The organism is Paenibacillus sp. GXUN7292 (genome assembly GCF_050864975.1).
Classification (GTDB): Bacteria; Bacillota; Bacilli; order Paenibacillales; family Paenibacillaceae; genus Pristimantibacillus.
Map to the genome: position 1 here is coordinate 1 of NZ_JBOZWO010000039.1, position 57,544 is coordinate 57,544.

Annotated in this window: 55 protein-coding genes and 1 other annotated feature (1 of these 56 cut by a window edge); of the genes, 21 read left to right on the plus strand and 34 right to left on the minus strand. The window is 45.6% G+C overall.

From position 1 onward, the window contains the following. Positions 1 to 124: 124 nt before the first annotated feature. Entirely contained in the window at positions 125 to 1,633 is a 1,509-nt protein-coding gene (locus ACRRU2_RS23180) for an extracellular solute-binding protein (RefSeq protein WP_432505355.1), read from the minus strand. 160 nt (positions 1,634 to 1,793) lie between these two features. Here ACRRU2_RS23180 and ACRRU2_RS23185 point away from each other — a divergent pair, with 160 nt between their 5' ends. Then, complete coding sequence (locus tag ACRRU2_RS23185) at positions 1,794 to 4,097, plus strand: AraC family transcriptional regulator (protein WP_432505357.1); 2,304 nt, start codon at positions 1,794 to 1,796, stop codon at positions 4,095 to 4,097. Between the two features lie 98 nt (positions 4,098 to 4,195). On the opposite strand, the gene ACRRU2_RS23190 is transcribed toward ACRRU2_RS23185, so the two are convergent. From ACRRU2_RS23190 to ACRRU2_RS23210, 5 genes are all read right to left on the minus strand, one after another. Beyond that, complete coding sequence (locus tag ACRRU2_RS23190; RefSeq protein WP_432505359.1) at positions 4,196 to 5,827, minus strand: MDR family MFS transporter; 1,632 nt, start codon at positions 5,825 to 5,827, stop codon at positions 4,196 to 4,198. A gap of 5 nt (positions 5,828 to 5,832) precedes the next feature. Continuing rightward, complete coding sequence (locus ACRRU2_RS23195) at positions 5,833 to 6,273, minus strand: MarR family winged helix-turn-helix transcriptional regulator (protein WP_432505361.1); 441 nt, start codon at positions 6,271 to 6,273, stop codon at positions 5,833 to 5,835. Positions 6,274 to 6,558: 285 nt separating this feature from the next. Beyond that, a complete protein-coding gene (locus ACRRU2_RS23200; RefSeq protein WP_432505363.1) occupies positions 6,559 to 8,094 on the minus strand; it encodes a polysaccharide deacetylase family protein in 1,536 nt (511 codons plus the stop codon). A 314-nt stretch (positions 8,095 to 8,408) separates the two neighbouring features. Then, positions 8,409 to 8,942, minus strand: a complete 534-nt coding sequence (locus ACRRU2_RS23205; protein ID WP_432505365.1) for a YceI family protein — start codon at positions 8,940 to 8,942, stop codon at positions 8,409 to 8,411. 205 nt (positions 8,943 to 9,147) lie between these two features. Beyond that, positions 9,148 to 9,309: a hypothetical protein gene (locus ACRRU2_RS23210; protein WP_331701318.1), complete on the minus strand. Its 162-nt coding sequence runs from the start codon at positions 9,307 to 9,309 to the stop codon at positions 9,148 to 9,150. 285 nt (positions 9,310 to 9,594) lie between these two features. On the opposite strand from ACRRU2_RS23210, the gene ACRRU2_RS23215 reads away from it, so the two are divergent. The 5 genes from ACRRU2_RS23215 (at position 9,595) to ACRRU2_RS23235 (ending at position 13,311) form a co-directional block, all read left to right on the plus strand. Further along, positions 9,595 to 10,206, plus strand: a complete 612-nt coding sequence (locus ACRRU2_RS23215; RefSeq protein ID WP_331701317.1) for a hypothetical protein — start codon at positions 9,595 to 9,597, stop codon at positions 10,204 to 10,206. 45 nt (positions 10,207 to 10,251) lie between these two features. Beyond that, positions 10,252 to 10,770, plus strand: a complete 519-nt coding sequence (locus ACRRU2_RS23220; protein ID WP_331701316.1) for a hypothetical protein — start codon at positions 10,252 to 10,254, stop codon at positions 10,768 to 10,770. A 285-nt stretch (positions 10,771 to 11,055) separates the two neighbouring features. Next, the gene (locus tag ACRRU2_RS23225; RefSeq protein WP_432505368.1) at positions 11,056 to 11,721 is read left to right on the plus strand and encodes a futalosine hydrolase; all 666 of its coding nucleotides are present in this window, start codon (positions 11,056 to 11,058) and stop codon (positions 11,719 to 11,721) included. A gap of 15 nt (positions 11,722 to 11,736) precedes the next feature. After that, positions 11,737 to 12,585, plus strand: coding sequence for a 1,4-dihydroxy-6-naphthoate synthase (locus ACRRU2_RS23230; protein WP_432505370.1), 849 nt, complete (start codon positions 11,737 to 11,739; stop codon positions 12,583 to 12,585). A gap of 147 nt (positions 12,586 to 12,732) precedes the next feature. Further along, positions 12,733 to 13,311, plus strand: a complete 579-nt coding sequence (locus ACRRU2_RS23235) for a beta-class carbonic anhydrase (protein WP_331701313.1) — start codon at positions 12,733 to 12,735, stop codon at positions 13,309 to 13,311. An 888-nt stretch (positions 13,312 to 14,199) separates the two neighbouring features. On the opposite strand, the gene ACRRU2_RS23240 is transcribed toward ACRRU2_RS23235, so the two are convergent. From ACRRU2_RS23240 to ACRRU2_RS23260, 5 genes are all read right to left on the minus strand, one after another. Beyond that, positions 14,200 to 15,870, minus strand: coding sequence for a glycerol-3-phosphate dehydrogenase/oxidase (locus ACRRU2_RS23240; RefSeq protein ID WP_432505404.1), 1,671 nt, complete (start codon positions 15,868 to 15,870; stop codon positions 14,200 to 14,202). A 139-nt stretch (positions 15,871 to 16,009) separates the two neighbouring features. Next, complete coding sequence (gene glpK / locus ACRRU2_RS23245) at positions 16,010 to 17,503, minus strand: glycerol kinase GlpK (RefSeq protein ID WP_432505372.1); 1,494 nt, start codon at positions 17,501 to 17,503, stop codon at positions 16,010 to 16,012. A gap of 18 nt (positions 17,504 to 17,521) precedes the next feature. Further along, complete coding sequence (locus tag ACRRU2_RS23250) at positions 17,522 to 18,082, minus strand: glycerol-3-phosphate responsive antiterminator (protein WP_331701310.1); 561 nt, start codon at positions 18,080 to 18,082, stop codon at positions 17,522 to 17,524. Positions 18,083 to 18,184: 102 nt separating this feature from the next. Then, positions 18,185 to 18,928 carry a Crp/Fnr family transcriptional regulator gene (locus tag ACRRU2_RS23255; protein WP_331701309.1) on the minus strand — a complete coding sequence of 248 codons (744 nt, stop codon included), beginning with the start codon at positions 18,926 to 18,928 and terminating at the stop codon, positions 18,185 to 18,187. 32 nt (positions 18,929 to 18,960) lie between these two features. Then, positions 18,961 to 20,013 carry an FAD:protein FMN transferase gene (locus ACRRU2_RS23260; protein ID WP_331701308.1) on the minus strand — a complete coding sequence of 351 codons (1,053 nt, stop codon included), beginning with the start codon at positions 20,011 to 20,013 and terminating at the stop codon, positions 18,961 to 18,963. A 155-nt stretch (positions 20,014 to 20,168) separates the two neighbouring features. On the opposite strand from ACRRU2_RS23260, the gene ACRRU2_RS23265 reads away from it, so the two are divergent. From ACRRU2_RS23265 to ACRRU2_RS23290, 6 genes are all read left to right on the plus strand, one after another. Beyond that, the gene (locus tag ACRRU2_RS23265; RefSeq protein ID WP_331701307.1) at positions 20,169 to 20,546 is read left to right on the plus strand and encodes a NusG domain II-containing protein; all 378 of its coding nucleotides are present in this window, start codon (positions 20,169 to 20,171) and stop codon (positions 20,544 to 20,546) included. Continuing rightward, entirely contained in the window at positions 20,530 to 21,075 is a 546-nt protein-coding gene (locus tag ACRRU2_RS23270) for a Gx transporter family protein (RefSeq protein ID WP_432505375.1), read from the plus strand. Before ACRRU2_RS23265 ends, ACRRU2_RS23270 begins: the two co-directional genes overlap by 17 nt. Positions 21,076 to 21,088: 13 nt before the next feature. Continuing rightward, complete coding sequence (locus ACRRU2_RS23275; RefSeq protein ID WP_331701305.1) at positions 21,089 to 21,970, plus strand: ATP-binding cassette domain-containing protein; 882 nt, start codon at positions 21,089 to 21,091, stop codon at positions 21,968 to 21,970. Then, positions 21,919 to 22,779 carry an ATP-binding cassette domain-containing protein gene (locus ACRRU2_RS23280; protein WP_432505378.1) on the plus strand — a complete coding sequence of 287 codons (861 nt, stop codon included), beginning with the start codon at positions 21,919 to 21,921 and terminating at the stop codon, positions 22,777 to 22,779. The genes ACRRU2_RS23275 and ACRRU2_RS23280 overlap by 52 nt, the downstream gene beginning before the upstream one ends. Positions 22,780 to 22,910: 131 nt before the next feature. Beyond that, the gene (locus ACRRU2_RS23285) at positions 22,911 to 23,705 is read left to right on the plus strand and encodes an energy-coupling factor transporter transmembrane component T family protein (protein WP_331701303.1); all 795 of its coding nucleotides are present in this window, start codon (positions 22,911 to 22,913) and stop codon (positions 23,703 to 23,705) included. Positions 23,706 to 23,718: 13 nt separating this feature from the next. Further along, positions 23,719 to 24,645 carry a prenyltransferase gene (locus ACRRU2_RS23290; RefSeq protein WP_331701302.1) on the plus strand — a complete coding sequence of 309 codons (927 nt, stop codon included), beginning with the start codon at positions 23,719 to 23,721 and terminating at the stop codon, positions 24,643 to 24,645. 79 nt (positions 24,646 to 24,724) lie between these two features. Here the strand turns inward: ACRRU2_RS23290 and ACRRU2_RS23295 are convergent, their stop codons facing one another. The 4 genes from ACRRU2_RS23295 to ACRRU2_RS23310 form a co-directional block, all read right to left on the minus strand. After that, positions 24,725 to 25,711, minus strand: a complete 987-nt coding sequence (locus ACRRU2_RS23295; protein ID WP_432505380.1) for a polyprenyl synthetase family protein — start codon at positions 25,709 to 25,711, stop codon at positions 24,725 to 24,727. A 13-nt stretch (positions 25,712 to 25,724) separates the two neighbouring features. Further along, positions 25,725 to 26,159, minus strand: a complete 435-nt coding sequence (locus ACRRU2_RS23300) for a hypothetical protein (RefSeq protein ID WP_331701300.1) — start codon at positions 26,157 to 26,159, stop codon at positions 25,725 to 25,727. Between the two features lie 80 nt (positions 26,160 to 26,239). Next, the gene (locus ACRRU2_RS23305) at positions 26,240 to 28,093 is read right to left on the minus strand and encodes an FAD-dependent oxidoreductase (RefSeq protein WP_331701299.1); all 1,854 of its coding nucleotides are present in this window, start codon (positions 28,091 to 28,093) and stop codon (positions 26,240 to 26,242) included. Positions 28,094 to 28,132: 39 nt separating this feature from the next. Continuing rightward, a complete protein-coding gene (locus ACRRU2_RS23310; RefSeq protein WP_331701298.1) occupies positions 28,133 to 29,017 on the minus strand; it encodes an FMN-binding protein in 885 nt (294 codons plus the stop codon). A 127-nt stretch (positions 29,018 to 29,144) separates the two neighbouring features. Here ACRRU2_RS23310 and ACRRU2_RS23315 point away from each other — a divergent pair, with 127 nt between their 5' ends. After that, positions 29,145 to 29,801, plus strand: a complete 657-nt coding sequence (locus ACRRU2_RS23315; RefSeq protein WP_432505383.1) for an NAD(P)H-dependent oxidoreductase — start codon at positions 29,145 to 29,147, stop codon at positions 29,799 to 29,801. Between the two features lie 66 nt (positions 29,802 to 29,867). On the opposite strand, the gene ACRRU2_RS23320 is transcribed toward ACRRU2_RS23315, so the two are convergent. From ACRRU2_RS23320 to ACRRU2_RS23330, 3 genes are read right to left on the minus strand one after another with little or no spacing between them, the layout of a single operon-like run. Then, the gene (locus tag ACRRU2_RS23320) at positions 29,868 to 30,485 is read right to left on the minus strand and encodes an alpha/beta hydrolase (protein ID WP_331701340.1); all 618 of its coding nucleotides are present in this window, start codon (positions 30,483 to 30,485) and stop codon (positions 29,868 to 29,870) included. Further along, positions 30,485 to 31,435, minus strand: coding sequence for a ring-cleaving dioxygenase (locus ACRRU2_RS23325; protein WP_331701296.1), 951 nt, complete (start codon positions 31,433 to 31,435; stop codon positions 30,485 to 30,487). Before ACRRU2_RS23325 ends, ACRRU2_RS23320 begins: the two co-directional genes overlap by 1 nt. 43 nt (positions 31,436 to 31,478) lie before the next feature. Further along, the gene (locus ACRRU2_RS23330) at positions 31,479 to 31,919 is read right to left on the minus strand and encodes a MarR family winged helix-turn-helix transcriptional regulator (protein ID WP_331701295.1); all 441 of its coding nucleotides are present in this window, start codon (positions 31,917 to 31,919) and stop codon (positions 31,479 to 31,481) included. Between the two features lie 180 nt (positions 31,920 to 32,099). Next, positions 32,100 to 32,369 (plus strand) — a binding site (T-box leader). Between the two features lie 66 nt (positions 32,370 to 32,435). On the opposite strand from ACRRU2_RS23330, the gene trpS reads away from it, so the two are divergent. Next, complete coding sequence (trpS, locus tag ACRRU2_RS23335; RefSeq protein ID WP_331701294.1) at positions 32,436 to 33,419, plus strand: tryptophan--tRNA ligase; 984 nt, start codon at positions 32,436 to 32,438, stop codon at positions 33,417 to 33,419. Between the two features lie 85 nt (positions 33,420 to 33,504). On the opposite strand, the gene ACRRU2_RS23340 is transcribed toward trpS, so the two are convergent. From ACRRU2_RS23340 to ACRRU2_RS23355, 4 genes are all read right to left on the minus strand, one after another. Then, complete coding sequence (locus ACRRU2_RS23340; RefSeq protein ID WP_432505386.1) at positions 33,505 to 34,242, minus strand: MerR family transcriptional regulator; 738 nt, start codon at positions 34,240 to 34,242, stop codon at positions 33,505 to 33,507. 189 nt (positions 34,243 to 34,431) lie between these two features. Further along, entirely contained in the window at positions 34,432 to 35,703 is a 1,272-nt protein-coding gene (locus ACRRU2_RS23345) for a hemolysin family protein (protein WP_432505388.1), read from the minus strand. Between the two features lie 231 nt (positions 35,704 to 35,934). Further along, on the minus strand, positions 35,935 to 37,305 hold the full coding sequence (locus ACRRU2_RS23350) for an ABC transporter permease (protein ID WP_331701291.1): 1,371 nt from the start codon (positions 37,303 to 37,305) through the stop codon (positions 35,935 to 35,937). Further along, complete coding sequence (locus ACRRU2_RS23355; protein ID WP_331701290.1) at positions 37,292 to 38,011, minus strand: ABC transporter ATP-binding protein; 720 nt, start codon at positions 38,009 to 38,011, stop codon at positions 37,292 to 37,294. Before ACRRU2_RS23355 ends, ACRRU2_RS23350 begins: the two co-directional genes overlap by 14 nt. Before the next feature lie 268 nt (positions 38,012 to 38,279). Between ACRRU2_RS23355 and ACRRU2_RS23360 the strand changes: the two genes are divergently transcribed. Next, the gene (locus tag ACRRU2_RS23360; RefSeq protein ID WP_331701289.1) at positions 38,280 to 38,438 is read left to right on the plus strand and encodes a hypothetical protein; all 159 of its coding nucleotides are present in this window, start codon (positions 38,280 to 38,282) and stop codon (positions 38,436 to 38,438) included. Positions 38,439 to 38,509: 71 nt separating this feature from the next. Here ACRRU2_RS23360 and ACRRU2_RS23365 read toward each other — a convergent pair whose 3' ends face one another. The 7 genes from ACRRU2_RS23365 to ACRRU2_RS23395 form a co-directional block, all read right to left on the minus strand. Then, positions 38,510 to 39,259 (minus strand): hypothetical protein, encoded by a 750-nt coding sequence (locus ACRRU2_RS23365; protein ID WP_432505391.1) that lies wholly within the window; start codon positions 39,257 to 39,259, stop codon positions 38,510 to 38,512. Positions 39,260 to 39,506: 247 nt separating this feature from the next. Continuing rightward, on the minus strand, positions 39,507 to 40,556 hold the full coding sequence (locus ACRRU2_RS23370) for a TlpA family protein disulfide reductase (protein ID WP_331701287.1): 1,050 nt from the start codon (positions 40,554 to 40,556) through the stop codon (positions 39,507 to 39,509). A 26-nt stretch (positions 40,557 to 40,582) separates the two neighbouring features. After that, positions 40,583 to 41,662, minus strand: coding sequence for a 23S rRNA (adenine(2503)-C(2))-methyltransferase RlmN (gene rlmN / locus ACRRU2_RS23375; protein ID WP_331701286.1), 1,080 nt, complete (start codon positions 41,660 to 41,662; stop codon positions 40,583 to 40,585). A gap of 115 nt (positions 41,663 to 41,777) precedes the next feature. Further along, the gene (locus ACRRU2_RS23380; protein WP_432505393.1) at positions 41,778 to 42,992 is read right to left on the minus strand and encodes an ABC transporter permease; all 1,215 of its coding nucleotides are present in this window, start codon (positions 42,990 to 42,992) and stop codon (positions 41,778 to 41,780) included. A gap of 13 nt (positions 42,993 to 43,005) precedes the next feature. Beyond that, positions 43,006 to 43,710 (minus strand): ABC transporter ATP-binding protein, encoded by a 705-nt coding sequence (locus tag ACRRU2_RS23385; protein WP_331701284.1) that lies wholly within the window; start codon positions 43,708 to 43,710, stop codon positions 43,006 to 43,008. A 235-nt stretch (positions 43,711 to 43,945) separates the two neighbouring features. Next, the gene (locus tag ACRRU2_RS23390; RefSeq protein ID WP_331701283.1) at positions 43,946 to 44,722 is read right to left on the minus strand and encodes an AAC(3) family N-acetyltransferase; all 777 of its coding nucleotides are present in this window, start codon (positions 44,720 to 44,722) and stop codon (positions 43,946 to 43,948) included. 383 nt (positions 44,723 to 45,105) lie between these two features. Next, positions 45,106 to 45,789, minus strand: a complete 684-nt coding sequence (locus ACRRU2_RS23395) for a phosphoribosylaminoimidazolesuccinocarboxamide synthase (protein ID WP_331701282.1) — start codon at positions 45,787 to 45,789, stop codon at positions 45,106 to 45,108. A gap of 310 nt (positions 45,790 to 46,099) precedes the next feature. On the opposite strand from ACRRU2_RS23395, the gene ACRRU2_RS23400 reads away from it, so the two are divergent. Beyond that, on the plus strand, positions 46,100 to 47,188 hold the full coding sequence (locus tag ACRRU2_RS23400; protein ID WP_432505396.1) for a hypothetical protein: 1,089 nt from the start codon (positions 46,100 to 46,102) through the stop codon (positions 47,186 to 47,188). Positions 47,189 to 47,241: 53 nt separating this feature from the next. On the opposite strand, the gene ACRRU2_RS23405 is transcribed toward ACRRU2_RS23400, so the two are convergent. Together ACRRU2_RS23405 and ACRRU2_RS23410 are read right to left on the minus strand one after the other, a co-directional pair. Next, entirely contained in the window at positions 47,242 to 47,835 is a 594-nt protein-coding gene (locus ACRRU2_RS23405) for a TIGR00730 family Rossman fold protein (protein WP_331701280.1), read from the minus strand. A 44-nt stretch (positions 47,836 to 47,879) separates the two neighbouring features. Further along, a complete protein-coding gene (locus ACRRU2_RS23410; protein WP_331701279.1) occupies positions 47,880 to 48,740 on the minus strand; it encodes a LysR family transcriptional regulator in 861 nt (286 codons plus the stop codon). 146 nt (positions 48,741 to 48,886) lie between these two features. On the opposite strand from ACRRU2_RS23410, the gene ACRRU2_RS23415 reads away from it, so the two are divergent. Then, positions 48,887 to 49,852, plus strand: a complete 966-nt coding sequence (locus ACRRU2_RS23415; RefSeq protein WP_331701278.1) for a DMT family transporter — start codon at positions 48,887 to 48,889, stop codon at positions 49,850 to 49,852. Positions 49,853 to 49,958: 106 nt separating this feature from the next. Here the strand turns inward: ACRRU2_RS23415 and ACRRU2_RS23420 are convergent, their stop codons facing one another. The 3 genes from ACRRU2_RS23420 to ACRRU2_RS23430 form a co-directional block, all read right to left on the minus strand. Further along, on the minus strand, positions 49,959 to 51,563 hold the full coding sequence (locus ACRRU2_RS23420) for an extracellular solute-binding protein (RefSeq protein ID WP_331702683.1): 1,605 nt from the start codon (positions 51,561 to 51,563) through the stop codon (positions 49,959 to 49,961). A 74-nt stretch (positions 51,564 to 51,637) separates the two neighbouring features. After that, complete coding sequence (locus tag ACRRU2_RS23425) at positions 51,638 to 52,510, minus strand: carbohydrate ABC transporter permease (RefSeq protein WP_331702684.1); 873 nt, start codon at positions 52,508 to 52,510, stop codon at positions 51,638 to 51,640. Positions 52,511 to 52,520: 10 nt separating this feature from the next. Further along, on the minus strand, positions 52,521 to 53,474 hold the full coding sequence (locus ACRRU2_RS23430; RefSeq protein ID WP_432505406.1) for an ABC transporter permease: 954 nt from the start codon (positions 53,472 to 53,474) through the stop codon (positions 52,521 to 52,523). Between the two features lie 436 nt (positions 53,475 to 53,910). Between ACRRU2_RS23430 and ACRRU2_RS23435 the strand changes: the two genes are divergently transcribed. The 4 genes from ACRRU2_RS23435 to ACRRU2_RS23450 all read left to right on the plus strand — a co-directional run. After that, on the plus strand, positions 53,911 to 54,852 hold the full coding sequence (locus ACRRU2_RS23435) for a ribose-phosphate diphosphokinase (RefSeq protein ID WP_331702686.1): 942 nt from the start codon (positions 53,911 to 53,913) through the stop codon (positions 54,850 to 54,852). A gap of 214 nt (positions 54,853 to 55,066) precedes the next feature. After that, positions 55,067 to 55,600, plus strand: coding sequence for a hypothetical protein (locus ACRRU2_RS23440; RefSeq protein WP_432505400.1), 534 nt, complete (start codon positions 55,067 to 55,069; stop codon positions 55,598 to 55,600). 280 nt (positions 55,601 to 55,880) lie between these two features. After that, the gene (locus tag ACRRU2_RS23445; protein WP_432505402.1) at positions 55,881 to 57,251 is read left to right on the plus strand and encodes an aldehyde dehydrogenase; all 1,371 of its coding nucleotides are present in this window, start codon (positions 55,881 to 55,883) and stop codon (positions 57,249 to 57,251) included. A 28-nt stretch (positions 57,252 to 57,279) separates the two neighbouring features. Beyond that, positions 57,280 to 57,544, plus strand: partial view of a lysoplasmalogenase gene (locus ACRRU2_RS23450; protein ID WP_331702689.1) — the 5' portion only. 410 nt of this gene lie beyond the right edge of the window; only the first 265 of its 675 coding nucleotides appear in the window; the start codon lies at positions 57,280 to 57,282; the stop codon falls past the right edge of the window.

Sequence of the window (57,544 nt, forward strand, 5' to 3'; positions counted from 1 at the left end):
CCCACAATTTTATCTGATGCATAATTTCCTAAACAACAAAAAAAGGCCAGCCATATTGGCTGACCTCATACAAAACGAACCCCACCGCTCCTCCAGCGCATACGCTGTTTACGAACTGCGCCAGTTATTTGCGGAGATAGGAATCAGTGTACTCCCGTATAATTTGCTGGCCGCCGTTTTTCTTCCACAGCTCAACTTGCTGGTAGAAGTCTTCCTTGTTCAGCTTGCCGAGAATATAATTGTACGTTGCATCAGAAATAATTTTATACAGCTCCAGACTTCTTTCATCATACGTTTTCGATTCCAGCCCAACCGCAGGATCTTTTACAATAAACTTATTGTTATCCTCGCTAAGTGCCTCCGCAAGCTCCCACATCGTTTCTTTTTCCGCGGCCTTTATTAAATTAGGATTGCTTATTTCCGCAAGAATTAATGCATGAAGCGCATTGACTTCCGTAGAGCGAAGCTGTGAGGTTTCCTCTGGCAGCTGCACCTTTTTATCCTGCACAGAATAATGCTTGCCTTCAATCCCGTACTTCATCAGATTGGCCACTTCTTTATCCATAGTCCGATCAAAAAAAGCGAGCACCTGCAGCAGCTCAGACTCTTCTTTAATCGCTTTTTTCGAGAATAAATATAAGCCGTTATAGTTTGGAATAGACCATACCCGATAGCCCTGCGGCCCTTCAATCCGATTTACTAACGTGAATCGGGCTGCCGGATTAAACTGTCTGGCTTCATCCGATAGTCTTTGCACATCGGTCATGCTGCCTATATATATGCCCGCTTCGCCGCGAATCACTTTGTCTCTCTGCATTTCCTTGCTCGTTACAGGGAAGTCAAGGTTGATCAGCCCTTCATTATACAGCCTCTTCATAAAATCCATCGTATCCATATATTGCGGCGTCTCAAATTCCGGAATAAGCGTCTGCCCTTCAATCCTCCAATTGTTGGGTGTGCCAAAATATGAGCTCAGCGTCTTGAACGCTCCATATATTAAATCATTGCGGTCTGCCAGACCGATCGTGTCCCGCTTGCCATTATTGTCGGGGTCATCGACGGTAAATCTTCTAATCACCTCATACAGCTCATCCAACGTTTTTGGCTCGCTGAGGCCCAATGCCTCCAGCCAATCCTTGCGGATAATGATGCCTTGCCTTGAGGACGGCCGCTCTGTATATAACCCATAAATTTTCCCGTCTACCGCCGCTTGGTTCAAAATATCGTCGCTCAAATGCCGCAGATTTGGAAACTGCTCCAAATAAGGGCCGATTTCCCAAAACGAGCCTGACCGAATTTCATTTTTCATAAATATATAATCAGTATGCTTAACAAAAGTTACCTTTTTCATGGAGTTGGTTGTGATAGCTGTGTTCATCTTGTCAAAATAAATGCCGTCATTTACCCAATTAATATCAAGTGTTACATTCGTCAATTGCTGAAGCTGTTCCATTACCTCCTGACTAGGGGGATGAGGAAAATGCAGCGGTGCCATAATTGAAATATAAACCTTGTCATCCTGATTGCTTTTCATAGCCGATGAAGAGCAGCCCGTAATTGTCGCAGCCAGTAAAACCATCAGCAGCAGGCTTGGAAAAATAGGAAAAGCGAGCTTGGCATTGTTGCGCTTCATATGCAATCCTCCTTGAGTTTATAAGCAATTACAGACATAATCTAAGGTAATGATTATCCGTACTGCAGATGATTATTGCCCTAAATGTATGCGTTTACTACAATTACTCTAATGATTATACATGAGCTAATGATTACTTCCAGATGGGATGTTGAATGTCGTGCGATCACTTTCTTATCTTAGTAAATTGACCATATTCGGATTTCTGCTAAGCACACTGCCTGTCTTATTTATCGGTACGTTCGCTTATGTTACTTCATCCAAGGAAATTAAGCAAAACGTGAATCAAAGCAATTTGCAGCTGCTCATGCAAATCAATTCCAATGTAGAGCAGAAGCTGATCACTGTCAACCATACCTTTAACCAGGTACTTAATTCCACCGTGCTGAAAAAAGCGATGAACCAGCAGCTCTCAGCCGACCAGTTCATGCTTTATGACGACCTGCGCAACGAGCTGCGCCATATGCAATCCTTTGATACCAAACTGGAGGATGTTGTTCTTATCAACGAACGGTATAACTGGATGATTAAAAATTCCGGGCTGTACCCTTATGAGCAATACCCGTATAACGAGCAGCTTTCGGAGCTGCTGGAAAGCCCGGAAAACTCCTTCTGGACGCTGCTGCCTGCAGAGTGGTTTTATAGCGAGGAGCAAGGCCGCGGCGGCGCTGCCTGCGGCAATGTGATCAGCCTGGTCAAAAAACTTCCCGCTTCGGGTCTGGACAAGCATGGACTCGCTTTTGCGAATATTACAACATGCCAGCTGGAGCAGCTGCTTGAGAGCAAAGACAGCCAGCATTCGACGATGATGGTGCTTGATGACCAGCAGCGCATATTACTGCATCCTAATGCCGCGCTGATTGGCAAAACGGTTACGGCAAGCGGCTTAAGCGAGCAAAGCTGGGATAAAAGCTCCAACCAATTCCAAGCCACCATAGACCATAAAGAGTATTCTGTTTCCTATTTGCGCTCCGAGCTTAACGGCTGGGTATACGTCTCGATCACATCGATGTCCAGCATTATGAAGCACTCAAACAAAATAGGCTTATATACGCTCTATATTTGTTTAATTATGCTGGCATTGTCCATGCTGATCGCTTGGCTGGTATCCAGGCGCATGTATTCTCCGATTCAGCTGCTGCTCAATCAAATCGGCGAGCGTTTTACCGATATTAAAGCGAGGAAAACAGATGAGTTTCAAGCGATTGGCGAACGCGTACACTACTTGTTCCAATCCAAGCATAAGCTTGAGCAGGAAATGAGCCAGCATATCCAGCAGGTGAGCATCTTCTACTTGATGAAAGCATTGCAAAGCAGCGTCAAGGAGCAGGATATGACAGTGAAGCTGCGCCAATTCGGCTATGGCGAGCAAGTAGACAGCTGGAAGTCGATGGCAGTCATTACGATGCAAATCGATTTTCTAGAGGAAAGCCGCTATTCCAAAAATGATCTTGATCTGCTCTTGTTCGCTGCACACAATATTATCGATGAGCTTATCCCGAGCTCACAACGCTTGGAGTCCGTCATTATGGACCAAACCGTCATTATAATTTTTGGCAGCAGCCAAAGCGATGCCGCACTGTTCCACAATGAAATTTATGCGGTAACGGAGCATTTGCAGCAGCAGATCAGCGCTGTTTTGAGTGTGCAGACGAGTCTTGGCCTCAGCTTGCCGTTCCATTCTTTCTCACAAATAAGCACTGCCTATCGCGAAGGGCTGGAAGCGCTCAAGCAGCGAATCAAGCTTGGGCATGGCATTATTATTCAGTATGAGAATGTAGCAGCTGACAAGGCAAATCTGCAGCTGAACTATCCTTCTCACCTGGAAAATGAGCTTTTTGATGCGATCAAGCTTTCTGAGCAGGAGCATGCTTATGATTTGCTTAAGCAGCTGCTGCAAACTGTTTTTTCAGCCGAGCTGCTGCCGCATGAATACCAAATTCCTTTATCTCGTTTATTAAATAACATTATCATTATGATGCAGGAATCAGGCATCAGTGTCAGCCATGTTTGTTCCGGCAGCAGCTCGCTGCCGGAGCAGCTGCTTCGCCTGCAGACGAAGACAGAAATCGAGGAATGGTTCCGAGCAAGCATCATGGAGCCGCTTATTCATATTTTCAAGGATAGGCAAGAAGCCCAATATCATAATATATCCGAAAAAATTATCGATTTGGTGCAGCATCATTACGATACCGATCTTACGCTGGAGGAATGCGCTTCAAGGCTTCATTATAATGCCAACTATTTAAGCAGCGTCTTCCGCAAGGAAACGAGCCATTCCTTCAGCGAATACTTGTCGATGTATCGGTTTAAAATGGCGCGGCAATGGCTCGTTGAGACAGATCTGCCCATTAAAGATATCGCAGCCCGGCTGCGCTATAACAACCCGCAAAACTTTATTCGCTCCTTCCGCAAGCAGGAGGGCATTACACCGGGGCAGTACCGGGAGAAGAAACGGGGTTAGGCACAAGGATAACAGCTCCGCCATCCTTTATATAGGCGAGTTCAAAAAAGATCGAGTCAAAGGGGATTCCCTCTGCTCGATCTTTTTCACTCGAATTATTATGACTCAGAGCTCGCTGCGGTTTCTTTGCTGGATACAGCAGCTTTCGGCATTTTATCCTTGGCGGAACGCAGCGGTATTTCTTTAAGGAACAAGGCAATGACTACCGCGACAGCAGCTACGACAGCACCTGTAAGAAATGTAGTCGTAATGGCGGAGCTGAGCGTTTCGCGGAACATATCCAGCATTTTCTCAAATGCGGCCTGCAAATCAGGCGGCAAGCTTTTCATCGCCTCGGCTATTTTCGGCTGATCGAGCAGCTCCTGGGGATTAGCAAACAAGGCCAGTTTTTCTTTAAGCGCCGGATCCATCTGAGCTGCCGATTGGGCATTGGCGGAAGCCTGCTCAGTCATTCTTTTAGCCAGATTGGAGCTCATTACACTGCCCATAACAGCAATGCCGATTGTACCGCCCAAGTTGCGGAACAGCTGAGAGGTCGCTGTTGCTACGCCCAGCATTTTCGGCGACACTGCATTCTGAACAGTCAGTGAGAACACTGGCATAGCGATACCGATTCCCAGCCCCAAAATAATCATATATCCTATAAGGTATCCAATTGAAGTATCTGCCTTCATAAAATACATAAGAACCATGCCGAGGGTCATAATGACCAAGCCGATTAATGCCATCTTTTTGTACTTCCCGGTCTTGGAAATCAGCTGTCCGGCAACGGCCGTCGTCACGAGCATCGCAACCGACATCGGCATTGCTACATAACCAGCCATTGTTGGTGATATTCCCTTTACCCCTTGCACGAATATAGGAACATATATGATTGCTCCCATCATACCTGCGTTCAAGAAAAATCCGACTAGATTTGAAACCGTAAATACGCTGTTCTTAAATAGACCTAGTGGAAGAACAGGGCTTTTTACTCTCAATTGCACCTGCATAAAAATAGCGAAAGCTGCTAATGCCGCTGCAAAAAGACCAATAATTTGCCACGAGGCCCAAGGATATTTCCCTTCTCCCTGGCCAGCCCATGAGAATGCAAGCAGCATAGGTACTATGGTCAAGGTAAGCAAAGCGGAACCCCAATAGTCAACGGATTCATTTTCCCGCTTAGCCGTCTTAGGAAAGTTGAGCATAATCAAGACGAAAGCAACGATGCCCAGCGGCAGGAAGATCCAGAATACCCAGTGCCAATCAAGATGATCGACAATATACCCGCCAAACAGCGGTCCCAGCACGCTTGACAGTCCAAATACAGCACTCATAACTCCTGTCCATTTGGCCCGTTCCCTGGGCTCATACAAGTCGCCTATCGCTGTAAATACCGTAGACATAATAACACCAGCGCCAGCGCCTTGGATTGCGCGGTAAGTAATCAGTTCAAATATGCTGCTTGAGAAGCCTGAAAGTAAAGCTCCGATCATAAATAAGCCGATTCCGGATAATATAAACGGCTTTCTCCCGTAAATATCAGAAAGCTTGCCCACTAGAATGGAGGCTACCGTAGAGGTAAGCAAATAAATCGTAATCGCCCAGGAGTAATAATCCATTCCGCCGAGCCTTGCGATAATTCGCGGCATCGCAATACCGATAATGGTCTGATTAATTGCTGCAAAAAATAATGCTGTTATAATCGCAATCATAATCGAAATTTTGCGTTTATCTGATAATTGCTCCATTCCTCCTACCCCTTTTCAATTTCGTTAATATTTTTTAAAATCTGCTCATAAATTCTCGTCAAGTGCTTTAAATCTTCATCCGATACACCTTCAAAAAATGATTTCACCACGCCTTTAATATCCATCTTGAGACTTTTTACAATCTCGCTTCCGGCTTCTGTAATTTCTAAATAAACGACACGGCGGTCCTCCTCATCACGCTTTCTCTCCGCATAGCCTGCGCTAATGAGTTTATCTGACAAGCTTGTCACGGCTCCGGGCGTAATTCCCAATTTTTCAGCCAATGCTGAAAATTTCTGCGGGCCTGCTGCATTCAATCGAAACAATATTGTTCCTTGTGAACTCGAAATGGTATGCTCCATTTTTTTCTGCCACGCTGCGCCTATTTTGCGCTGAAAATCTATATATAGCTCTTCAAATTCAGTAAGAATATGCTGCCTGGTCAAAACTAAACCTCCCATCCGCTCATAGTATACCCTCTATATTGTTTACCCACTAAAGTATTTATTCAGTATAATACGAAGTAATTTGTCCCGTCAAATATTTTAAATAATTTTTGTATTACATGAATAAACGGCTCCCCCGTCCTTGGACAGGTGCGTTTGCCGGCGAATTATAAGAACAAGTTTATAGTGAAAACTTATAAAGTCTTATAATTAAATAAAAAGCGCCAGCAAGCTGGGAGCCTTTTAATCGATATTATAATAAATATAATGGCTGTAAGGGTAAGGTTATTGGGCTGCAGGGACATTACGATAAACACGCCCGGCTTCAAAAGATAAATCCTCAGGATGCTGGTTAAACAATTCACTGACTGTAACAAATTCATAGCCCTGAGCCGTTAGTTTATCCATAATCGGGCCAAGCGCATCCGCTGTCGAGCTGTACAAATCGTGGAACAGAATCACTCCGCCGTCTTTAGCTCCGGCAAGCGCCGCTTTTATAACTTTATTTTTATTTCTATGCTTCCAGTCCAGCGTGTCAACCGACCACATCATAATCGGCAATTGCGCAGCGGCGATTACGATATCGTCGTATGCGCCGTATGGCGGCCTGACTGTGCCGGGCCATATGCCTACTGTATCATAAACAGCCTGCTGTGTTTTAAGCAGCTGTTCTTCAATTTCTTTTTCTGTCAGCTTTGTCAGCTCGGAATGGTTCCAGGAATGATTGCCGATTTCATGGCCTTCGTCCACCATTCTCTGCATTATTTCCGGATAATATTGCACCCGGTTGCCAAGCACGAAAAAGGTAGCCTTGCCGCCTTTCTTTTTCAAAATATCCAATATGACCGGCGTTACCTTTTTATGGGGACCATCATCAAAGGTGAGCGCAATTTTGCGCTTCGCTTCTGCTGCAACCACAGGTGATGCTGAAGGCGGCACCGCCGTTTCCGCTTCACCCTCCGAAGGCTCCGTACCTCCAGGCTTTATAGAAGGCTTCTGTACGGCAGCGGGGGGTGTCGGCTCATATGGGACATAGTTTGCTTCCCATTTGTCATTCCATTCCACATACGGGACAGAAATTGTGTGAATCCCTGCCGTTCTGGCAGCAAGCTGGTACCAATCAAAATAAAAAATCAACTCATGATCGGTTAAAATAAACGTTTTGAAATTATCAGGCTCGGGAGCCATCTCCTCTTCCAGCCGCTGCGGATCATAATAATCGTCGAGCTGGCCTGTTTGGATTATTTTTTGCCGGCAATAATGTGAAAGATCATGTAAATAGTTAGAATCGGCTTTAAAAATATCCTCTAATTGAAGCAATTTGTTTTGTTCTAAGGAAATATTTACAGAAAACAGATTGACCTCTTGATTAGAGCCTCCGAAAAATTTATTTTCAGTAAACAGCACTGCAATATATTTTTCCGATAAAAATTTAATTTCATATTCAATCAGCAGCTCGGGAATGACTTCCTCGCCTATTTTGCTGTGTGCTTCTATCAATTCGGTTTTATATACATCGATACGCTCATCGAGCAGCGCTCTAATCGACTGATCGATGTCTGGCCGCGAAAGCAGCGGATAGTGTACGGCATGATGGTAATGCTCCTGCCAGTCAATATCGGAAACGATGTCCAGCTCAGGATAATTCGCATGTTTTCCGATAACAATCCCTGTACTAGGATGTTCACTTGCCGGAGGCAATGCAGGCGTCTTAGCAGGCGCTGCAATAACAGGTGTTGCAGACGGCTCATTTGCAGTTGTGCTAGAGCAAGAAATAAGCAGCAGCGAGAACAACAAGCACAGCATACGCATATATTTCATAACAGACTTCCTCTCTGCTGTAAATAACATAAAACTAGAGGCTTTTGCCTTATTCATAATGAATCGACAGCCTCACTATTATCCTACTGCTTTTCAAATGAAAACAGCAAGTACTTTTACAGTAGAAGAGTACATAAACTTACAAGAAGAAACGCGGCGCGTCCTTGGCTAAGGATGTGCCTCTTCTCGGTGGAATATAGGTATAGGTATAATGTGAAAACTTATACTTGCCTATATTACAAAAAACAGCCAGTGACAAAACAGTTCGTTTTGCCAGCTGGCTGCGTTTAAAAGGATCTGCTTATTTCATTGCATTATTGAGCGCGCGAAGCTTCAATATCTAGCGAGACTGCAACATCATCGCCAATCAGCACTCCGCCTGTTTCTAGCACAGCATTATAGGTCAAGCCATAGTTACTGCGTTTTAAAGATCCTTTCACGCTAAAGCCTACTTTTTCATTACCCCAAGGGTCTTTGCCCGCACCTTCAAACACAACTTTGAACGTTTCGGAATGAGTAACGCCATGAAGTGTTACATTGCCCGTTACATTGTATTCGTCATCGCCTGTTTTTGTAATGGACGTCGATTGGAAATCCATTGTCGGATATTTCTCAATTTCAAAAAAGTCTGCAGAACGAAGATGCGCATCGCGGTCATTATTTCTCGTATCTACACTGTTCAAATCAATGGAAAACGCAATATCCGCTGTAGTCAAATCGAAAGGGTCTGCTTCAATTTTTGCTTCAAACTCATGAAACAAGCCCTTTACTTTAGCGATCATCATGTGACGAACTGAAAATTCAATTGCGGAATGCGCTACATCTACTGCCCAAGCTGATTTTGTCATTATTATTGCCTCCTAGATTTTATATTCAAGTTAATTACTAACTTTTTTATATTAAATAACATATATATAGTTTATCAATTTTATTTCATTTGTCAATACCTTACTTTTATATAATTAAAAAGCTGTCCTCTTGGCCATGCGACTAGGCAAAGGGAGCAGCTTTCATCTTTTCCTTATAACATAAAATCTATGTTTATAATTGCTTTTATTCCTGATCATCTTCTTCATCGTCATTATCATCTGCATCATCTTCTACGTCTGCTTCATCTTCCACTGAAGCTGCTGCTTCCTCCAATTCTGCGTCAAGCACTAGCTCGATTTCTTCCTCTTGGGATTGACTTACTTCATCGTTCAGTTCTTCACTCATATATGTCACCTCCCTGTCCTATAATAATTTAATTGTATCTTTTTCATCATTTGCCGCAAGAGGTGTAAATTGTCGCTTTATAAGAAGTAATCTCGCATTATGCAGACTGGCGGTTTTGCAACCTTTTAAACCCGACTGAAGTCTAGGATTAGTTGAGACCAGCGACGGTATCTAATACTTTCAGCAAAAGGTACGATGAATTATAATAATAGTACATAAATTTTAGTGCCGGCTGTTTTATTTGAATTTAAAGGTTTACTATTATATTAAAAAGGAGGATTGTACATGTACCCTGTATGGGTGAGTCTGGAACGAACCGCATTTATCGGCTTTATCCTTATTAGCTGGTACGCAAGCTTTAAAGCTACAAAATTGCATCTTAGCCAACATGAAAAGGAGCTTTTTGAAAGAGCTCGTAAATTATACAATCTGCTTGGAAGTTTGATTTTTCTTTCTTTAATTGTAGTCATTACGAATCTGACCCTGCATTGGCCGGTGTACACATCCTTTGATGTACAGCTAGTTGTGCTGCGAATTTTTTGTATGCTGGTTCCGATATTAATGCTTTGGATGCTATCTCGCCCCAAGCTTGCCATGCTGATGAAGCGCACGTCATCGCAGACCAAGCAATCACTGGACACTGCGCGCAGACGTCACGCTACCCATCCTGATCTTGCAGCTCCGTTTCAGCTTGCGGCGTTAGGCTCATCTGCCACTGCCATTTGCAATATTATTCCTACCGCTACGTTTACGTGGCGCGACAGCTTTATCGCAATGGCTATCATCATCATCGCAGGCATTATTATTTGGTTTATGCAGCATAGAAATAGCGAAGTCGCAACAGCTGCCGGCGATTATATGGCTAATCATGAGGAAAGGCTGCGTCATCGCTTTTAGTGAATTTAAAAAAACTTATGAATGAACTGAATTGGAGAGTGTACGATGAAACCATCAGCCATTGCCGGAATCGTTTTGCTTGTGCTAGGCTTACTGCTGCTGATTGCAGGAGATGAATTTGGACCAAGCTCATTTTTTTACTATTTCTGGCCTGTTATGTTTATTATGCCAGTAGGCGTGTTTTTTCACTGGTTGTACTTCCAAGCGCTGCAGCGGCGTGGGATCGGCCTGCTGATCCCTGGCGGCATTCTGCTTACCGTAAGTCTTGTATGCCAGGTATCCATGCTGTTCGACAGCTGGAAATATATGTGGCCTGGCTTTATATTAGCACCAGCCGTAGGGCTTCTTGAGTTTTACTGGTTCGGCAATCGCAATCGCTGGCTGCTGCTTCCAGTCGTTATCCTTACATCGCTTGCGGTTATATTTTTCTTTGTTTTCTCGGTAGGCTATTTGCTGCAATCCGTTTCCGGATTCCAGCCATATATTGCAATTGTGCTGCTTATATGTGGCGCTTCCTTACTGTTTTTTAACAAGACAAAGCGGCCTCGACGTCCTTACTTGTAATCGCACAGATGGAAGTTTATATGATACACTGTAAAAACAGCTTGCTTGCCAAGCTGTTTTTTTGAATTATAAGACTTTATAATTTTCACTATAAAGTTCTTATAATTCACCGGTAAATACGCCTATCCAAAAGACGGCGGAGCCGCTTATCCTTGCAATGCAGCTGGCCATTTATCGCCAAAACATATTGTCGTACCAATCCCACAATGCTATTATCATGTTCAACAATAGATGATTGTAAGATCTGTACATCATACCTAATTTTAAAAACAAAGGTGAAGCTATATGAATCCAACTATATTAGTTGTCGTTGCAGTTGAAGCTGAAAGAGCAGCCGTGCTGCAAGGCCTGTCGGAGCAGGCTCCAATCAAGGTTATTACTTGCGGCGTCGGGCCGGCAGCTGCTGCTGCTGCAACTGCCATGGAGCTAGCCGGCGGCGGTTCCTACCAGCTTGTAATAAGCGCAGGTATTGGCGGCGGCTTTCATCCTCAGGCTGCTATCGGCAGCCTTGTCGTTTCAAGCTTGATTGCAGCCGCTGATCTGGGAGCAGAATCAGCGGACGGGTTTATTACGATTGAACAGCTCGGTTTTGGACAATGCAGCATTCCAGCAAGCGCCTATTGGAGCGAAGCCATTTACCGCAAGCTTCAGGCTGCAGCGCTGCCCTCCTGTATCGCTCCTATTATTACGGCAGCAACAGCTACAGGCACCTCAGCGACCGCCGCTACTCGTCTGCAGCAAACACCAGGCGCTGCCGCGGAAGGAATGGAAGGGCATGGCGTTGCTACTGCAGCTCAGCTGCGGAATTTGCCAATAGTAGAGCTAAGAGCTATTTCCAATGCCGTAGGCCCGCGCGATCGCGACGCATGGAGAATTAAAGACGCGCTTGCAGCTTTAGAAGCCGCTTTTCGCGTCATCGAACCATTATGTATAACAGAACAAACGCCATAAGGAGCGAATACGGTTATGAACATTGCTTACTCGCCTTGCCCGAATGATACGTTTATATTTCATGCTTGGGCGCACGGTCTCGTTAAGGATGCCCCTGAGCTTCAAGTCACATACGCAGATATTGATATTACAAATCATCTTGCCGCACGCTGCGAAGGTCCTGAGGTAATGAAAATTTCCTATGCAGCTTTGCCGCATGTGCTCAAAGACTACGCTTTATTGCCATGCGGCGGCGCTCTAGGCAGAGGCTGCGGTCCTCTGCTGCTAACAAAGGAGACGCCATCTGAACAGAGCCATATACACGACGGCGCTATGCTGCAGGGGAAACGAATCGCAGTGCCAAGCGAGATGTCTACAGCATATATGCTCTTTAGGCTATGGGCTTCCACTAATATACCCGGTGGAGTAGAAGAGATTATTGTGATGCCTTTTCATGAAATTATGCCGGCTGTGCAAGCAGGCACGATCGATGCAGGGCTCGTCATTCATGAAGCCCGCTTTACGTACTCGGCATATGGTCTGCATATGCTTGTCGATCTTGGCAGCTGGTGGGAAAGTGAAACGGGGCACCCTATTCCGCTTGGCGCTATAATTGCAAAACGGTCGCTAGACAGGGAAGCTATAGCTGCACATATTCGCGCCTCCCTGCAGTATGCCTGGGACAATCCCGAGGCATCGCAAGCTTATGTGATGGAGCATGCGCAGGAGCTATCTTCGGAAGTAGCCGCGTCCCATATTAAGCTTTATGTTAACGAGTTCAGCCTTGACTTGGGGGAAGAAGGCTTTGCGGCTATAACAACACTCTTTTCCGGAGCTATCCGCGAAGGCTTGATCCCTGATTTTGATTTTAATTTACTGCGCTGACGAAAGCTGTAGGCTGGGGCCATTTTTAAAAGGGCAATACAGGAAGTTTTGGGATCCCTCTTTAATAATTCTCAAAAGCTTCATTTGACTATAAGTGACAATAGTTGAATAATAAGAAACAGGGTAAAGTTTAAAGGAGGATTTTGAATGTCAATTGTTCCGCGTCTCCTGGAATTCAACAAAAAATTTGTCGAAGAAAAAAGATATGTCGACTATATAACGGACAAGTTCCCGGATAAAAAAATTGCCATATTAACGTGTATGGATTCTCGATTGTTCGAGCTGCTGCCTAAGGCGCTTAACTTGCGTAACGGCGATGCGAAATTTATAAAAAATGCCGGCGCAATTCTTACACAGCCTTTCGGTAGTGCGATGCGCAGCATCCTTGTTGCCGTCTACGAGCTGGGCGCCAAAGAAGTGCTCGTCATAGGCCACCATGAGTGCGGTATGACAAACCTAGATACGCAAGGCATGATCAGCAAATTTACCGAATATGGAATCGAGCCGTTAGCTATTCAAACCTTGGAAAATTCAGGTATTAGAATGGAACGCTTCCTGCGCGGCTTTAGCAGCGCCGAGGAGGGCGTCATGCATAGCGTTAAAATGATTCGCAATCATCCACTGTTTCCTAAAGTTATTCCTGTCCATGGATTCGTCATTCATCCCGAAACAGGCGAGCTCGAGGTTATAGTAGAAGATTATCGTGAAGAAGCAACCCAAGAGTAATCATTCCTTACTATTATTAGCAAAGAGCTGTCTCAAAAGTAAATGCAATGCTGCTAGGGGACAAGCCTTAACAGGCAAAACAGAAAAGAAACGGTTCGTCCTTAGTATGGATGAACCGTTTCTTTTTGGAATATAAGAATAAGCCAGGCTGTCGCCGCATCAAAACAGCCAATTGTATATGAAATTTCATATACAATTCGCAGAAATGCCCCAAAAAACACATTTGTATATGAAATTTCATACAGAATCGGTCGGTGCCACCTCAAAACGGCCAAATGTATATGAATTTTCATATACAATTCGCAGAAATGCCCCAAAAAACACATTTGTGTATGAAATTTCATATAGAACCGGTCGGTGCCACCTCAAAACAGCCAAATGTATATGAATTTTCATATACAATTCGCAGAAATGCCCCAAAAAACACATTTGTATATGAAATTTCATACAGAATCGGTCGGTGCCACCTCAAACCGGCTTTTAGTGACCACATTTTGTGATACAAAGGTTTTTTCGACAGCCTGACAAGCGAAATTTACTACATATGCGGATTTCGCAATTTGTGAGGAAAAAGCATCCGTAACCTGGACAGACGTTCCGCTATTGTGCTTAATTAGCTTGATTTGCTAGGCAATAGTGACAGACGTTCCGCTATTGCACTAAAAATACATCGCAAAAGCTGAAAAATGAGTCGATAACGGAATGTGTGTCCGCGAAATTTCAAAAACAGCGTTTTTAGGGCAAATAACGGAACGTGTGTCCAATCTCCTCCACATGCAAGCTCTGCAAGCATTGCAAGCTCCACAAGCATTGCAAGCAATGCAAGCAATGCAGGTCCCTCACCGTAAAAAGCTCAGTGTATAATTATTTTGATGATTATTTAGATGATTATTTGGCCGGGTTCACAGCATCGTGAATAGCTTCGTTAAGCTCATCTGTAAATAAATGCTTTTGCTCGCCTGACCATTCGAAATGATCGGACATCGCTTCAATAACAGCTGCCGCATATTGGCGAACCTGATTAATATTGAAGAAGAGATCTCCAGTTCTTCTTATAAAGAAATCAACCGGTTTTACTGTCATTTCATTACGAATCGCATAGTAAAGCTGCAAACTGACGAGCGGAGATAAATGGAACGGCTGACCCCATGCTGCTGCCTCAGCTGCCTTCTCCAGCATGCCGCTCACATTAGAGCCATAGCGCCCTGCCAAAAATTCCGATTCTTCCGCCGTAAAGCCGTAATTCTGGCCTAAAGCTCTGTATTTTTGGATAAAGGCCGGCAGCTGCCTGGAGCCCCCGATATCACCGCCGGACATAGGAATATCCTTAGTTACGCATGAAGAGTAGGCTGCGCCCAGCCCTTCGCTGTTCATAATAGAAATAACCTTGTCGACGACTGTTTCAGCCATCTTTCTATACCCTGTTAATTTGCCGCCAGCTATCGATACAAGTCCGGATGGCGATACAAAAATTTCATCTCGACGCGATATTTCGGAAGGATCCTTGCCTTCCTGCTGAATAAGCGGGCGAAGTCCAGCCCAGCTGGACTCGACGTCAGCAGCCTTAAGCTTAAGGCTTGGAAACATATCGTTAGCGCATGCGAGCAAATAAGTCCGATCCTCTTCTGTCATAACCGGATGAGCAATATTATCGCTGTAATTGGTGTCTGTCGTGCCTAAATAGGTTTTGCCGTCGCGCGGAATAGCAAATACCATCCGCTTATCGGCTGTATCAAAGTAAATCGCCTGTCTTAGCGGGAATTTTTGCTGACTGAACACAAGATGCACACCTTTAGTAAGACGAAGCGTTTTTCCTTGCTTCGATTTATCCAGCTCCCTTACCTTATCAACCCATGGTCCGGTGGCGTTCACGATTTTGGTTGCATTAATCTCGTAGGATTGACCGTCGATTTGATCTTGAACAACTGCGCCAATTACTTTGCCGCCACTGTCATAGCGAAGCGAATCTACCTTGGCATAATTGACTGCAATTGCGCCATACTCCGCCGCCTTCTTCATGACCTCGATCGTCAAGCGGGCGTCATCCGTACGATACTCCACATAATAGCCCCCGCCCTTCATGCCTTCTTTTTTCAGCAGCGGCTCCATTTTTTGCGTTTCAGCGGTACTAAGCATTTTACGTCTTTCCTGCTTTTTCACGCCTGCTAAAAAGTCATATACACGCAAACCGATTGACGTTGAAAAAGGTCCGAATGTTCCGCCCTTGTAAAGCGGCAGCAGCATCCATTCCGGAGTTGTGACATGCGGCCCATTCTCATATACTACCGCTCTTTCCTTGCCAACTTCAGCAACAACGCCGATTTCCAGCTGCTTCAAATAGCGCAGGCCGCCATGAACAAGCTTGGTCGAGCGGCTGGAGGTGCCTGCAGCAAAGTCCTGCATTTCCACCAGCGCTACCTTGAGCCCTCTTGCCGCCGCATCGAGCGCAATGCCTGCACCCGTAATTCCGCCCCCTATAATAAGCAAATCCAGCGGCCCCTGCTCCATTCGTTTGAGCAAAGCCTCTCGATTATTGGCACTAAAACTTGCTTGATTCATATGACTCATCTAATGACCTCCCTTAGTATTAAACAAAAAAGAAACCACTATAACCGCTTCAATTCTCACAGAAAGAAGCGGTTACGGTGGTTTCTCCAATTCTCCAACCGAATATTAACTTAGTTCTACTTTAGCACAACTATGATACAAAAGCCATAGCGGCTTTTACGGCTCGCTGCCAGCCTTCATAAAGCTGTTTATATTTTTGCTCCTCTTCCGAAGGGATGAATGTTTTGGCGACCGCGCGCATGCTCGCAATTTCCGCCTTATCCTTCCAGAAGCCCACAGCCAGGCCTGCTAAATAAGCAGCCCCTAAGGCGGTCGATTCATTGCTTTGCGGCCGAACAACCGGAACGCCTAGCAAATCGCTTTGGAATTGCATAAGCAAATTGTTAGCGACTACCCCGCCGTCAACATATAGCGATTGCAGCTTCAATCCGGCTTCGGCTTCCATAACCGCAAGCACATCCTTGGATTGGTACGCAAGCGATTCCAAAACAGCCCTTACAAAATGCGAACGGTTCGTACCGCGTGTCAGGCCGAAAACAGCTCCTCGGACATCGCTGTTCCAATACGGGGTGCCAAGCCCTACAAATGCAGGTACAACATACACGCCTTCCGTTGATTCCGCCTGCGCTGCCAGCTCTTCCGATTGCGCTGCTGATTGAATCAGCTCCAATCCTTCCTGTAGCCAGGTTATGGCTGCGCCCGCAACAAATACACTGCCCTCCAAAGCATATTCCAGCTTGCCGTCTACTTCCCAAGCGATCGTTGTAAGCAAGCCCTTATCCGACATTATGGCCTGATCACCCGTATTCATCAGCATAAAGCAGCCGGTTCCGTACGTATTTTTAGTATCCCCTTTATGATAAGCAGTCTGCCCAAACAAAGCAGCCTGCTGATCGCCGGCAGCGCCTGCTATTGCAACTGGCTCGCCGAATATGCTTGCTTCGGTCATGCCATAAACTTCTGAGGATGAACGCACCTGCGGCAGCATACATGCAGGAATGTCCAATACCTCCAGCAATTGATCGTCCCAGCTGCGCTTGTGAATATTAAACAGCATCGTCCGGGAAGCGTTGGAAACATCGGTAATATGAACCTTACCGCCAGTTAGCTTCCAAATAAGCCATGTATCAATCGTTCCAAAAAGCAGCTCTCCACGCTTTGCTCTTTCTTCAGCTCCATCAACATGCTGCAGCAGCCACTTAATTTTTGTGGCAGAGAAATAAGGATCAATAAGCAAACCGGTTCGCTCATGAATAAGCTTCTCGTAACCGTTTTCTTTTAACTGCTCACAAATATCAGCTGATTGTCTCGATTGCCACACGATCGCAGAATGAATGGGCTTCCCTGTCGCTTTATCCCAAATAACCGTCGTCTCGCGTTGATTTGTAATGCCTATCGCGGCAATTTGCTGCGCCTTAACCGCTGCTTTTCCCGTTAATTCGGCTAGAAGGGATTGCGAAGAATGCCATATTTGCTCAGCATCGACCTCAACCCACCCCGGCTCTGGATAGCTGAGCTTTAATTCCTGCTTCACCATCTCGACAATGCTTCCTTTTTTGTCCACCAGCATAGCCCGCGTACTAGTTGTGCCTTGGTCCAGCGTTAAGATATAGTTTTCGTTCACTTATTCACTCACTCCTTATTATTTCCAATTTCTCCATAGTTCTTTTCTAGATGTTGTAATAGCCGTAGCGCCGGCATCCAATGCCTGCTGCACATGCTCGTCTGTTCGAATAAGGCCGCCTGCAATAATCGGTATTCCGCTGCGCTCCTTTACCTCAGTAATGACATCTGGAATAACGCCTGGCAGCACCTCGATAAAATCCGGCCGCTGCTTCTCCAGCATCGTATAGCTTCGCTCCATCGCATCCGAATCGATAAGGAACAGACGCATAATGGCGATCAAGCCATTTTTTTTAGTCCGGCTTATTACACTTGCACGGGTAGATATAATGCCGGCAGGCTGAATTGTTTGGCATAAATACTCAGCAGCATACTCGTCATTTTTCAGGCCGTCTATTAAATCCGCATGCAGCAGCACTTTCTTGCCATGCTGCTTTGCCAGGTCAACGGTAGGCTTCAGCTGTCCCAAGTGACCGCCAAGCAGCACCATATACGAAAAAGGGGAGGCCAAAATAGCCTCCACATCCTTTAATTTATTCGTAGCTGGCAATACCCGCTGTCCGCCTAAAAATATCGACATGATTTGCCACCCCCGCAATTTAGCTAATTTCCCCTGCCGTCTATCATTGCATGTCACCTAGAATTATACAAAGAAAAATTGAAAAATCAACAGGAAATTCCGCTACATCCTACATATTTCTATTGGACAATTGTCACAATTACACACTTTCTTCAAGTAGGGAATATTGTGCAGCACAATCTTCCCTTCCATCATGGAAATAATCTTTTTTTCCTTCAAATCACCCAGCAGCCGGTTCACACTTTCCCGAGTAGCGCTAATCATTCCAGCCATGTCAGCATTCGTAATCCGTTTATCAATATAGCGGTTCCCGCCCCGTTCCGCCGGATAAGTATTAGCTAGACGCAGCAATAGTGCACAGAGCGCACCCGATTTTCCGTAATGCAAAAAATCGCGCAGCTTGCTTTGTGTGATTCGGTTCATAAGACCCGACCAGGCGACGAAGGCTTCAGCAAATTGACCGCTTGAGCGAATTAAAGCATTCACATCTTTTTGCATTATTTCACCCACAACTGACTTTTCCATCGCTACTGCTCTGTGCTGATGAATGACATGAGCAGCAGTATTCATTTCGCCAAATAAATCGCCTGTGAAGTAAAGCGCCATCGTGCTCGCTGCTTCTTCCTTCAGCATTCGGTACAATTTAACGCTGCCGGAGTGGACAAAAAAAATGCGGTCGGCTACTGCACCCTCCTGAAACAAATACTCATTCTCTTCAAGTTGTTTAGTCGTCGCTACTTCATTCAGCATACGGATATGCTCCTTAGAAAACATAGAGGCGGTTCGAATCGGCAAGCGATAGCCGTTATCGATCTGGTTGGCAGATATCTTCATTGAACGATTCATGACGTCATCCCCTTTCAACTACTAAGCTTTTCTTACTCTGCAAAATGGTAATCGTCGCTGGTCAGCTTGAATATGTTCTTAAGTCCGGAAGTGATATAAACCTTATGATCGTTTGTTACAAAAATAGCCTCTGCATTGTCGGTCGATTCAATAAAGGCCATCCCCTCCTGCAAGCCTTGCACAAACACTGCGGTCGACATCGCATCTGCATTCATGGAATTGTCCGTTATAATTGTTGCACTGGCCAGCTCATTGCTGGCAGGATACCCTGTGAACGGATCCAGAACATGATGGTACACTTGACCATTATCTTTAAAATACCTTTCATAGACGCCGGAAGTTACAATCGTTTTATTCCGTACCGGAAGAGTGCCTAAATGCGCTCCCCGCTTTTCCTCCGGACTTTGTATACCGATCGACCATGCCGATTGATCCGGCTTGCTGCCCATGGCGACGATATTGCCGCCAAGATCAATAATGGCGCTGGCGAAGCCTTGCTTCTGCAAATAATCCGCCACAACATCAGCTGCATAGCCTTTGGCGATCGCTCCCAGATCAAGCGTCATATCCGAATCCTTAAGCTGGACAGACGAACGGCTTTCATCGAGCAGCAGCTTTTTGTAATCTACAAGCTTCATCGCTTCCTCTATTGCTGCGCGAGATGGAGCTTTGACGCCTCCATTGCCGATTGCCCACAAATCAACTAAAGGGCCAATAGTCGGATCAAACTTCCCGCCGGAAAGCTCCGCATATTCTTTGGCTGTCTTAATAATATAGAAGGTTTCCTTGGATACCTGTACTGCTGAACTGCCTGCAAACTGATTGATTTTTGTAACCTCGCTGTTTTCCTCAAAGCGATTCATCGTCTCATTAATATGCTCCAGCAATTTTTTAATCTCAGCAAAATGAGAAACGTTCATGCGCTCGTCGTATACTCTCACGCTAACGACCGTATCGAAAATGAAATAATTTTCGCTTATCGGAAGCTTCGCTTTCGGAGTGTCGCTTGAGCCTGCAGGCTTGCAGCCGGATATAATAAACAGGCAAGTGACTAAAATCATGATTCCTATATTTTTAAAGCGCATGCTATCCCCTCCACCAACGAATCCAAGAATACTTTCTTCTATTCTGAATTGAGTTTATCAAACCTTTCAGCATTAGCCTGTGACAAATGTCATTCTCGCGTATGGCAGAAGGTGATAATCTTAAAGTAACTTACAGCAGATAGGAGTAGAGCGCTATGAAACGAGGCGATATTATGATCGCTGCGCTGCTTATAGTTGCGCTTGCCTGGTTCGGATATTCCGCGCTCGGCGGGGGCCGCAGTCATGAAGAAGCGGCGTTTGCCTCTATCTATGTAAATGGAGAGCATTATGATACGGTGGCACTCACAGAAGAGGAATATGAAATCGAAATTCGCTCAGAGCGGGGCTACAATCGTCTGAAGGTTTCCAATTACGGCATAGAGATGGTGGAGTCTGATTGTCCTGACCATATTTGTATTGGCTTCGGCCATGTTCATTCCGTCAATGAAAAAATTGTTTGTTTGCCTAATCGTGTTTTTGTAGAAATTATAGGGCCTGATGACGAGGAAGGGGTCGATGCGTTTGCCTCCTGATCAGTATCAACTGCGAAGGCTGATTATTGTTTCCATGTTTGCTTCACTAGCTGTCGTGCTTGGCGTAGTAGAAGCGCTAATTCCGTTCACGGTAACGATACCGGGCGCAAAGCTGGGGCTTGGCAATATCGTCGTTCTGACGTGCCTAGTTTGTTTTGGTGGCAAGGACGCCTTGCTGCTAATATTTATTAAAACATTGCTTACTGCCTTTATTCTTGGCAGCTTTTCCACCTTTTTGTTCAGCGTGCTTGGCGCGCTGGGCAGCTTTATGATCATGAATATAATGGTAAGATTCGGCGCCAAGCAGTTCAGCTTGATGATGACCAGTGTTATGGGCGGCATCGTTCATAATCTGGGTCAGCTGCTGGCAGCTTCCATTGTGCTCGGCACTGCGAAAATCTTTTATTACTTGCCTTTTCTGCTGCTGGCAGGCATAGCAACCGGTATATTTGTCGGCGCAGCCTCCAGTCATCTCATTCAATCGCTTAACCGATTGCAGCTGCTTGCTCTGCGCAATCCTCAAAGCTGAAAGGAGTTGCAGCATGTCTTCCTTGCCTAACAGCTTCAACCGCCCACCTGCCATACAATTTAATAAAGTCAGCTTCAATCGCGGCAGTCATGCTGTGCTGGATCAGCTGTCTGTGACAATTCCCGCCGGACAATGGGTCGCTCTCGCCGGCAGCAACGGCTCTGGAAAATCTACCCTAGCGCGTCTGCTCAACGGCTTGCTGCAAGCAGAAAGCGGCGATATTGCGATCCACGGCCTGCCGCTCCGGGCAGAGCATGTATATGATATCCGTTCTCGCATCGGCTATGTTTTTGCCTCCCCTGATGATCAATTTATCGGACTTACCATTCGGGATGACATAGCCTTTGGTTTAGAAAATTTATGTCTGCCAGGTGAGCAGATCGAGCAGCGAATCGAGGAATATGCAGAGCTGCTGAGCTTGACCTCATTGCTCGATCGCCATCCCGCCACATTGTCAGGCGGGCAAAAGCAGCGTGCTGCGCTGGCGGCGGTGCTTGCGATGAAGCCGAGCATTGTTATTTTGGATGAAGCAACCTCTATGCTCGACAGCTCCTTCCGCGACCGCTTTCTTGCCTATGTAAAAAAAATAACGGCTGAGCAGCAGCAAACAGTCATTACAATATCGCATGATATAAAGGAGCTTGCAGCTGCCGACCGCCTTATTATGCTCCATGAAGGCACCATCCTGGCAGATGGAAAACCGGAAACGCTGCTTAAACAGCAGCCTTTGCTGGATGCATGCCGGCTTAAAGCTCCTTATGCGTTGGAGCTATGCAGGGAGCTCAAGCTTCAAGGAATTGATATCGGCGATTTATTAAGCGAGCAGGAGGTGCTGAATAAGCTATGGGCATTACGTTCGAGCAGGTCTCTTACAGCTACAAAGAGCGAGCGTTAAAGGAGCAGCTGGCTCTTGATCATATTAATTTCTCATTGGGAGCTAATCAGTTCATTACGATTGTAGGGGCTCCCGGATCAGGCAAATCAACCTTGCTGCAGCATCTTAACGGGCTGCTTAGAGCCGATCACGGTTCGATTCATCTGCTCGATATGGTCATTCCCGCACATCCGGCCAAATTGCCGAAGCAGCTGCGCCAACGCGTCGGCCTTGTTTTTCAATATCCCGAGCAGCAGCTATTCCAGCAAACGATTTGGAAGGATTTGCTCTATGGACCGCTTAACTTTGAAGCTAGCGCAGCCGAGGCAGAGCTTGCTGCGCGATCCGCAGCGGAAGCTATGGGTCTGGACGAAGCGCTGCTTGCCAAAACGCCTTATCAATTGAGCTCTGGCCAAATGCGCAAGGCTGCCATCGCATCCGTATTGGCAGCAAAGCCGGATATTATTGTGCTTGATGAGCCGACCGCATCTTTAGACGCATCGAGCAGGTCTGAGCTTATGCAGCTGCTGCATCACCAATGCCAGGAGCAGCAGCGCACGGTTATTGTCGTTACCCATTCCTTAGAGGAAGTGCTGCCATATACGAATCAAATGATCGTTATGCATAAAGGGAAAATCCTTTTTTCAGGAGAGCCGTATACGTTAATGCGCCGAACAGATGTCCTAGACGCCGCTGGACTGCAAATCCCGGCCGCCTATCAATTATATTTCGCTTTGCAGGAATCGCTAGGGTTAAGCGAGCGGCACCAATATCCGGATGCATCAGGACTTGCTGCCGCTATAAAAGCAGCCCTTCAAGAGAGCTCCTGATACTTAGCTTTACTCGTCAAGGTGAAACGGCTATCGCCGTCCTTTGGCGATCGCGAGTTTCATTCCGGAGAAATATAGAGAAAGTATGCAGAATGATATACTTTCCTATACTTTAAGAAAGGAGAGGGGCAATGAAGCACAAATTGATGCTGGGCCGCTATATTGACGGACATTCCTTGCTGCATCGTCTGGACCCCCGCTCCAAGCTGGCAGGCATGCTCCTCTTTATGGCAGCCGTGTTTCTCATTAATTCCTACGTTACTTTAATAATTGCATTGGCTTTTACGTTCATAGTCATGGTTCTGTCGAAAATTCCGTTTGCGTACTATATCAAGGCTATTAAACCGCTTTTATTTTTAATTGCCTTCATCGCGTTATTTCACATTTTTTTTCACGCTGAAGGAGCACGATTGCTTAAGGCAGGCACGTTCTCCATCTATTCCGGCGGACTGGAGAAAGGGCTTGTATCCGCCGGTCGCATGACATTGTTCATCACTTTCGCAGCTGTACTAAGCTTTACTACGCAGCCGGATCGAATAGCCGGCGCACTGGGCAGCCTTCTGCGCCCGCTCCAAAGGATCGGCTTGCCTATTGATCGGCTGGCGCTCATGCTCTCCATTTCGCTCAGATTTATTCCTACAATATTCGAAGAATCAGAGCGGATTTGGAAGGCTCAAGTATCCCGCGGCTTTTCACTAGCCAATCGGCCGCTTAAAGAAAAAGCCAAGCTGATTATTGCGCTGCTAGTTCCGGTTACGGCCAGCTCCTTCCGCCGAGCCGCAAGCCTGGCAGATGCCATGGAGGCACGCAGCTATCGCCTTGGCGCGCCGCGCTCGCAATATCGCCAAATGGTCTGGCAGCGTATGGATACGTTATTTTTACTTTCATTCTCCCTGCCGATCGCCTTCATCTCATTGTTCAATTGAAAGGATGGTTTATATGAACAGCTTGAACCTGAATCGCAGGCTATGGAGCGGATTTTGGCAGCTAGCAGACCCCAAAATATGGATTGCTTCAACCGTGCCTATGCTGATCGCCACTGCGCTTGCATACAACAAAGAAAAATCAGTTGACTGGAGCTGGGTGCTGCTGGCTCTGGCTGGCATTTATTTAATCGAAATAGGCAAAAACGCTGTAAATGAATTTGTTGATTATTGGACCGGCGTTGATCGCTATGTGACAGCTGACAAGCGGACTCCGTTCAGCGGCGGTAAAAAGACAATTGTAGATGGCAAGCTCTCCATGATTGAAACGGCCATTATTGCCTTTATTACGTTGGCAATCGCGTTTTTCATTGGGCTATATATTGCACTTGTTCGAGAGCCTAATGTTTTCTGGATCGGCATGATCGGCGGCGTGCTGGCCGTATTTTATAGCCTCCCTCCGTTCAAGCTCAATTACAATGGCTTGGGGGAGGCTGCTGTCGGCCTCACCTTCGGCCCGCTTGTTATGACTGGCATGTATGTCATGCTTACTGGTGTGCTTGATGTCTACGCAGCCTTTATCGGCCTTCCGCTAGCCTTTCTCATTACGGCTGTTTTGTGGATAAATCAGTATCCAGACTATGAAGCCGATATGAAGGGCGGCAAACGCAACTGGCTAGTGCGGATCGGTAAAGCTAGAGGATTAAAGGTTTATGCATTGCTTTACGCAGGCGCCTACATCAGTATCGCAGCCTTGGCCATAGCAAGCAGCAATTACTTCTGGCTGCTTGGCCTTCTCACACTGCCGCTTGCCGTTCAGTCCATCCATATTGCTTCCCGCAATTTAGATAACTTGCCTCAATTTCTAGGTTCAAATGCACGAACTATTATGATCTATCAGCTGACAGGTGCTGCGATGATTGCCGCTGCGCTGCTGGCCTGACGCTGATCAATAATAAACGGCTCGCAAGTCATTTTAGACCTGCGAGCCGTTTTTGCTTTACTAAATCGAGTGCGTCATTCTATGATTTCCCCAAAAAATAATGTACCAGCACCTGTAAATCATTTTTGCCAGGATGGCCTTCAAAATGCTGCATAATGCTTTTAGCCTTTAAAGTATATTGCTCGGCGAGCTGCCTGCTGCGGACGAGCGCATCGCTTTGCCGGACAGCTTCCAGCGCTTCGCTGAACTGCGCCTCGCTGGCATCGGCGTGAAGCGGCAGCAGCAGCGCTTTTAAGCCTTCATCTTCAAGCGCGTATATAACAGGCAGTGTAATATTGCCGCTGCGCAGGTCCGCGCCTGAAGGCTTGCCCAGCTGCTCGCTGCTGCTTGTGAAATCGAGCAGATCGTCCTGAATTTGAAAGGCGATGCCCAGCGCTTCGCCAAACTCATATAACCGATTAGCATTAGCTTCGTCCGCCCCTGCCGCTCGAGCGCCCGCCGACATGCACGCTCCCATCAGCAAAGCTGTTTTTCTCTTTGTTTTATCCAAATATTGATCGAGCGTCATATTGAAATCAAAACGATGCTGCAGCTGATTGTACTCCCCTATGCAAAGCTCGGTTATAAGCGCTGCAAGCTCGGCTCCCATATAAAAGTCGCCATCGATCAGCTCGTCGTCGCTCGACCATTCCAACGCTCTTGCCAGCATATAATTGCCGGCATGAACCGCTGTGCCTATATCAGTCGCAGCATGCAGCGACTGCTCGCCGCGCCGCAGCGGCGAGGCGTCTATAACGTCATCATGAATTAATGATGCCATATGCATATACTCAAGCAAACCTGCTGCCTTCCACGCAAGGTGAGCACGCTCAGGCGTCCCGAATCTGCCGCCGACAAGCGCCATTATAGGGCGCAGCCGTTTGCCTCCTGCTGCAATCAAGCATTCGATGCTGGAATAAAGCAAAGAAGGCCGCTGCAGCTCATCATCCGACTGGATAATGTGCAGCAGCAGCTCATCGATTTCGGTTATAGACAAGTGAAGCTGCTCATGCAGTGGCTTCTTCATCACATTCCGCTCCTTATGCGCTATGCTGGTCTAAATAAGCTTTGATTTCCTGCTTCAACTCCGTCATAATGCCTTCACTGCCGCCGCCTTCCAACGATTTCAGCTGCATTTTTTTATAGATCGGAGTAAGCCTTGCAAGCAGCTTCTGCTCCTTGCGGCTTACAGCTACCCGGTAAATAAGTCCGACTAAATAATCGCCATCCAAAATTGAACGGGCCAGACGATCGTTATCGCCGCGCAGCAGCTTGTTGTGCTTTCGTATGCCAACTGATATCAGCATGCAGCAGGATAAAACCGTCATCTTGCGCGAGCGTGCCATACCATAAGAGCCGATCATATCTGCAAGCTCCTGCAAAGAACGATCATTCACATCCAGCTCTATATTTGTTTGCTTATGAATAAGCTCGTTCAATAAGCTTAGCGTATCTTGCAGCAGCTCCTTACCCATGACAACCGCTCCCTTCAACAATCAATGCAGGGGAAGCGCAATGTTTAGAACCCGCATTACGCTTCCAGATAAGTTTTGAATTAGTCCGTATACAAATACCAGCGTCTAACGATGGGAAGCTTCTTCCAGATCTTCTTAAGCCGCGGATAGACATAATAATCAAGTCCGAACGTGCTGCCCGAGCCGCCGATTAATGCAATGCCCGCTGCCAAGTACCATAGCATTTCGCTTGGAGCCATGCCGGATACCCAAACCATTACGCCCATTCCAACCGATACGACTGCAGCCGGCGCAGTGAATAGTCCGACAATTAACAGTGCGCCTACGATGAGCTCAGCCGCTACCATGCCTGTCTGGAATATATAAGCCAGCGGCGTAAATCCGCCGTCAGACGTATAGAACATAAGCCCCATCGACCAGTCCACCATATCCTTCATAAAGCCGGGCACAGGCAAAGCAGCAAGCGCGTCAGACGAGTAATTCGTCGCTGCTGACACCGCATCAGCTGTTTCAGCTACCGAAGCTCCTGACGTGCCGTCCGCTGCTTTGGCAGGAATTAAAAACATTGCGCCTGGATCAGCTATAATTTTGCCCATTTTGTCAAACCCTTGCTTAAACCACATCCAGCCTGCAAATATCCGAAGCGGAACGAGCCAGAAATTTGGCGAGCGCTTGGCAAAATGTCCTCCGACAAAGCTGCGGTTGTTTTTCACATGCAGAAACTCATGCAGAATGTAATGATACACTTTATTGAAGCCGCAAACCTGGAACAGATAAAGCATGTTGATTAAATGCTTGACGCCCATGGCAGGAAAGCCGCTCATCGAAAACATCATTTTCGGAATGCCTACGCTGGCTACGCCATACTTGCTGCCAATACAAACCATAGTGCCATGGAACGTAGGCTTATAGGCCTTTTTCGACTGATTATTGAACTCAGATGCGATGTTATGAGCGATAATCGGGGCGGCAAGCTCAGCGTTTTCTACCATTTGCGGCACTGGACGCTCGCTGCCCTCAGGAATATAGAAAATATTATCGCCAACTACATACACGTTTGAATGCTCCGGCACTTGAAGCTTGTCATTCGTAAGAATACGCTGGCGTCCTTGCTTTTCAACATCAAGCTCGCCTACAAGATCTGAGCCCTCTACACCCGCAGTCCATATGACCGTTCTGGAGGATATAAACGAGCCGCCTACCATAACGCCCTTCTCTGATACTTCTGTTATTTTGGCGCCTGTAATAATGTTCACGCCAAGCTTGCGCAAGCGCTTCTCGGATTTAGCAATGAGCTTTTTAGGAAGAATCGGCAAAATAGTATCTACCATATCCGCTACGTGCAAAGTAACTTCTTCGGGGTTCACATGGAACTCCTTGCAAAGCTCCTGTGTATACTCTGCTAATTCACCGATCATCTCCACGCCTGTGAAGCCTCCGCCAACGACAACAAACGTCAGCATTTCCTTACGGACAATCGGGTCAAGCTGCTTAACTGCCTCACGGAACATTTTTAGTGTATGCTCCTTAAGCTTAACTGCGTCCTCATAGGACCAAAGCGAGAAGGCGTGCTCTTGTGCGCCGTTGATGCCGAAAAAGGTAGGCTTGCTGCCCGTGCCGATTACCAAATAGTCATAGGCATAGCTTTTACGCTGTCCTTTCAGCTTTTGCCCCTCGAAATCGATTATATCGATATGGTCAAGAACAACATCAACATTGCGGAACCCGGAAAATATTTTTTTCAAATCGATCCGGATCGAATCCTCTTCAACCCGGTTTGCCGCCACTTCATGCAGCTCTGTCAATAACGTATGATACGGCTTGCGATCGATTAGTGTAATATGAACCTCTTTATTTTTACGAAGCTTATTGGCAAGCTTTTTGGCTGTCAGTATACCGCCGTATCCACCGCCCAAAACGATAATCTGCTTCATATCCGTCTCTCCCTAAATAGGATTTTCTAGAAGGTAAACTTATTTGGCGCCGGCAAGCGCTTTGGCTGCCAGCTCTACGAATCCATTAACATGAATGGATACGCCTGAGATGGCATCCGTCTTGCCGTCAGCTGCCACTGCAATGGCTGCAGGATCTTGCTTCTCGATCAAATATTGCTCGGCATTATGAGCTTGCTCATGCCATTCAGCTGCTGCCTTGCCAATCTCCTTCATGCCGTACTCGCCAGATTTGGAGCGTGTAACTTTGTCTGTGCCTCCATCCTTATGGATGCCATTCCAGCTTGCAGCAACAATGTTGCCGTTCATTACAGTAATGCCGACTGTTTCTTTCCAGCCAGAATTTTCATCGAAGCTGTCCGCTTCTGCATAGTAACTGCCGTCTTTATACGCGCCACGCTCTGCAGGTCCAGCTTTTAGCGCTGCATCTACCAGCTTCACGAACTCGCCGGCACCGATCGAAACGCCGGATACTGCATCTGTTTTGCCTTCATTATTAACGGCAATTGCTGATGTCGCTTGATTATCGACTAGAAACTGCTCAAGCTTGGCTGCTTGCTCATGCCACTCTGATGCTGCATTGCCCTTTGCCTTCATGCCGTATTCACCAGATTGTGACGAAGCCTTCTTATCCGGTCCACCGTTTTTATTTACCGCATTCCAGTTTACTTGCACAATCTTGCCGCCCTCTACCTGCAAAGCGACAACTTCCTTCCAGCCTGATTTTTCGTCAAAGCTGCCTTCTGCATAATAGGAGCCGTCTGCATAGCCGTCAGCCGGCGCAGGCGAAGCTGAATTTGCAGGCTTTTCTGTTTCTGTATTGACTGGCTTTTTCTCCCCGCCGCAACCAGCAGCAATAATAGCTACAAGCATAAGCGACAACAAAATAATCCCTACTTTTTTCATGATGAATTCCTCCCCATTGATCCTCATACTTTATTGTGAATGGATTCACACGGTATGTTTACCTTCATTGTACTGATCAGGTATATTATGGCGCTGTGATAATTATCACGAAGGATCGCCCAGTCATTTGATATATTTGCTACAAGACCACATTAATGATCCGCATGACCGGATTTATCCAATTAAAAAAAGAGGAAGTGACGGCATCATGACCGCTCAAAAAGAAAACGTACAACGTAAAACATTAGTTATTATCGCTCACCCGGAACTGCACAAAGGCTCGCGCGTGAATCAAAAGCTGGCCCAGGCTGCTGCCCAGCATACAACAACCGTTCATGACTTATACGCGGCGTACGGCAATACAGCCATACATGTAGAACGAGAGCAGCAATTGCTGCTGGATCACGATCGTATAATATTTCAGTTTCCAGTCTGGTGGTACAGCTGCCCGAGCCTGCTCAAGCAATGGTTTGATGACGTATTGACATACGGCTGGGCGTATGGCGAGGGAGGCAATAAGCTGCATGGCAAGGAATGGGGGCTGGCTGTTACTGCCGGCGGCTCCGATTTTGCTTACACTCCGCAGGGCTACAACCATTTTCCACTGGAGCAGCTGCTGCGTCCGTTTGAAGTAACGGCAAGCATTATTGGCACGACTTTTTTGCCGGTATTTTCCGTCTATAACGCTATGCAGCTAAGCGAGGAAGAGCTTGAACTGAAGGCGGAGGAGTATGCAATTCACCTGACTTCGGCTATGAATCCGTTATGCACATCCGCTGTATAAAAGATTTTGCAGTATGCTCAGAATAAAAAAGGACCGTTCGATCAATATCGAACGGCCCTTTTCACATCATTTTGTTTCGGCAAACTGTTTTTCAAACCAGGCAGCGGCTGCCTGTACCTCTGTTTGTGTCAAACGATGGCCTGCGCTTTCCCAATGGACGTGTACACTTGCCCCCGCATTTTCCAGCAATTGCGTCAAATCCTTCGTCTCTTTAGGTGTACAGATTGGATCATTGTCGCCTGCTCCGATAAAGACAGGCAAGCTGGTCATATCAGGAAGTATCCGGTCACGAAGCGGCACCATAGGATGATGCAGCACCGCCCCGCGCAATGCGTCCTTATAAATAAACAGCATGCTCGCGGCAATATTCGCACCGTTGGAATAGCCAACCGCTACCATATTGGATCGGTCAAAACTATATTGGGCTGCCGCCTCCTCCAAAAAGCTATTCAGCTCTTGCGTGCGGTACAATAAATCCTCAAGATCAAATACTCCTTCCGATAATCTGCGGAAGAAGCGCGGCATGCCGTTCTCCAGCACATTGCCGCGAACACTCAGCACAGATGATTGCGGTGAAATAAGCTCCGCGAGTCCAAGCAGATCGTGTTCATTGCCACCTGTCCCATGCAGCAGAAGCAATACTGGCGCGTCCTTGCTCGAGCCTTGCTTAAATATATGCTTCATCATTGATCCTCCTTCAGCACTCTTACTTCAAACGGCTGCAGAAGCTGCTCGATAGCTGCGCGCTGCGGCTCGTACCAGGCCGGCAGCATTAGCTGCTCGCCAAGATGCTCCGGCGCCTCGTCTTTTGCAAAGCCGGGAGGATCTGTTGCAATTTCGAATAAGATGCCACCATGCTCTCGGAAGTAAATAGCATTGAAATATTGCCGGTCTACTATAGGCGTCGGCTCAAACCCTTGATTAGCGACATGCTCTCTCCAGCGTGCATGCTCTTCCATATCCTTTGCGCGCCAGGCGATATGATGGACAGTGCCGCTGCCTCCCGCACCGACTGCCGCTTGCTGATCGCTAATATCAATCACATTGCCTATATCTCCAGCTGCGCGCAGCCTAGTAAATCCATTGCTGCTGCCAACCTTCGTCATACCTAATACCTTCTCCAGCGTCTCGGCGGTTTTGGCAGGATTATGGCTGTACAGTACAGCTCCGCTAAAGCCCCGTATAGCTTCCTTAGCAGTTATACCGCCAAATTCCCATGTATGATCGTTTTTCATATCACGCTCCACAAGCTCAATTTTCAACCCGTCAGGATCAGAAAAGGAAAGCAGCTTATCGCCAAAGCGTTCCAGTATTTCATACGGGATTTGAAACTTGGACAATCTGTTTTCCCAAAACGGCAATGCACCGATTGGCACAGCGTAGCCTGTAATGCCAACCTGGCCTGTGCCTACCCGGCCCTTTCTGCCTTCCGACCAAGGGAAAAACGTAATGATCGTCCCCGGACTTCCCTGCGCATCTCCAAGATAAAGGTGATAAACTTCAGGCGCATCAAAATTGATCGTCTTTTTAACTAGCCGCAAGCCAAGTACACCCGCATAAAAATCTGTCGTGCGCTGAGGGTCCTTAACAAAAGCTGTAATATGGTGAATTCCTGCTGTTTGTAGTGTAGACATGCCATCATTTCCCTTCCATTTATTTGTAATTCATATCTGTTGTTCAATAAGTTTCCTCTGCATATTTGCCCAGCTTCTGCAGCAGGCTGCTGGCCAGCTCTTGCTCCTCCTTGCTGAGCCCCGCTGCTGCTGCGGCAATTACACCGGCATGCTGGGGAAAAATATATTTTATTAAGGCGCTGCCTTCTTTCGTGATCTCCGCATACATTGATCGCCGGTCCTCACTGGAAGCTTTTCGGCAAACCAAGCCTTTCTTCTCCAGCTTGTCGACAACATATGTTATATTTCCACTGCTCATTAGCACCTTGCTTCCAATTTGCTGCAAAGGCTGAGGTCCTTTATGGTAAAGCAGCTCGAGCACGCCAAATTCGGTACGATTAAGCTGATGTTCTTTAATATCCCTATCCGCATGTGCATTCATCCATTGCGCTGCGCGAGATAAAGCTATATACAGCTCCAAGGCGCTTTGTTTATCCTTACCCATTCTGATCACCTGATTTCCAAATGATTTACACATATCTTTAAATTAAATGTCTTAATATTAAGATAAATGATTTTAAACTGTTTGTCAAATCGACATTCAAATTATTCTTTTGGAAAAATATAGATAGCAGCTTGACTAGAATACTAAGAATCGGTAATCTTAAGTATAAGAATAATATATGTAACAGCTATGAAGGGAAAGAGTAGCTTAACTGCTTTTGTTTAAGCGAGCCGGCGGATGGTGCAAGGTCCGGCACAAAAGTATAAGTGAATGGGTCTCTTCGCTTCAAACCGAACTCCTTATAGGACAGTAGGCTTTGACGGAAGCTTCCACCGTTATTTCGGAAGACGCAATTGTCTGTGCACGCTGCTGCGTGCGTATAGATTGTGGATGAGAGCGGCTATTAGCCGAATTCGGGTGGTATCGCGGAGCATACGCTTCGTCCCTTTTATTAGGGGCGGGGCGTTTTTTTGTATTGATTTTTAAAAACTTTTTAGATTATAGGAGGAAACTTCCATGAAAACAATTTTATCGGGCATTAAACCCAGCGGCGAGCTAAATATTGGAGGCTATGGCGGGGCATTAAGCCAATTCGTTAAGCTGCAAAAGGAATATACAGGCTTTTTCTTCGTACCGGATCTGCATGCAATAACGGTTCCGCAGGATCCAAAGGAGCTGCGCGAGCGCTCTCGCCAAATAGCCGCTTTGTATGTAGCAGCAGGCATTGACCCTAACAACAATGCGATCTTTCTGCAATCGCATGTTTCTGCACATGCAGAGCTCGGCTGGATTTTGGAAACACAGGCCCACTTCGGCGAAATGAGCCGCATGACACAATTTAAAGAAAAGTCCGAGGGCAAGGAAGGCGTCAGTGCAGCTCTATTTACTTATCCTGCGCTTATGGCTGCAGATATATTGCTCTACCAAGCTACTCATGTGCCTGTGGGCGAGGATCAGAAGCAGCATCTTGAGCTGACGCGCGATCTGGCCATCCGTTTCAACAATCGCTTTGGCGAAACCTTTACTTTGCCTGAGCCTATTACCGAGGATACAGGCGGCCGTATTATGGGGCTCGATGATCCGTCTAAAAAAATGAGCAAGAGCAACCCTAACAAAAATAGCTACGTTATGATGCTTGACAGCGCTGATGTTATCCGTAAAAAATTTGCTAAAGCTGTTACAGATTCCGAAGGAAGCATCCGCTATGATTGGGACAATAAGCCGGCTGTCAGCAACTTGATAGAAATTTATTCCGTCTTCTCAGGCCTGCCAATTGCAGATATTGAGAAGCGTTACGAAGGACAAGGCTATGGCTCCTTCAAAAAAGAGCTGGCTGAGGCTGTCATTGAGCATTTGACGCCAATTCAACAAAAATACAATGATATTGTTCATTCCGAGCAGTTGGACCGCATATTGAAGGATGGAGCGGAAAGAGCATCCGAAGTGGCAAACAAAACGCTTTCTAAAGTAAAAAAAGCTATGGGCTTTTTGCAAATTTAACCGTCCATAGCGCCGTATTAGAGCTACTTAAAAGGGGGCGTCCCGTCAGTTATTGACGTATGGACACCCCCGTTGTTTATTGTGCTTATTGCGCGCGGTCGGCAAACACCGCCATCGCTTCTTTCATAAATAATGCCAAGCCTTCGCCGAATTGGTCGATGTTTTTGGTAAATCGCTCGTCATCTACGTACATTTGCCCAAGTCCGCGGAATACTTCAGGCGTATACGTTCCAATATCGTTAAGCAGCTTATACCATTTAGCAATCGACTCTTGCGCCTCACTGGATGCAGGGTCGGTATGCCGAAGCTCGGCCAGCTCCCGGTACAAGCGATTCATACTATCGGCAAGCTCTTCTTGACCTTGCTTGGTATAGGCATTAATTTTGTTTTTTGAATCATCAACCGCTTTGTCCCCGTAGCGTTCGCGCGCCTCCTGCTCATAAGGGTTACTGCTGAAATCAAATCCTGCAAATCTTTCTTTTGCTGTCATCGTAATCTCTCCTTTCGCTTCCTGTATCGTTTTATCAACCGTCGCAAGCAATTGATCCAGTTGATTGCGTTTGTCCAGCAACAGCTTTCTGTGCATATGCAAGGCTTCCTGCCGATCATAGTCAGGCCGGTTTATAATATCTTTGATTTGCTTCAGCGGAAACCCGAGCTCTCGAAAAAATAAAATTTGCTGCAGCTGCTCTAAATTGGTTTGCGAATAAATACGATAGCCTGCTTCCGTCGTGACGTCAGCCGACAACAGGCCAATAGCATCATAATGATGCAAAGTTCGCACGCTTATGCCAACCAGTTCAGCTACCTCGCTTATTTTCATTTTATCCCTCCTGTCTTGCAACGGCTTAATTTGACTATAAAGTATAACGTAACGTTAGAGTCAACATCAATTTTGAAGTTTCTCAATTCCATAAAAAAGGAATGATTCCTTATCAAATAAAGAAATCATTCCCTGCATTACTTATTTCATTCACATATATAAGTCCCGTCAGCATTAGCTATATATTGCTTATGCTTCAATTTCTAACTTGGGATTATTTACTTTAACCAGCAATTTTTTCACCCGCTTCTTCTCTACCTCGGCAACGGTCACGGTTACATGCTCATATTCAAACGAGTCGCCTTTTTGCGGGATGCGATCTATATTACCGAATATCCAAGCGCCCAGATTGTAAAAGCTGCTCTCTATAGGCTCAATATTCAATGTTTTTTCAAATTCATCAAGTGTAATTTGAGGGCTAACCTCATACGTAGTCTCATCCAGCTGCGTAATGAGATTTATCACTTCGTCATGCTCATCCCAAATATCGCCAACCAGCTGCTCCAAAATATCTTCAAGAGTAATTAAACCTGCAGTACCGCCAAACTCATCGATTACAATCGACATATGCACGTTGCTCTTCTGCAGCTCCAGTAAAAGCGCCGATATTTTCATTGATTTTACAACAAACTTCGGTTTTCTTAGCAAGCTGCGAATATCTACCTTTTCATGCTGAAGCAATTGGGCGAAAAACTCGCGTTCTGATAATATCCCGATAATATTATCAATATCTTTGTCGTAGACTGGTATGCGGGATAGGCGCTCCTTAAAAAACATTTTTTTAATTTGCTCAATCGGCTGGCTGACCTCAATAGCGATCATGTCCGGCCTTGGCGTAAGCACTTCACCGACTAATATTTCATCGAAATCAAGGGAGCGGTACACAAGCTCCTTCTCTTCCTTTTCAATAACGCCCTCTTCCTCGCTAATCTCGACTATGGCTTTAATCTCATCCTCAGTAATGGTATGAATATTGCCTTCGCCTTTGGAAAAAAGACGCGTGAATGTCCGCTGCAGCAATTGCAGCAATGCGTTAATAGGAGTAAGCAGCCACATCAAGCCAAACATCACAATAGAAATTTTCAAGCTGTAAGTATCCGCGTGTTCTTTGCCATAAGTACGCGGAATCATCATGCTGACAATCCAAAGCACAAGCGACATAGCCATAATCGTAATTGTCAGGCCGGCAGATGAGCCATAGTTATCTATCAGCAGCTTGGTTGCAATACTTACTGCCGCCACCGTAACTATTAAATTACTTAGCAGCACCGTTGAGATGGCTTTATCCAAATTTTCAACGATATACATAGCTTTCTTGCTGCCACGTTTTTCCTCCTCTACGTAATGGCGAACTCTAATCTTGCTCAAATTAGAAAATGCCGCTTCCATCGATGAGAAAAAGGCGGACAGCAAAATCAACGCTCCTAAAATAATGAGCAATGATAAGGGAATATCGTCCAACAGATCGTCACACTCCTATTAATTATGAATTTTAAAAAAGGTTATTCCTTATATTATAATACCAATCGCGCGCACATAACAGACCCTTTCCAATAAACGGATTTTGATAAAATTTTAAATAACGAATATCTGGCGTATATCGGACCAGAAATATCGTTATAGACCAGGAAAAACCGAGGCAAAAGCGCCCCGGTTATCCATCGTTGTATAGGATGATCGCGATTGATCAAACTATATATCTCTGCGCAACGCACGCAGCACATCAATTTTAGTAGCCCGCTTAGCCGGCCGATAGCCTGACAGCATGGCAACCGCCAAGGATATTACACAGGCCAGCAGCGCTAAATAAGGCGGAATAACTGAGAACTGAAAGTTGCTAGGCACCTTTTCATTCATTAATGATTGTATCAATACAGGCAGCCCAGCATTAACTGCGATAGAGATTATATAAGAAACGACCGTTCCTACTATAGCTCCCAACAAGCCGATCATGCTGCTTTCGAGCAAAAATACTTTGCGGATGGCGGACGGATGTGCACCAATCGCTTTCATAATGCCTATATCCTGCGCTCGCTCTGTTACAGCCATCGTCATCGTATTAAATATACCGATTGACGCAATCAAAACAGCAATGGTACCTACAAATATAAGTCCGATCGTCATGATCATAAACATCATATTTACCTGCTCAAGCTCGCTTGCAATGGAATGGTTGTAATAGCCCTGCTCACGAACCGTTTCTGCCAGCGCTTTAACGGACTTGGCATGATCAGCTATAATGCGCACTCCATTGTAGCTGCGTTCATCGCCAAGCTGCGGCACGGACTCCAGCTCTTCCTTGGTAGGCTCCCCATCCTCCTGCTGCGGCGGCAAAGCCCCGAATTGTGATTTCGTTAAAGACTCAATTTGGCCCATCGTATCGAGCCCTATATAAATATCTTTATCCTTCAGCCATTCTCTGGAAGGAGCCTCGGCAACGCCAACGATCGTTACCTGCATTTTTTGGCTCTGTTTTTTCTGCTGCTCATAATAAGTTACCTCGAGCTCCATTTGCTTGCCGAGCCAATCCTTGGCAGGAAGCAGCTCGCTCTTGACCGTGTCGCCACCCGCCGTACGTCCGTCTTCATTTACTGTCTCACGAATATGATAACCTACAATGACTTCATTTTTCCCAGTTTCGGGCATGCGACCAGCACTTAGCTTAAATCCGGTCTTCGCTTCTGCTTCATAATCAATCTGCTTGAAGGAGCCGCCGTTAACCGCCTCACCCTCGACTGCAGGATTAAGCCACTGCTGTACATAATTCGTATACAGAACCGCCTTTACATTAGGCAATGATTTAAAATAATCAATATCCGAATCTGTCATCTGATTGCCTTGAAAATTTTGATCCTTGTCTACTTTTCCGTGAATACTTATTTCAGTAACCAATCTATCCCCTACAATATTATCCACAATACTTTGCTTAAGGCCGAAGCCTACCGATGCCAATACGATAAGAAAAGCACAACCCATTGCGGTAGCGAGCACCGTCATAAACAGCCTCGTTTTATTTTTTTTCATATTTTGCCGAACGAATCGGAACTGATCATTGAACTTCATAGTAATGCCCTCCTGCCAGTGAGCTAGAGCTTTTTGTAATTTTGCCATCCTGTAATGTAATGGTACGGTGTGCAATGGCAGCGACTTGCTCATCATGAGTAATAATAACAAACGTTATACCCAGCTCGTGGTTGAGCTGCTGGATCATCGTCAGCAATTGCTTCTCGTTCTCGCTATCCAAACTTCCGGTAGGCTCGTCCGCCAAAACGATTGGAGGCTCCAATATTAATGACCTTGCGACAGATACACGCTGCTGCTGCCCGCCAGACAGCTCGCCCGGATAATGATCCGCATACTCAGACAGTCCAACTCGCTCAAGCATCTCCAGCACCTTTTTCCGCCTCGCTTTTCCTTGTTCGCCCTTTAGTACAAGAGGAAGCTCTACATTCTCATAGGCCGTCATGCTTGGGATAAGCTGAAAGCTCTGAAAAATAAAACCGTAATGCTCCAGGCGAAAATCCGCCCATTGACCTTCATTCATAGCTGTTACCATATGACCCAGCACGTCAATGCTGCCTTGCGACGGACGGATATAGCCGGACATTAGATTAAGAAGTGTTGATTTTCCGGAGCCGCTTCGCCCTACTATCGCCACGATTTCACCCTTATTGACGTGCAGATCAATGTCGTGCAGTACAGGAACCACTTTTTCTTTCCCTTTTTTCCCTATTCTAAATTGATGGCTTACGCCCTTCACTTTGATCATTTTGAATCCCCCTTTACTGAATTCGCGCTGCGTGACTAGTTAACTGTATACAATATAACAAATTGAGCTTGCGAGATTTTAAAGAAAACCTTAAGACATTCTATAGATTTCATACTTTTACTAGCTGCGAGTACATATCCTATACGTCCAATGATAAATGACGCAGCATCCTTCACTTGAGCGATTGAGTCATGTTTACCGGTTAAATACATATTTTGATCGAAAATGTGGCAATGTACTAGTAGCATTAAATTAAAGGGGACATAACATGACACATAATCAGAAGAACAATCAACCCGCTCTTTCTAAAAATGTAAAACGAGGAAAAATGCCATTGGCCCAGAAGAGCCATACGGAATTTGCAGAGGAGCTTCCGGATGCAGCCATTCTGAAGCCTAATCTTTATGGCGAGAATAAACCGCAATAAGTAAGCGCAACAACACAGCGCGGCCTTGCCTAAGGACGCGCTGCTTCTTAATGAGTAATGGCAATGTTCTTTTAAGCTTTTACTCGCGACATATTTAGCTTTTTCGAACTGAGTCTCGCTTCTTCAAAAGTCTTATGAATAAATTCATCATCCATAATTGCAAAAGCAGCCGTTTCTTTCCAGTGCAGAAGAGTTCCCCCATTAAAGCTTGTTATAAAATTATCCGTATCGATTTTATTTATAGCAGCTATACCTTTAGGAAATTGACGATTTAGCTCCATATATTTTTCAGAGATATAATCAAACACGAATTTGCCATACTTTATAACCGCTTCTTCTTTAGGAAAGATTCCTTTATGTGTAACATCATTTCGGAAAGATATACAATCACTAGGTATGAGAGTAGGTTTTCTCTTAAAAGCAACTAAGTAAAGAATCATAAAAGCACCATATTGTCGCTCTGACTGCCTCGACATCTCCTTCCATGTTTTCTGAAACTCGGAATTAAACTCTTCAGCATCAAAAAAAGCTCCTGAATCTTGGCATTCTGTCACATTACTCATAACTTTGACGCAATATTCATGAAATCTTTCAAGAGCAGTTGCAAAGTTAAAAGCTGCTTCTCTCGTGTAGCCATCCTCTAAAGCACGCAGGCCCATTTCAAACAGAAGTTCAAATTTTTGCTGAGGTAAAATAATAGCATTTTTATGCCCATTGGTGCACTCTACCGGCAAAATTGTATTTTCATCCGTTAACTCAAATTCAAAGAAATAATCTAGTTCCTGCAGCTCGCAATCGGAACATTGCACAGTAATTTTCATTTCATTTACCCTCCAATTTATTATTTATCGTTCACCGTTTAAAATACGAATAGGACTAGTATCAACAATTAAACCGTTAATATTTACTTTTTCAAATTAAGCGATAGTGACCAAGGATAAACGGCTCCGCCGTCCTTTGGACAGGCGCGTTTACCGGTGAAATATAAGAGCGGGTATAAGAATACAAAAACTTATACTTTCTTATATATCAAAAAAAGAGCCGTAATCGGCTCTTTTAAAAATTTCATTATTGTTTGGATGAAGCGGCAAGCACTGCCTTGCGCATTTGCTCGTAGCTGATCGCGCCTATATGGTACTTTTGTACAACCCCTTCCGGATCTATGACGAGAGTAACCGGAAAGGCGCGTACACGGTAAGCTTGACTTATGGAGCCCGATGGATCGAGCGCAACCGGAAAGGTCAGCTCACCGTTTTCTATATATCGCCGCGCTTGTTCGGCACCGCTATCCTGGCTTGTTGCGTTAATTGATAAAATGACGAAATCCTGTTCCTCCAAGCTTTCGTGCAGCTTTTGCACATGCGGCATCTCTGCCTTGCAAACGGTGCACCAAGTCGTCCAAAAATTGAGCAGCACAGTTTTTCCTTTAAATTGGGACAACGAAACAGCTTCCCCTTGCAAATTAACTGTCTGGAAATCAGGAGAGTACTGCCCCGGTTTAATCCCTATATTCTGCTCGGCCGATCCTGATACAGGCGTGCTGCGCCAGTTATTTTCCACTACATCGTAGGCAAAATAGCTCACAAGCCCTGTAATCAGCAGCAAGCCCAGCAATTGCGGAAAAGCCTGCTTCAAAGCTGCTTTTGGCGGCTTCACAACACCTATCGCTGCTGCGATTGACCAAGCAAGCAGCAAGTAATGCTGGAACGACGGCCAGTCAGCGAATAAAATTTGTGCTGCGCTGTATACCGCAAGCCAGCCAGCAATGAGCGCAAGCAGCAGCTTAAACGCGGTTTTAGCGTTAGCCGCCTTAATAAATTGTAACGTTGCAAAAGCTGCGCTAATAACAGACGCGGCAATCAAGCCCTTGATCCCGCCATCAAAAAACAACAGCGATTTCCAATTATCTCTGAAGGCTGAAAAATCAAATACGATAAAGCTTGCTTTCCACACAACAATCCAGATCCAAACCGCACTCCAGGCACTGGATACGAAACGCGAGGAAGCTTCCGACGATCGGCTGCTCAGCCAAACCAGCAGCACGCCCGCTGCTCCCGCTATTAAATACAAGAGAAGCTCCGTATTGAGTACGAGCGAGCCCAGTTGCAGGTTGGGCATAAGCTGCACCTCCTATCTTACTCCAATTATGAAGACTGAACGACGGCATCGCTTTTTTTGATCTGCTTGCTTCTTAGCTGACCGCAGGCTGCATCAATATCCGTACCGTGCTCCAATCGAACACTGCAGCTGATTCCTTGCTTCTTCATCACATCATAAAACTGTCTTACCGATTCCTGTGTACTGCGCTGATATTGGCTATGCTCATCAACAGGGTTGTAAGGTATTAGATTCACATTTATTTGCCGTTTGCGCGGCTGCATCAGCTCTGCAAGCTCTAACGCCTGCTCCGCCTGATCATTAACATCCTTCAGCAAAATATACTCAATCGTAACCCTGCGATTCGACTTCGATATATAATAATCAATAGCATCCATTAATTTTGCAATCGGGATAGCCCGGTTAATTTTCATAATTCTCGTTCTCAGCTCATCATTGGGAGCATGAAGAGAAACGGCCAAGTTAACGTGAAGATCGCTATCGGCAAACTCTACAATCTTGTTGGCAAGTCCGCTCGTGGAAACAGTAATACGTCTTGCCCCAATGGCCAACCCTTTATGGTCCTTCACTACATGAATAAAATCCGACATATGCTTATAATTGTCGAATGGCTCGCCAATACCCATTACTACAATATGGCTTACCTTTTCTTCCTGCTGTCTTGCATCCAAATAAAATTGAACCTGCATAATCTGCTCTACAATTTCTGCACTCGTCAAATCACGGCTTTTGGCAAGCAATCCGCTGGCACAAAAGCTGCATCCAATATTGCAGCCTACTTGAGTAGTTACACATACCGAAAGTCCGAATTTATGGCGCATCATGACCGTTTCGATCAAATTGCCGTCGCTAAGCTGGAATAAAAACTTGATCGTTCCGTCATTCGATTCCTGCTTCGTGTGCTCCTTCAATGTTTCCAGCACAAACTGTTCCTTCAATAATGTAAGGCAATCGCCGTGCACCTCGTGCATATCATCGAAACTTCTAATTCTTGTTCTATACAATGCTTCCCAAACCGCGTTAGCCCGCGACTTTTTATGTCCATTATCACTCAGCCAATTCGTAAGCTGAGCGAATGTCAATCCGTAAAGGGATGGCTTGCTCATGTTTGACCTTCTTTCCGTTGCTCAATGTCCTTTAGCTATTTTCCCAAACTTCGCAACAGAATACAAGGGCATATCCCTGATCATCGCTGGAACAAATTGTTACTACAAGGCACTGTTATTTATAGGATTTCAGCAGCTGCCAGCTAATGAACAGCCATATCACGCCGCCTAGCGTAAAAAAAGGAACAGACAGCCATACTCCTCCTAACAAAAAACCGACAACGGCACACCATACCGCTATAGCAGGCAGCATAATCAAGCCGCGGGAAAGCACGATGCCATAATTTTTTTGACGATCCGTCCAGCTGTATTGCGCTATAAACTCCTCAGCGATCCATTGTGACCACTGCGCACGCAGCCAGTTGGCGCCCATCGCTGCAAGCGCGATAATAAGAGCTGCTGCAGCGGCTGGCGGCACCAAGGTCAGTGCTACCGATGAAATGGATATAAAGCCGAGCCATACTTGCAAATGGGATAGCTTTCTTGCATACGCCTTGAGACGCATCTCGGCAAGTATCGTACCAGCATCGGAGGTTTTGAAAATACGCTGAGACTTGGTCCATAAAAACGGCTTGCGAAAGTTTATTTTGGGCTTTGATTCTATCACCTGGCTCATAAGCAGCTCCGTTGTTTTAAGCTTTGCAGACTGCTCCCGCTCCACCTCCAGCTCAATATTGAGCTTGGCGCGCAGAGCCGCTATTAAACTCATAACAGCTGCAAATAAAGTTAGGATTAAAGTAACTGCCGGGCTAGAGGAGAGCCATCCGGCCGATACAAAATAAAAAACGGCGATAACTGACACGCAACTTAAATATACAGCCCATTTGCGCCAGCCCAGCAGTACATTTGCTGTAACATGCTCAGCTGCGGCTGCGATCATGCTAAAGCTCCATGCATGCAAATAATAAAGCATGAGCGTGCTCCAGCTTAACTGCTCTGCCTTTAACAGAAAAGGCAGCAAAAGCACCAATGGCAGCAGTATAGCTGCAGCTTGCTTCAGACCGCCATACATCATCCCATATCGCCGCAATGCCTGAATCCAAGCTGGCCTTTGCAGCATGAACAAACGGTCTGCCGCCTCCAGATAAACACGAATTCGAGCAAGCAATATCATAATAAACAAGCTGATCTTGGCAAACAACAGCCAAGGCATAGCTTCTGACCATGCAGGCAAGGTTTCCCACAGTTCCAGATACATCCCGCCGCCTATAATTAGAGCCGGGATGAGCAAATATAACCAAACCGTCCAATCCAGTGCACTTGCCCACGCCTTTGCTTGGGTCTTCCAGTCTCTTTTCAGGCGGGTGAAAAACAATCGACGCTTCGTCATCGCCCTCACCTCCTTATGTCAGCTGGTGGAAGCAGTCGAATAAAGAGGCTTCAGCAGAAAGAGCAGCAGCTTCACGCACATCATCAATCGTGCCGGAGGCTACCATGCCGCCATTATTAACGAGCACAAAACGATCACATATTTTCTCGGCGGTATCAAGCACATGGGTGCATATTAAAACACCCGCTCCTCTTGTCAGCTCCTGATCCAGCAGTTCCAGCAAATCCTTCGTTGCGCGGGGATCAAGACCAACAAATGGCTCATCCACAATATAAACATCCGGCTCCAGCAAAAATGCAACAATCAGCATCAGCTTCTGCTGCATCCCTTTAGAAAATTTGGCGGGATAGTCATGCCGATTTTCAGATAAGCGAAACAACTCCAGCAGCTGCTCGGCTCTTGGCGTAAATGCATCTTCGTTAATATCAAAAGCAGCAGCGGCTAACCGCAAATGCTCCCATAGCGTAAAATACTCGTAATAAACCGGCTGTTCTGGAACATAAGCATATCGCTTATGAACACCTCCAAATTCGACTTTACCCTTTATGTATGCCGTCAATCCGAGAATGGATTTGATCGTCGTGCTTTTTCCCGCCCCATTCGGTCCAATCAGCCCTACCATCTCACCCGGGGCTACTGTAATTTGAATATTTGAAATAGTTGCCTTCTCATTTTCATATCCGGCCTCTTCCAATGCAACTTGCAATACAGGTTCCACGGCTCTCCACCCCTTATCGATGTGTATATGACAGTAATACGATACAAGCAGTAATTTGGTATCAACCTTTTCATTGGGCCTGCACAAGGATAAACGGCTTCGCCGCCCTTTGGAAAGATGCGTTTGCAAAGGTGATACGGCTGTATCAACAGAAAACTTATACTTTCTAATATGTAAAAAAAGCCCCGATCCCGCTTATTAGGATCAAGGCCTCTGTGACAATAAATACAATCAATCACTTCTTCTTTACATGATAGCTCAACGGCTCATTATCAGAAAATAAATCCGGATACTGTCTGAGCAGCGCTGTAATCTGCTCTGTCAGCTTTACGGTATCGCATACCCACATCAAAGCATCGCCCAGCTTGGCGCGATAAATAGCCCCTTGCTGCTCAAGCAGCTCTTCTACCTTCCAAAAATGCTCCGACCATGATAATCCGCAATGCCTGCGTGAAGGGACTGGAATTTCAGTGCCATCAGGCAGCACTGTAATAAGCTGTTCATGTGTATCGGTCATTCTTCCAGGAATATCAACCCACTCTTCAATACCGTGAATAAAGGTGTTGCGCTTCTGGTCAACGCCTACCAATATAATCGTTGCTTTACGGTCAAGGAGCCTGCCCCATGCCGATTCGCGGTGACACGGTGTATCGAAGCGCTCATCGCCTGCTACAAAGGCTTCCGCGTCCTTCCCAAGCGCCGCGACAGAATGCGTGGGATGACTGGAGCGATACACCTCTTTGCGGCTTCGAAACAGCTCAGGCAAAATGCCGACACATACAGGCGAAGTTGCCACGTAAAACCGGGGATTGTCAGCTTTAATATAAGACCAGGTATGAGTCGGCAGAACGAGTAAGCCCTCCGCCATATATTCAGACAAAGCATCCAGCACGGTGTCCGCTCCGCCAGAAACTTCTCCTATGCTTTTCATAGACGAGTGCATGAGCAATGTGCCGCTGCCATTAATATGTGCAGCTTGCAATTGCTCCATTAGACTTTCCTTCGTGTGCATATTGTTTCCTCCCGCATATTGTTATGAACATTATAGCGTTGCGGGCAAAAACTTCAAGCGTCGGCACATTCTTATATATCAACGATTCTAAGGGTTGCCACAAACGCTATTCGTGCAAAAATGACAGCTTGAATTTTCTAAAGGTTGCTATTGCGCTTAATTTCCCAAAAAGCATTGATTTTGCTCGGAAATGGGACAATAGCGCTCGTGGCAACCGTTAAATGCTCAAATGAGCTAAAATAATCGGAATAGCAGCGATGGCAACCGTTAGAGCAATTTTGCCAGTTGATTATAAGGAGTTTCCTTATACATTTTATAATTTCAAAAAAGCCGATAAGACAGGTGCATTTGCCCATCTCTCGGCTAACTCTCAGCTATTTCTATTAAGCAAGCATTAACTTCTCAAGCTGCAACGGCTCGATATATTCGCCATCCTTATAAGCTCTCATGTTGCCGCCGGAAATTTCATCGATAAGAAGCACTTGATTGTTTTGGCGGTCACGCCCGAATTCAAGCTTGATATCATAAAGCTCTATGCCTTTGCGGGCAAGCTCGTCCTTTACGATGCCGCTAATTTGCTTCGTCAATCGCTTCAAATCAGCATATTCCTCATGTGTCAGCACATTCAGCATAGCAAGCGCATCCTCGCTGATAGGCGGATCCTGACGATCGTCATCCTTAAGCGTAACCTCTACAAAGCTGTCCAATGCTTGTCCTTCCTCTGCATACATGCCATAACGGCGCAAGAAACTTCCTACTGCACGGTAGCGGCAAATAACCTCAAGCCCTTTGCCAAATACAGTTGCAGGCTTCACTGTCATTGTAGCATCCGCAATATTCGCATCAATATAATGAGTAGGAATATTCGCTTCCTTCAGCTTCTCAAAAAAGAATTTAGTTAAGCTTAGGCCAGCGCGACCTGCTCCTTCCATTACCAGGCCGACAGTGTTGGCACCCGGATCAAAAACACCATTTTCACCAGTGACATCGTCTTTAAACTTCAACAGGTAGTCTCCATTGTCCAACTCGAATACGTCTTTTGTTTTGCCAGAGTAAATTGGTTTCATTATAATAGTCCTCTCCGAATAAATTGGATGTATCCCATATATCGCATTATAGCATAATTAGCAGCCGCAAGAACAATCAACTTTCGCAATTTATTCGAAAATTGCTCTTTTTTTTGTGGAAACAGATGAAATTATACTCAAAAACACTAGTAAATCTTAATATTTGAACATTTTTTTACGTTATTGTCCGTTTATAAGCAAAGCTGCCGCTAGCTGATATCTTTCAAAAACTACCATATAGGCACCATTTGAAAGTGGGCATAATATGATATTCTAGGCATTGCAAAATGCTCGAAGGGACGTGATGATAATGACAGCAACACAAAATCTGCACTTCATGGCAGAGGCAAATACTGCTGGAGGCTATAAAAACAGATGGGAGTCTTCCTTGCAGGGCATTGACCGGGTTTTTATTATTCAAAGCAAGCTGCAGCAGGATGTTTCGTTATTGCTTCATCAAATTGCATTACAAGCTGCACCGCAAGCTGCTTGGTATGTGCATAATCCGCTGCAATCAGACCTGTTGTCGGGCATCGTTATTCCAGAGCTGAAATTAGCTGTCATACAAGAAGCAGCTGCCAGCCAGCTTTCGCTGCCGGATAAAAAAATCATTAAGGTAAATATGGAGAGTGCCATTAAGCCTGGTTTGCTTGCGCAGCAGCAAGCCCGATTGGATCAGCTTCAGGAGCAGATTGCAGCTGCCAAGCAGGCGGCATATTCCGGCTTCGCAGATGCATTACTTATTCATGATGATTGGGAAAGGCTTTATTTGCCTCATATTGACTTTGACAAAACTAACAAGCTGACTGAACAATATATTCAGCTTTTACTCGGCGAGCAGCAGCCAAGCGAGAATCAAAGCAGAATCGATGACCGCTTTCTGGGAACGGCAACCGCCAAAGGAGCTGTCGACTATGTTTCCCAGCTTACGGATGATCTGCAGCGCTACCATTTAAAAGGAAGGCCTGGTTCTGGAAAATCAACGATTTTACGTAAGCTTGCAGCTGCAGCGATAGATCGAGGATACGACATTGAGGTATACCATTGCGGGCTTGATCCTAAGAGCATCGATATGGTTATTATAAGAGAGCTTGGCTTTGCAATATTCGACAGTACTGCACCCCATGAATATAAACCTCTGCAAGAAGAAGTTATCATTGATTTATATGAGCTGACTATAAGTCCCAATACGGACGAAAACATTGCTGAGCAAGCCGAACCGGTCAGCAGCCGGTATGCGGCCTTGATGAAGACGGCCATTGCCCAGCTTACGCGTGCAAGCTCGCTTCAGGATGATTTCGACGCCATTTACAAGCAATGCTGCGATTACAGCACGTTTAATAAAGTATCTCTAGATTTGCTGCAGGACATTCATCAAATTAAACAAGCATCCTTGTAAAAAGACGAGAGGCTGAGTCATGGCACGAATGCCTGACTCAACCTCTCTATCGTTTATTGCGCTGCCTGGCTAGGCAGTTCATCCCATTTATTCGTTTGTGCCGCGGGCACATAATTGTTCATCTTTTCAAGCAGCGTCTCTACTTGAGCTTCGCATTGCACGAGGCTTAGGTTGCTCTCTCTCATAAAGCCGGCATCTACTGTTTTTTGCAGCATAGCCATTAACGGATCATAAAAGCCGCGTACATTAAGCAAGCCAACCGGTTTTTTGTGAATGCCAAGCTGCGACCAGCTAAGTACCTCGAATAATTCTTCATAAGTGCCTAAACCGCCCGGCAAGGATACATACGCGTCACATAGCTCAGACATTAACGCTTTACGCTCATGCATACTGTTTACTTCATATAATTTAGTGAGTCCTTTATGAACCATTTCTCCAGTAAACAAATTTCTTGGCATAACGCCAATTACTGTGCCGCCAGCCTCGAGCACCGTATTTGCCACCCGTCCCATCAAGCCGATTTTTGAACCGCCATAAATAAGCTCATATTGATTGGCAGCAATCCATTGGCCCAGCTGCATAGCCGCTTGTTCATACTCAGGTGATACTCCGGCATTTGAGCCCGCAAATACACATATTTTTTTCACAATATTTCTCTCCTCTTCTGTTCCGCACTAGAAAATATTTTTCTTTAGCCGGTTCTAGTTGCGCGATCAATTTCATCCATAAAAGATTGCAGCGTGCTTGTCACATACGCTTCCTTGCGACGAATAAATACAGTCGTAATATCATGAAAAGGCTTAGGAATCGCATGCGCGTACACCTGCTTTTCAGCAACATACTGTGCGACGGACGATTCAGGCAATATCGTTATTCCTATTCCTGCCGCAACACTGCCGATAATCGTGCCAAAGGTGCCGAACTCCATAATTTGCTTCGGAACAATTCCTTCAACCTTCATCCAGCTCTCCAGCCGGCCTCGATACCCGCAGCCTTTATTATATAGCAACAACGGTTTTTTGGTTATATCCTCGACAGAAAATTGGCTTTCCTTTGTTACAAGCATCAGCCTTTCCTGAATGACATCAATTTGATCGATTTGCGGATGGGTAATTGGCCCGGTAACGAAGGCTCCATCTAGCTTCATAGTTAACACATCCTGCAGCAAATGCTCCGTCACCCCTGTAGAAAGAGAAAGCTCGACATTCGGATACTTGCTGTAATAAGCGTGCAAAATTCCAGGCAGTGCAATGACCGTTTCAATAATGCCGATATCCAAAATACCGCAAGGCGAATCATGAGGCACAAACATACGCTTCACCTCATCGACCTTTTGCAATATTTCACGAGCATGCTCCAGCAGCCGCTTGCCATCTGTATTCAATATCATGCCGCGCTTATGGCGCTCGAATAGCGTAGTTTGCAGCTCCAGCTCCAAACGCTTGATGCGGCCGGTAACATTGGATTGCACATAATTCAATTGCTCCGCCGCTTTACTGACACTGCCATGCAAGGCTACAGCTTCAAATATGACTAGATCGTTCAACTCCATGCAACCAACCGCCTTTCCGATATTATAATATCATTAATAATGATGGTTTACATTAGTTTTAATCAATTTACCAATAGATTGCAGTTGATTATGATAAGAAGTAACACGAGTGAATCGGATTTTATTCATACAGGAGCGAAGTTGAAATGTCTAAGAAGTTAGCTATAGCAGGAGCATTGCTCTGCCTCGTTGCAAGCATGTCATGGGGAGCGATGTTTCCGGTCGCGCATGTCGCATTGCAGCAAATTGATCCCTTTTATTTTTCGTTTATACGTTATTTTTTCGTAGCTGCAATTTTAAGTGTCATTTTGTTGATGAAGGAAGGCAGAACGGCCTTTAAATTGGAAGGAAGAGGAGTTCTTCTTACTGTCTTGGGGACGTTGGCGTTTACCGTATACAATATGTGCATTTTTATGGCGCAAGCGATGATGGGCGAGGCAGGCGCGATCGCAGCATCAATTACTGAAGTATTAATGCCGATGATCTCTGTTATTATTATGTGGCTTATTACGCGAAAAGCACCGAAGCGCTATACGATATGGAGCGTCGGCCTTGCTTTGATCGGCGCCCTGCTCGTCATTACAAATGGCAAGCTCTCCTTCTTCCAAACGGCTGGCCAGCATCTTTTCCCTTTATCCATGATGCTTATAGCTGTCATTGGCTGGGTTATTTACTCGATGGGAGGCAGCCGTTTTAAGCACTGGTCAGTACTGCGCTATTCCACTTTAACCTGCATTCTGGGCAATTTTGTTTCATTTATCGTAGTCGCGTCGGCCTCTGCAGCAGGAGCATTGCCAGTACCGACACTGGAGACCTTATGGAATATCAAATACGAAATGGCTTTTATGGTGCTGCTGCCTGGCCTTGCCGCCTTGCTGTCATGGAATCTTGGCATGAAGCTGCTGACACCGGTCAACGGCGTATTGTTTATTAACGCAGTACCGATTACAACCTTTGTCATCATGGCCTTCCAGGGCTATCAGATTGGACTCTTCGAGCTGTATGGCACCGCGCTTATTATATTCGCGCTAGTCCGCAACAATATGCAGCAGCGCAAAGCGGTTATAACAGTAAAAAGCAAGCCTAGCTTAGGTACAAAATTATCCGCTTGATCCGACAGTTGTAATTGATTCTTCCTCCTTGGGGATACGTTTTTATATTTAACCAAACAGAAACACCGAGCAGATTATTCGCTCGGTGTTTCTGTTTGGTACTTTATTAGCCGCGCTCAGCTTTAAATGCTGCCCGCTTCTCGTCCATAACCTCTTGACCGCCAATTTTCATGTAGTCGGCAACCTCTCTGTCATATACACTGTCAAAATCAGCAGGCTTGGCTGTAATAACCTTTACAAAGATTTCATCTTCCTTTTTCTTTAAGGTAGCCGCATACTTAATTTCCGATTCGATCGGCGTTAGTACTCGCGGTTTTACGACGCCGTCCTTGCTGCCTGTCTCTATACTCTCTACTGTAAAATCTCTGTAATTTACATCGGAAGCGTTAGCTGCGATATTCAGCTTTTCATCTGTTGTACTTACATATTTACCGTTCAATATAATACAATAATCAAAATAATTGTACAGCAAATTTTTCGCAGCATCATTGTCCATCGTAACAGGAATTCCGTTATCCATCGTATAGGTTTCGCCTTCCGTGCCATTTTGCAGCACGATAATATTTTCAGGCTTCGCCATCCAATCCAGGAATTTAACAGCTTCCTCAGCACGTTGGCTTGCTTTCGGCACTAAAATATACATGCCTTGAGGCGAATATACCGGCTTTGGCGTTCTGCCCTTGGCGTCGGTGAATGGATCAATAAGCGTAAGCTTTACATTAGGATCATTCTTTTGCAGCTCGGCCAAATAGCCCATATATACCGGCTCGTTCGTATTGGTCGTTCCCGCTCCAATTAATCCGTTCAGTAAATTTTTCTGAAACTGATTCGTATCCTTGTTCATGTGAAGAGGGAAGTCCTTATCCAATATTCCTTCATTGAACAATTTGTTCATAAAACGATAGGCTTCCTTGTTGCCCGGCAGCAGCCACTCTGCGCTTGCGTACAGGTCCTCGTCGGAAATATTATCCCAATCCCAGAAAGAATATTGCAGCGGATGCATATGGAAATAGTCGGTCATGCCGCCATAAGCAAATGCTTTAGGCTTTGCATTTTTGAACGCAACCATCGTTTCGTAAAATTGCTCAGTCGTCGTCGGAACAGGCAGTCCAAGCTCGTCAAGCCAGTCTTGGCGTATAAAGGTGGAGCTTTGCGCGTCTATGACCCGTTTGGCCGGAATAGCATACTGCTTGCCGGCAAAAACGCCGTAGCTCAATACATCCTCACCCAGCACTGCCTTCAGGTTTGAGCCGTATTGGTCCAGAAGCGGTCCAAGCTCAGTTAGTCCGCCGTCCTTTACATATTTTTCAACTGTCGGCGTGTTGTAGGTGAATACGATATCTGGCGCCTGACCGGATGCCATAAGCACATTGAGCTTGTCGATTTCCTCAGAACGGGGAACTGTAACAAATTCAAGCTTTATATTGTTTGGATCGCCGAAGTTTTCCTGCATGTATTTAGTGAAAAAATTATCTGTAATCGGCGGCGCGCCAGCAGGCGTATTATTACGGTCAAAAAGTTCAATTTTCAGCGTTACAGGGTCCTTCTTTGGCTCTGCGGTGGGATTCGGCTTTTCTGTATTTTGTGATGAATTCCCCGTACTATTAGCCGGCTTTTCTTCCTTTTTACCGCTTCCGCAAGCAGACAGCAAGGATACCAGCATGATGGCAGTGATGACGCTCAGTAACCATCTGGCATTTTGAATTTTCATTGCTTTCAACTCCCTCTCACATTTTTGTATATAGCAGCTTCTTCATTTGCATTTGCAAACCAAGAAGTTTACTATTAGCCCTTTACCGCTCCAATCATCATTCCAGAAATAAAATAGCGCTGCAGCCAAGGATAGACTAAAAGAATGGGCACTGTACCGAACATGATCGATGCCGCCTTCAAGCTTTCCGGTACAGGGGCCGCCACATTCTGTGCCTCCATAATGGACAGGTCAGTCGCTTGACCGCTTATGACCATGGCATAAAGCTTGAGCTGGATCGGATACAGATGCTGACTCGTAATATAAATAAGCGCATCCTGAAAGCCGTTCCAGCGGCCTACTGCGTAGAATAAGCTGAGTGTTGCCAAGGAAGGCAGCGACAGCGGCAAAATAATACTCAACAGCACGCGCAGATGGCTCGCCCCATCCATTTTGGCCGATTCGTCAAGCTCTACCGGAATCGATGAAAAGAACGTTTTTATAATAATGAGATAGAAAGCGCTGATCGCTCCCGGCAGCACCAGCACCCAAATGCTGTCCAGCAGCTGCAAATTTTTCATAAGCAAATAATCAGGAATAAGACCGCCGCTAAAAAACATAGTCAAAACAATGAGAAACAAGAAAAAGGTGCGGCCTCTTAAATTTTTTTTAGTCAGAGGATAAGCTGCTGCAATGGTCATAACCATAGCGATTGCAGTAAACAATACAACCAGCACGATTGTAAATAGCAATGAACGGACCATCGTAGAGTGTTGAAATACGGCCTTATAGGCTGCAAAATTGATTTCAATCGGAAACAACGTCACTTTTCCTGCCATAATGGCTCCATTAGAGCTGAAGGAAAGCGCGATAATATGAATCATTGGCAGCAAGCACAGCAAGCCAAGCAGCGAAATAACAAAAATAATAATCCCATCAATCAGTTGAATCGAAGACGATTTCCCCATATTCTCACCCCTAAAAAATTCCGTGATCATTCACCTTGCGTGATACAAAGTCTGCGGTAAGCAGGAATATAAGTCCGACAACAGCCTGGAATAAGCCAATCGCTGTAGCAATCGTATAACGTGCAGATTGAATGCCTACTTTGTACACGTAAGTGCTGATTACTTCGGAAACGTCGGCGACCATCGGGTTGGCCAATGTAAAAGGACGGTCAAAACCGATAGCAGACATATGGCCCACATTGATAATAAGCAGAATGACGATGGTAGGCTTAATGCCTGGCAGCGTAATATGCCACATTTTTCTGGCGCGCGTCGCTCCATCCACCTCTGCTGCTTCGTACAGCTCTTTGTTTATACCGGTCATTGCAGCCAAATAAAGAATAGTTCCCCAGCCTGCTTCCCTCCAAATACCTGTGCCTAAATAAGTCGTTATCCAGTAAAGGGGCTCCGATAGGAAAGGAATGGATTCCAAGCCTAATGAGTTCAGAAAAACATTGACGCTGCCCGCATTGGTCGCAAGCAGCTGCGTTGCCATTCCGCCGATAATGATCCAGGATATAAAATGCGGCAAATACAGTACCGTTTGCGCTGTTCGCTTAAACCATTGAATACGCAGCTCGTTAAGCATTACCGCTAAAAAAATCGGAACCGGAAACCCAATAACGAGATCTAGCACATTCAGCACAAAGGTATTGCGAAGCGCGTTATAGAACGCATCCATTTGAAATATTTCTCGAAAAGCATTCAGACCGATCCAGGAGCTTTCCAGTATGCCCTTGAACATGTTGTAATCCTTGAACGCTATAATGACACCGAGCATAGGAACATATTTGAATAAAATAAAGTAGGCAAGAGGCAATATAAGCAACGCATATAATTGCCAATCACGCCAAATATCCTTCCAAAAATAACGTCGCTGGAGCTCGGGAGGCTTTAGAGCTGGCGGGCGTTCCTTTGTTATCATCTGCATAGGCAACCTCCTATTCATTATTTGTAAGCGCATTCACAATACAACCTTATCATGTGCCCAAGTCCTCTTTATATAATCAATAATCCTGCGTCTGGCAGTCGTTCAAACCTGCATCCCTGCGCTGCTTTTTGCCTTTTGCAGCTGAAAAAAATACATTTTTCCATCAGCCTCAAACCATTTTCAAGGTGTAACAATTTTCTATTTTGATGCAAGGATAAACGGCTCCGCCGTCTTTCGCTTAAACGAAGGAGGCGCGTTTACCAAAAAAGTGTTCCCGATTCGCGACTTGCGGCACGAAAACACTCGTCCTTCCTGATTAAATTATTCTGATTTCTCTATTTTAACTTCTCGCTGATGGCACAACAGGTTATAATATTAAATATTGTTTACTAAATTAAATTGCCCCTGCTAATCCTATAAGGAGGAACTTATGAATAATACAAAAGTATTTGCAGGCACCTCGAATCAAAAGCTTGCGCAGATGCTCTGCGATAAATTAGAAATTCCTCTTGGCGATGTTGCTATCTCCCGTCAGTCAAGCGGAGAAATTCATGCCTCATACCAGGAATCAATACGCAACGAGCATGTATTTATCGTACAAGCTCTTTCTCATCCTGTTAATGAGCTTCTGGTGGAGCTGCTTATTTTAATAGATGCAGCCAAGCGCGGTTCGGCAAAAACGATTAATCTCGTTATTCCCTACTATGGGTATGCCCGTCAGGAGCGCAAAGCTGCGCCACGCGAGCCTATCTCAGCCAAGCTGGTGGCAGATATTTTAACGACCGCAGGCGCTACGCGTATTATTACAGTTGATCTGCATGCCGATCCGATAGAAGGCTTTTTCAAAATACCCGTCGATCATCTAACGGCGCTAGGCATGATCATTCGCTACCTGAAAGATAAAAAGATCGATAATCCTGTTGTCGTTTCGCCGGATGCCGGACGAGCTACAACTGCAGAAAAGCTGGCCATGCTGCTGGATTGTCCATTTGCTATCATGATTAAAAACCGCCCTGAGCACAACAAAGCAGAAATTACTCATATCATTGGCGAGGTCGCAGGCATGACGCCAATTATTATTGAAGATTTGATTGATACTGGCGGAACTATCGTGAACGTTGTCAATGCTTTGAAGAGCAATGGCGCCAATGATGCTTACGTATGCGCAACCCATGGCGTATTTTCGGACAATGCGATGGATCGATTGAATCATCCCAACATTAAAGAGGTCGTTATTACAGACACAATTGCAATAGGCGAACCGCCTTCAGACAAATTTGTCGAGCTGTCTGCCTCAGGTTTGCTTGCCGAAGCCATTCGGATCATTACAAAAGGCGGATCTATTGATTCCCTTCAACATACACGCGTATAGCTAGGATAAACGGCATCCGCCGTCCTTTGGACAGGCGCATTTGCCATATACTATCTTATATTTCAAAAAAGAAGCAGCTTCACAATGAGAAGCTGCTTCTTTTTTTGTTCTTTGTTATCCACCTTACTCATAAATATAAGTGGAGCCCACTAGATACTCTGAACGATTCGCTTATTTGAACTTGGTATTTAGAATACCAGCTGGGAGTGATGGAATGTCACAAGCAAACATACCCGACATCAATCCGCAAATAGCCATCAAGCGGGATGATGTTATAAATCTGTTTATTGCATCGCTAGCAATGGAAGAGCTAGGACTTAGCCATATTATTAACGCAGAAGCGGAGAAGCTGCAATTTGTGCTAGGCACACTGCATAATGCTTCTTTAAAACCGCCTGCCACATTTAAAGAAGTATTGGAAACAAACGAAAGTGTCCGGCTAATGCTTCGGGAAATCAGCAGAAAAGAACAAGTTTTGAACGACAGGCTCGAATTAATTATAAACGTATCTTCCAATTCCAATCCTCCAGACCCGCCTAATCCTCCAATTCCTCCTGATCCGCCAGAACCTTCAGAACCTTTCGTCCTTGCTGACGAGCCATCCCAGCTGCCCGAAGAAAAAGCTCCTGCGGATACTCTAAGTGGACATAGCTCTACAATTACAACAGATCCAGCAGATTCCGCAGATATCGACGATATAATAATAAAAGGAGAAATTGATTCCTCGGAAGAAACTGATCACTTATAGGTTCCAATAGCAGCAATAAAAATTTTTGCAATGATAACCTTTACACGTATCGGATATGAAGAATAGCGCTGGATTGTTCCTTAATTAGCCCGGGACTGCAGCGCTATTTAGGCTGTTAATTTATTAGGCTAAGCCGCTGCCGCTAACGGGCAGGCGCTCTTCCAGCTTTCTTGTATAGGATAGCCGATCTATGCTTGCTGCCATGCTTCACGATCTGTTAGGATGAAACCAAGGCTAACCGACTTCTGCCGTCTGACGACTCAAGAATTGGGGTGTATCCATGCATGATTATAAAGCACTGATCGACAAGCAGCGCGCGTACCTGCAAACAGCAGGCAGCCTGACTATTTCCAATCGCAAGCAAGCGCTGAAAAAGCTGGGCGATTGGATTAGAGCTTATGAACCGCGGATTATTCAAGCCTTACAGGCTGATTTGCATAAATCGGAATTTGAAGCCTACTCGTCTGAGGTGGGCATTGTTTTGCATGAAATAAGCTTTGCGCTGCAAAATCTGGAGCGATGGGCTCGCCCCAAAAAAGTGAGGACGCCCGTTACCCATTTGGGTTCAAAAAGCTATATTCATTATGAGCCTTATGGCGTTGTGCTCATTATTGCGCCATGGAATTTTCCTTTCCAGTTAGCGATCAATCCCTTGATTGGAGCGCTTGCTGCCGGCAACAGCGCTATAATTAAGCCATCCGAGCTTACACCGCATACGTCAGCTATTATAGCCGAGCTAATCAGCAAAGCTTTCAATCCCGAATATGTCGCCGTTGTCGAAGGCGGCGCAGATGCAAGCAGTGCGCTGCTTGCCGAAAGAACAGACTATATATTTTATACAGGCGGTGAAGCTGTCGGCAAAATTGTGATGGAAGCGGCAGCCAAGCACCTCACGCCAGTTACATTAGAGCTGGGTGGAAAAAGCCCCTGCATCGTGCATGCGGATGCCAACCTTCCGCTTGCTGCTAAACGAATTGCTTGGGGCAAATTTATGAATGCAGGTCAAACCTGTGTAGCGCCAGATTATTTATATGTACATGAATCCGTGAAAGAGCCGTTTCTTAACCTTTTGCAAGCTGCTATTCGGCAGCTTTACGGTGAGAAGCCGCTGCAAAATCCGGCTTATACGCATATCGTTAACCAAAAACACTATAATCGTCTTGTCAGTTTAATGGATAACGGGACGATTATTTATGGCGGCGAGCATGATCATGCCTCTAGCAGCATTGAGCCTACATTGCTGGCCGATCCAGCACCTGACAGCAGCTTAATGCAGCAAGAAATATTTGGGCCATTGCTGCCGATCATGACATATCAAGATATTAAGTCGATTATGATAGATATTAAACAGCGCGAAAAACCGTTATCGCTTTATTTGTTTTCGCAAAGCAAAAACATACAGCAGCAAATCATTTCGCAGCTGCCATTTGGCGGAGGCTGCATCAATGACACCGTTTATCATTTTACGAATCCTCATCTTCCTTTCGGGGGGACCGGCAACAGCGGAATGGGTGCTTACCACGGAAAAAACAGCTTTGAGCTTTTTTCTCATCGTAAAAGCATCCTGAAGCAAACGACCATTTTCGATCTTCCGTTTCGTTATCCTGGCCGTAAAAATGGGCTTGCCTTCATTAAAAGGTTTTTGAAATAACATTACCGCTGGAAGAGGAGTGCTGCCGATGAAAACGTATGGATTGCCTTTAGCTATTTTAGTCATGAGCGTTATTTATATTTTTGCTATCCCGTCCGATCCGGAGTACGTAAAGCTGCTGTTCAAGCTGATCCCGATGTGGCTTATTATCTATTACGCCTATTTGCAGCTGCGCCATATTAGAGGAACGAGACAAACATATCATACACTGCTTATTATAGGCTTGTTTTTCTGTATGCTTGGCGATGGTTTATTACGCTGGTTTATCGTTGGCTTAACCGCTTTTTTAATCG

What these genes read in the sequence shown, in the direction of transcription:
- rlmN (WP_331701286.1), bottom strand. Translation starts at nt 41,662, where the DNA reads ATGAGCAAGCCATCCCTTTACGGATTGACATTCGCTCAGCTTACGAAT.
- ACRRU2_RS23180 (WP_432505355.1), bottom strand. Translation starts at nt 1,633, where the DNA reads ATGAAGCGCAACAATGCCAAGCTCGCTTTTCCTATTTTTCCAAGCCTG.
- ACRRU2_RS23420 (WP_331702683.1), bottom strand. Translation starts at nt 51,563, where the DNA reads ATGAAAATTCAAAATGCCAGATGGTTACTGAGCGTCATCACTGCCATC.
- ACRRU2_RS23270 (WP_432505375.1), top strand. Translation starts at nt 20,530, where the DNA reads ATGCGTTTGCCTCCTGATCAGTATCAACTGCGAAGGCTGATTATTGTT.
- ACRRU2_RS23325 (WP_331701296.1), bottom strand. Translation starts at nt 31,435, where the DNA reads ATGTCTACACTACAAACAGCAGGAATTCACCATATTACAGCTTTTGTT.
- ACRRU2_RS23285 (WP_331701303.1), top strand. Translation starts at nt 22,911, where the DNA reads ATGAAGCACAAATTGATGCTGGGCCGCTATATTGACGGACATTCCTTG.
- ACRRU2_RS23225 (WP_432505368.1), top strand. Translation starts at nt 11,056, where the DNA reads ATGAATCCAACTATATTAGTTGTCGTTGCAGTTGAAGCTGAAAGAGCA.
- ACRRU2_RS23310 (WP_331701298.1), bottom strand. Translation starts at nt 29,017, where the DNA reads ATGAAAAAAGTAGGGATTATTTTGTTGTCGCTTATGCTTGTAGCTATT.
- ACRRU2_RS23250 (WP_331701310.1), bottom strand. Translation starts at nt 18,082, where the DNA reads ATGTCGATATTTTTAGGCGGACAGCGGGTATTGCCAGCTACGAATAAA.
- ACRRU2_RS23300 (WP_331701300.1), bottom strand. Translation starts at nt 26,159, where the DNA reads ATGGGTAAGGAGCTGCTGCAAGATACGCTAAGCTTATTGAACGAGCTT.
- ACRRU2_RS23350 (WP_331701291.1), bottom strand. Translation starts at nt 37,305, where the DNA reads ATGAAGTTCAATGATCAGTTCCGATTCGTTCGGCAAAATATGAAAAAA.
- ACRRU2_RS23410 (WP_331701279.1), bottom strand. Translation starts at nt 48,740, where the DNA reads ATGGAGTTGAACGATCTAGTCATATTTGAAGCTGTAGCCTTGCATGGC.
- ACRRU2_RS23235 (WP_331701313.1), top strand. Translation starts at nt 12,733, where the DNA reads ATGTCAATTGTTCCGCGTCTCCTGGAATTCAACAAAAAATTTGTCGAA.
- ACRRU2_RS23445 (WP_432505402.1), top strand. Translation starts at nt 55,881, where the DNA reads ATGCATGATTATAAAGCACTGATCGACAAGCAGCGCGCGTACCTGCAA.
- ACRRU2_RS23355 (WP_331701290.1), bottom strand. Translation starts at nt 38,011, where the DNA reads ATGATCAAAGTGAAGGGCGTAAGCCATCAATTTAGAATAGGGAAAAAA.
- ACRRU2_RS23340 (WP_432505386.1), bottom strand. Translation starts at nt 34,242, where the DNA reads ATGAAAATAAGCGAGGTAGCTGAACTGGTTGGCATAAGCGTGCGAACT.
- ACRRU2_RS23440 (WP_432505400.1), top strand. Translation starts at nt 55,067, where the DNA reads ATGTCACAAGCAAACATACCCGACATCAATCCGCAAATAGCCATCAAG.
- ACRRU2_RS23305 (WP_331701299.1), bottom strand. Translation starts at nt 28,093, where the DNA reads ATGAAGCAGATTATCGTTTTGGGCGGTGGATACGGCGGTATACTGACA.
- ACRRU2_RS23190 (WP_432505359.1), bottom strand. Translation starts at nt 5,827, where the DNA reads ATGGAGCAATTATCAGATAAACGCAAAATTTCGATTATGATTGCGATT.
- ACRRU2_RS23395 (WP_331701282.1), bottom strand. Translation starts at nt 45,789, where the DNA reads ATGAAACCAATTTACTCTGGCAAAACAAAAGACGTATTCGAGTTGGAC.
- ACRRU2_RS23370 (WP_331701287.1), bottom strand. Translation starts at nt 40,556, where the DNA reads ATGCCCAACCTGCAACTGGGCTCGCTCGTACTCAATACGGAGCTTCTC.
- ACRRU2_RS23200 (WP_432505363.1), bottom strand. Translation starts at nt 8,094, where the DNA reads ATGAAATATATGCGTATGCTGTGCTTGTTGTTCTCGCTGCTGCTTATT.
- ACRRU2_RS23280 (WP_432505378.1), top strand. Translation starts at nt 21,919, where the DNA reads ATGGGCATTACGTTCGAGCAGGTCTCTTACAGCTACAAAGAGCGAGCG.
- ACRRU2_RS23430 (WP_432505406.1), bottom strand. Translation starts at nt 53,474, where the DNA reads ATGATAACAAAGGAACGCCCGCCAGCTCTAAAGCCTCCCGAGCTCCAG.
- ACRRU2_RS23240 (WP_432505404.1), bottom strand. Translation starts at nt 15,870, where the DNA reads ATGAATCAAGCAAGTTTTAGTGCCAATAATCGAGAGGCTTTGCTCAAA.
- ACRRU2_RS23295 (WP_432505380.1), bottom strand. Translation starts at nt 25,711, where the DNA reads ATGAAGAAGCCACTGCATGAGCAGCTTCACTTGTCTATAACCGAAATC.
- ACRRU2_RS23220 (WP_331701316.1), top strand. Translation starts at nt 10,252, where the DNA reads ATGAAACCATCAGCCATTGCCGGAATCGTTTTGCTTGTGCTAGGCTTA.
- ACRRU2_RS23255 (WP_331701309.1), bottom strand. Translation starts at nt 18,928, where the DNA reads ATGAATCGTTCAATGAAGATATCTGCCAACCAGATCGATAACGGCTAT.
- ACRRU2_RS23390 (WP_331701283.1), bottom strand. Translation starts at nt 44,722, where the DNA reads ATGCACACGAAGGAAAGTCTAATGGAGCAATTGCAAGCTGCACATATT.
- ACRRU2_RS23265 (WP_331701307.1), top strand. Translation starts at nt 20,169, where the DNA reads ATGAAACGAGGCGATATTATGATCGCTGCGCTGCTTATAGTTGCGCTT.
- ACRRU2_RS23290 (WP_331701302.1), top strand. Translation starts at nt 23,719, where the DNA reads ATGAACAGCTTGAACCTGAATCGCAGGCTATGGAGCGGATTTTGGCAG.
- ACRRU2_RS23330 (WP_331701295.1), bottom strand. Translation starts at nt 31,919, where the DNA reads ATGGGTAAGGATAAACAAAGCGCCTTGGAGCTGTATATAGCTTTATCT.
- ACRRU2_RS23365 (WP_432505391.1), bottom strand. Translation starts at nt 39,259, where the DNA reads ATGAAAATTACTGTGCAATGTTCCGATTGCGAGCTGCAGGAACTAGAT.
- trpS (WP_331701294.1), top strand. Translation starts at nt 32,436, where the DNA reads ATGAAAACAATTTTATCGGGCATTAAACCCAGCGGCGAGCTAAATATT.
- ACRRU2_RS23275 (WP_331701305.1), top strand. Translation starts at nt 21,089, where the DNA reads ATGTCTTCCTTGCCTAACAGCTTCAACCGCCCACCTGCCATACAATTT.
- ACRRU2_RS23320 (WP_331701340.1), bottom strand. Translation starts at nt 30,485, where the DNA reads ATGAAGCATATATTTAAGCAAGGCTCGAGCAAGGACGCGCCAGTATTG.
- ACRRU2_RS23380 (WP_432505393.1), bottom strand. Translation starts at nt 42,992, where the DNA reads ATGACGAAGCGTCGATTGTTTTTCACCCGCCTGAAAAGAGACTGGAAG.
- ACRRU2_RS23360 (WP_331701289.1), top strand. Translation starts at nt 38,280, where the DNA reads ATGACACATAATCAGAAGAACAATCAACCCGCTCTTTCTAAAAATGTA.
- ACRRU2_RS23415 (WP_331701278.1), top strand. Translation starts at nt 48,887, where the DNA reads ATGTCTAAGAAGTTAGCTATAGCAGGAGCATTGCTCTGCCTCGTTGCA.
- ACRRU2_RS23260 (WP_331701308.1), bottom strand. Translation starts at nt 20,013, where the DNA reads ATGCGCTTTAAAAATATAGGAATCATGATTTTAGTCACTTGCCTGTTT.
- ACRRU2_RS23425 (WP_331702684.1), bottom strand. Translation starts at nt 52,510, where the DNA reads ATGGGGAAATCGTCTTCGATTCAACTGATTGATGGGATTATTATTTTT.
- ACRRU2_RS23210 (WP_331701318.1), bottom strand. Translation starts at nt 9,309, where the DNA reads ATGAGTGAAGAACTGAACGATGAAGTAAGTCAATCCCAAGAGGAAGAA.
- ACRRU2_RS23230 (WP_432505370.1), top strand. Translation starts at nt 11,737, where the DNA reads ATGAACATTGCTTACTCGCCTTGCCCGAATGATACGTTTATATTTCAT.
- ACRRU2_RS23205 (WP_432505365.1), bottom strand. Translation starts at nt 8,942, where the DNA reads ATGACAAAATCAGCTTGGGCAGTAGATGTAGCGCATTCCGCAATTGAA.
- ACRRU2_RS23400 (WP_432505396.1), top strand. Translation starts at nt 46,100, where the DNA reads ATGACAGCAACACAAAATCTGCACTTCATGGCAGAGGCAAATACTGCT.
- ACRRU2_RS23435 (WP_331702686.1), top strand. Translation starts at nt 53,911, where the DNA reads ATGAATAATACAAAAGTATTTGCAGGCACCTCGAATCAAAAGCTTGCG.
- ACRRU2_RS23215 (WP_331701317.1), top strand. Translation starts at nt 9,595, where the DNA reads ATGTACCCTGTATGGGTGAGTCTGGAACGAACCGCATTTATCGGCTTT.